Consider the following 57671-nt stretch of genomic DNA (forward strand, 5'->3'; position numbering starts at 1 on the left):
GATTCATGCGGCGGAACTTCAGTTTCCCTCTCGCGTCTCGGTCGCGCATGTTCTTGAGATCCTGCGTCACGGCAAGCCTGTCTCCCATCAGGTAACGGTGCCTGAGGGACTGACGGCGCTTAAAATTACAGCTATTCTGGACAAGGCTCCGGCCTTGAGTGGTGATCTGCCGGCATTGGCGGAAGGGACGGTTTTTCCGCAGACGGTCTCTTATGTCTGGGGCACGTCGCGTCGGGCTTTGGCCGAAAAATTGCAGAAAATGATGGCGACCAAGCTGGCCGCAGCATGGGATGGGCGCAATGTCGAGGCGCTGGACGGACTGATCCAGTCTCCGCATGAGTTGCTGGTTCTGGCGTCCCTGATCGAGCGGGAGACGGCAGTGCCGTCCGAGCGGCCGATGGTCGCACGTGTGTTCCTGAACCGCCTGAAGCTGGGAATGCGGCTGCAGACAGACCCCAGCGTGATCTACGGGCTTAGTAACGGTGTGGGGACGCTGGAAGCGCCTCTGACGCATGAGGACCTGCAAACGCCGGGGCCGTATAATACCTATCTTCAGGCCGGATTGCCCCCCGGCCCCATCTGCTCACCTGGGCAGAGTTCTCTGGATGCGGCGGCCCATCCGGCTGATGGTAAAATGCTGTATTTTGTGGCGTCGGGTACAGGCGGGCATAATTTCGCCGAAACCCTTGCCGATCAGGATAAAAATATCCGCGCCTATCGCGCACATCTGACCGCGACGCCTCAGAGCCCGGACTGAAGTCCCGCCCTCCGGACAAGAGGGCGGGACGGTGTGTCAGTGCTTCAGCGGCGCGAGGCTCTGACTCTGGACACCTGCAGCCTGCGCCGAATAGGGGCGGGAAGAATCATAGGTCGTGGGATAGGGGCTGTTGCCCACAACGTCCTGTGCGGCCGTGCTACGGGCTTTGGTAGCTGCCTGCGTTACACGGGATGAGACCGTCGAAGCCGCCGGAGTCTGGGCAACCGACATTAGGGCGCGGCGTAGCGGATCGGCAGACGGGTTGTTGACGCGCATCGTCACGACGATGTCTTCGGGGCCGACCGCCTGATTGTAATAGGCGCGGTTTGCACCGCTATCAACGGTCAGTTTTGAGCCACCCAGAGCAGCACCGGCATAGAGTCCCTCGCTTTTCTGGGCGGCGTAGATATCGGTATTGTGCGCGCCAGCCGTACTGTCCTCCAGACCAGTGCCGATGCTGGCGAAGGAGGCGGACGCAGAGGCATCAAACTTGAACTGGCTGTCCAGAATGGCCTGGATGCCGCGCTGGGACATGATGAACAGGATCGTTTCCGTGCTCTGCACGCCGAGCTGAATCCCCATCGAGGCTGTGCCAAGACGGTAGAATGCCGGGTCGGACCATGATCCGCGAGCATCGCGGCTGAGGAGCAGACAGCGACCGCCAGAGCCTCCGATTCCGAACGACATGTTCAATACGGACGGGCAGACCATGACAGCTTTGGCTTCCGCAAGAAGCTTCTGCGAGCGTGACTGGGCCGTTGTTCCGGCAAAGAGATCCTGAACCGCCAGAGTGGCGCGATCGACGATGATCTGCTGCTGGCTGGCAGTGGTCTGAGGTGCGTCGGAGCAGGCCGACAGGGCAATGCAGCCCGTAGCGACGAGCATGGTTGTACGCAGGAGACCGGACAGGGTCATGGAAGATACCTTCTGCAGTCATCGAAAGGATATTTTCCCGCACTATGCGCCAAATACGGCCAAATCACGAGTGCGGGGAGAAAGGAGGTCAGATTTCGACGCCGACGGCTTCTGAAAGAGCCGTCGCAACGCCAGGAGCAGCAGCAAGGATGGTCGCCCCTCCTGTCAGACCGCCTGTCTGCAGGAACGGGGACACGACCGCACCGGACTCCGCGAGAATGACCAGTGCCGCTGCGACGTCCCAGAGCTGGATAACGATTTCCAGATATCCGTCGGAGCGACCGCAGGCCACATCCGCCAGAGCCAGCGCGCCGGAGCCTCCCGATCGTGGCATGGCTCCGAGCGCCATGATGGCGGCGATTTTCTCGTTGAAGGTTCCGGCCGGAACGCGGGAGGACCATCCCATTTCGATCATGGCTTCCTGCGTGTTGATAATGGGGGAAGCTCTGATCGCCTTGCCGTTGAGAAATGCCCCATGACCCTTCCGGGCGGTAAAGACTTCGCCGAGTGCCGGGGCCTCGATCACGCCTGCCACGGGTTCGTCCCCCTCCAGAAGGCCGAGGGACACGCACCAGCGATCCCGTCCACGGGCATAATTTGACGTTCCATCAATTGGATCAATGACCCAGCGGAAGCGGCCCTGACGTGTCGTGCCGTTTTCCTCGCCCTGAAAGCCGTCTTCGGGGAAGAGTTCCTGAATGCGTCGGCTGACAAGGGCTTCGACGGCGCCATCCGTTTCCGTCAGATAGTCCTGCCGTCCCTTGAGCGTTCCGCTCGGACCTCCGGGAGCGGGACGCAGGGATAGCGCCAGTTGCGCTGCGTCGCGAACGACACTGCGGGCGGCTTCGAGGCGAACGGCAATGGGGTCGAAAGTCATGGAAACATCCTATTCAGTGCGTCTTGCGGCGCGGAGAGACGCTGTAATCGCGGGGTCTTCAAGGCTCATGAGGCGGCTGGCGGCCGTCGTGCCGAAAAGGTGGAGCAACGTGCGCCTGCGGGCCGGAGCAAGCCTGTGCACAGCAGGTTCGCGGAGGATCGTGCATTCCGCCAGAATACTGTCCCTCAAGGCTGCGGGCACAGCGCTCACCGTAACGACGATCACCCCCACATCCTGCGGAATAAGATCGAGTGGGAAGGTATCATCAATTGCGAAAAACAGGCGGTCGGACCAGTCGCGGTATTCGGGCCATTTCTGATCGGTCTGGAAATCGCGCAGTCCCGACTTGACCTCGATGCAGGTGAGGGAGTGATCTGGCAAGAGAGCCATGATATCCGCCCGCCGTCCTGCGGCGGGGAGGGCGAATTCGTTAAGGGCAGCCCAGTTCATCGTGCGGCAAAGGCCAAGCACGGCGCGCCTGATTGCCAGCTGTGTTTCAGGAAGACCGAAAGGAGCAGGGCAGGAAATTTCGGAAAGATCCGTCGTCATGGTTTCATCCTGCCCGGATCTGCGCTCTACGTCTGCCCCGTATGACCGCCTGTGGCGGGTCTTTTTTATCGTGACATATTTTTGTGTGGGAGAGCTTCATGCCATTTTTGCGGACGGATCACTGGCGGTGCGCCATCGTTCATGCGCCTTTGACTGAAGTGGTTGAGGCCGCGAGTCTGAACGGCTTTCCCGTCACAACACTCCCTGATATCGGCGACCATCGTTTTCTGGCTGATCCTTTCGGTTTCTGGCGTGAGGGCAGGCTGCACGTTTTTGTCGAAGCGTTCGATTATCGCAGTCCGACAGGGATGATCGACGTTCTGATCTATGACGGTACGGGACGGATGCTGGCGCGTGAAACCGTTTTGCGGGAGCCGTGGCATCTGTCCTATCCTTTCGTGTTCGAACACGAAGGCGAGGTCTATATGCTGCCCGAAGCCAGCGGATCGGGCCGCCTCTCGCTCTATCGCGCAAAGGCGTTTCCGCGTGAGTGGGAGCGGGTCGAGGCCTTTGAATTTCCTGAAGCAGCAATCGATGCCACGCCGTTGCATCATGCCGGACGCTGGTGGATGTTCTGGACACCAGCGGGCGATAAGGACGAGCGGCAGAGCCAGCTTCATATTTCCGTCGCCGATACCCTGATGGGCCCCTGGAAAAATCTGGGTCTTTTTCTGAATGACCGTGCAGGAGCACGTCCCGGTGGCACGCCGGTTGTTGTGGACGGAAAGATCGTTCTGCCCACGCAGGACTGCCGGGGGACTTATGGCAGGGGGATTAGGCTTCTGGAGATCGAAGGGCTGGAACGCGGGCTGCCGAAAGTCACTCCGGGCCTTGAGATTTCCATTCCGGCCGTTCTGCGGCGACGGTATCCGGATGGCATGCATACCCTGTCCGCTGCGGGACAGGTGACGCTGATTGATGTCAAGAAAATCGGGATTGGTCCGAAACGGGACATGCTCAATTTGAAACGCAGAATTCTGGGAGCCTGAAAAGGATCGTATCCCGGCGCCTCAGAAACCCGGGATACGGTCCAGCACTGCATTGCCATTGCGTGCGAATGCCTCAGGCCCGAAGCGGTCCAGGACCCGTTCGCGGGAGCGGGCGCCCATTGATGCAAGATCATCGGGTCTGCCAATCAGATCCGCGAGAGCCGCAGCCAGAGCGGGAGCATTGTCGAAGGGCACGATGCGTCCGGTCTTGCCCTCGAGAATACTGGAGGGCAGCTCGCCTGCTGGGGTGGCGACGACTGGAAGCGCGCAGGACATGGCTTCATGCCCTGCCACGCACATGCCTTCCCAGTGCGATGACTGGACGTAAAGATGCAAGGTCTTCAGAAAATCGAAGGGTTTTGATTCGTAACCCACAAGGTCGATCGGCAGATTTCTAGCCGTAATGCGTGCCTGAAGCGCTTCATGTTCGGGGCCATCCCCCGCAATCCGCAAACGGAACGGCGGCAGATCCGGATGATCCTTCAGCAGAGCAACCGCCTCACAGAGGATATCATAGGCCTTGACCGGATTGAGACGACCAAGGGAACCAACACGGATAACTTCTCCCTCTTTCCACGGTGCAGCTACGGGAGCCTCTGGATCGGCGCTGAAAATGGGCCAGGCGACGAAATTGTCGGTGAGCCCGAGTTCCTTGGCGGCAAAGGTGATGACGGACTGGGAATCGGCGACCCAGAGCGTGGTGTAAGGGCGGCACAACCTTAGAAGAAAGGCATTGATCTTTTTCAGGCGTCCGCAGTGCTGCCAATGCACCGTTGGTACTTTGCGGTGAAGAGCAACAATCTGGCCCAGCAGGGTAGCACGACTTAGGGAAGTCCAGATCAGGTCGGGCTGAAACGCTTCCATCTCGTCCCGCAACCAGCGATAGGCTGCGATGTGGTCACGCGTCGTGCCTTCCCGGACGCGGACGGGAATTCCGGCGGCCTCGATCAGAGGAATGGCGAGCCCGTCCTTTCGTGCCAGAGCAAAGACGGTAACTTCCCCGCCGCGGGCACGCATAACGGAAACGATGTCCGGAATGGGAAGCTGTGCGCCGCCGCATTCGAGGGAATTAATGATGTAAGCGATTTTCATGAGGGCGTTTGGGCCAGAATTTTTTCAGCCAGCGTCAGATCGGAAGGCTTGTCCACGTCTACCGCTGCGCGTCCGTCCGACAGTGTTACCAGACGGACATTTGCTCCCGTCAGCGTTCGGATACGGCGATAGAGCGCGCTGGAATCAAGGGTGTGGGTTGCGGCACGAAGAAGAGTGCCAAGACCCAGCGTCAGGGCCATGCGAAGGGGACGTTTCCGGTTCTGCTGCAGGCGCTTCCACAATGCGATGACGTTGCGGCCGTCCGGTGTGTTGACCAGAAACAGGTTGCAGCCTGAAAAACTCATGTCCGACAGGCGGATATAGGTCCGTTTCGTGCCGGGCACATCGCGTTCCACCGTCGAGCGTAAGGCGACACCGGCCGCAAGGTCACAGCCCTGCGCCCTTGCCAGAAATTCCTGAATCCATTCAGGACGCAGAAGCGCGTGATCGGCGGTCGTCACCAGACAGGGCGTGCCGATCCGGGCGATCGCCTTGGCCACGCTTTCGCTGGGGGTGGGGGTGGAGCGCAGGATGGTGGCGTCACCAGAAAGATCCCTGATGCAGGCGGGATTTTCGATGCTGATCGTGACGGGGCCAAGGCCGGGCGTGCGGGCGACGGTGTCGAGCACGCGGGCCAGCATGGGCTTGCCCGCTACGGGAAGGAGCGCCTTGTGGGACACCTGCCCGAGCTTCGCAAGTACATCGTTCTCACCGTCCCTGGACCCGGCGAGCACCAGAACCGGAAGGCTCATGCCGCGCGGTTACCGTCAGCCGGAACGCGGGAAGACGCTGGACGCGCACCATCGGGACGGTCTTTCGGTGGTGAGCCGGTCAGATCCATCACCCACGGGTACCGATGGGCTTCCTCGATGTCGTAGCCGAGATTGAAGACATGTTTGCTGCGGGGACGATCGCGGGCTTCGCGGTAGAAGCTGCTGAACAGGCGGTCCGGTACATAGTTGGTGATGCCGTAATTGCCGTCCTCGTCATGGAAATGATGCAGGACATGAAGCTGCTTGATGTCCGCGACCCATTTCCAGCGCGGCTTGTAAGCCAGATGCTGGATGCAGTGAAAGAACTCGTAGATGCAGGTCATGACCAGAGCGGTAGCAAGCGCGCAGAATGCGCCGCTCCAGCCCGCGATCAGACCACCGATCGGCATGGTGATGATCCCCATCGTCGGCACCGTGTTCAGCGGCGAGCCGAACAGCACGTCCAGCAGATGCGGGTCCTGATGATGGTCGAAATGGATCCGCTTCCAGAGGGCGGCCGTCCAGTGATTGCGATACAGCCAGCGTCCATGAAGAATGAACCGGTGGATCGCATACCATGCCAGGGGATAGACCACGATCACGACGGGCACGGGAATGAGCGTTACCCACAGGGAGGTGGAAAAATGCAGCGCGGCCCATGTCGCACCCGCGATCAGGGCGAAATACAGCAGAATCGTCGGATAGGTCAGGTAGGCGAACCAGAGCTGCGACAGATTCATCTTTCCGAGATCGAAGCTGCGGCCTGTCCGGATGGCGGACATGTTCCGCCAGGGTGCCTTGAAATTGCTCATCGTTCCTCCATCCGCAGAAGCCAGGTCAGCGCCAGAAGCGCGCCCAGTACCGGGCCAACACTGACCGCGAGGGGCGCGGGCAGCGTCCCTGCGTTTCCAAGTGCGGAAATCATTCCCTGCAGGATGACGAAGCCCATTCCGGCCGCCAGAACATAAACCGGCAGCGGGTTTCGCAGTCCTGCACGGGGTGGGATATAGATCACCGGAAGCGTCAATAGAAGCATTACTGCAATTTCGGCGGGCAGAATCATGCCTGCGAACAGCGCCATGCGGTATGTCGCTCTTGGCAGACTGGCGGCCGCGCCTCTGTGAAGAATGGCACCGATCTGACCCGGTGTGACGAATGCCCCGTTCTGTGACAGTGTCATGATCACGGACGGCGTGGCGGGGATGACAAAGCTGTTGTCGCCCTTGGTCACACTGACAAAAGACTTGTCTTTCGAAAGGGACAGGTCCTGTGCGCCGTCAGGATGCCACTGGCCGTCTCTGAATGTCAGCGTATTTGTATGTTCGGTGCCTGTCAGCAGTCCCGTGCTGTCGCGGTGATAGATTGTTACGTCTCGCAGGAAGTATCCGCCCTGCGCGATCTGCCCCACGCGCACCAGCGTCGGCCCTGCCCGGAACCAGAGAATATCATCTTCCGGCTGGCCGTCCTGACCGGCAAGAGGGTCCGTCCGGTTCCACCAGGTCGTCAGGGCGTTTTCGCAGGGAGGCACAAGCCAGTACTGCGCACATGTTCCTCCGATCCCCGCAATTAACACGGCGGGAAGGAGAAGGCGGAAGAGGGCAACAGTCGAGAGACCAGCCGCTCTGAGAGCCGAAATCTCGCTCGACAGCGTCATCTGCGTGAGAAGAAAAAGCGCGCCGATCATGAACGCCAGTGGCAGGATATCAATGCTCAGAGCAGGCAGATGTAGGAGTGCGAAAGTCAGGATACCGTGCACGCCCAGATGACGGTTCAGGATAGGGGTCGTCTTCTCCAGAAGGGCCAGGATTTCCAGGAGGGAGACGAGCACCGCACCGCACAGGACGAACCGCCCCAGAAGAGCGCGATTGAGGGCGCGGATCAGGACAAAGCGCGGCATGGCAGGGGAAGACTCGGTCATACGGCGGCCCGTGTCAGCTTACGGCGACGCCAGGATCCGCGAGAGCGACGCAGCAGAGTAGCAAGGCAGCCAATACAGAAAACGACTTCCGGCACCCAGATCGCAAGCCAGATCGGCATCCGACCGGTGGACGCCAGGCTGTGACCGAACATCAGGGTCTGGTCAAATCCGATCAGGATCACGGCAACCGCAATCAGGCCCCATACGGATTTCCTGCGGCGTGCCCCGATGGCCAGAGCAACAGCGAGGGGAGGGATAAAAGGAATGGCGAAAGCGCGGGCCATTCGGAAATCCATTTCGGCCCGGATTGTTCGGTATTCGATGCCTGGCAGTCCGTATCGCAGATCATGGGCCAGTTCGAACAGTGTCAGCTCCCGTTCATCCGCGCCGCGTAAGCGGAAGGCGGTTTCGCGCTGCGGCCGGTCAATGACGCGCACGACATGCTCGAAATGGGTTACGGTCGGTTTGTGGGGGCGGGTGGCCTGAAACGGATCGTCCACGATCTCGCCATTCCACAGATCAAGACGCGTACTGCGGGTTTTTTCTGAAATGGTCAGTGCGCCGGTCCGCGCAGTGATGATATGTGCGACCCCGTTGGCATTCACCTCCCGGATGAAGACCCGTCGGAGGCGGGTTCCGGCATGACTGACGCTGTCGGCGGTCATGACGGCTTTGTCGGACGTGGAGGCAAACATCCCTGCCTGAAGATGGGGGGCCCATCCCGTATGTTCGGCAAAGTAGAAGCCTGCGCGATAATCATAGCGTGCGACCGGCTGGACGTACCCATACAGAAACACGCTCGCCGCGCTGAGCAGTAGACCCACGATCATGAAGGGGCGGCTGATCCTCATGAGCGAGACACGGCCTGCCTGAAGGGCGTCGATTTCGTTATTGTCGCTCATGCCGCGGATGGTCAGGAAGACGGCGATGCACAGCGCTGCCGGAAGCGCGATGCCAAAGTAATGAGGCAGAAGGTCCGTCAGAAGCGCAATGCATGTGCCGAGGGAACTGCCTGCGGCAGCCAGATAATCGAAAAGCGACAGCAGGCGTTCGAGTAGAAGGGCGACAAGCATGGCCAGCAGCGCGATGGCGAACGGAGGTGCCATCTGCGTCAGCAGATACCGGTCCAGAATATTGGCCCGCTGTTTCACGCCTGTGTCCTTCCTGCCTGGTGCCCTTCTGGCCGCGTCCATGATGCCCGTTCGCTGACGGATCCATCAGGACGGTGACGTGCCAGATCGATGCTCCAGCCTCCTTTATATGGGCGGATGCACAGACGGTTCCAACAGGCCTGACGATGGGGACGTTCATCCGTCAGGGACGCGGAGGCAACCCCGAGGAGAGGGATATCCGTTCCGTCGATATGGGTCAGGGTGGCATCATGGGAATGGCCATGGAGAACGATTTCAGCGCCGACCCGCCGGAAAACGGCTGCGACTTCCCGATGGTCCAGAAGAGATTTTCGCCACGGCACGAGGCCGCGCTTTGGCGGATGATGGATCATTACCACACGGCAGAGCCCCTCCCGTCCCAGCCGTTCCAGCAGGGCTTCCAGCTTTTCGCGCTGTCGGCGTCCGACCCGCCCGCAGGCCATGAAGGGCGGCGTAGGGATGCCGGAATTGATGCCGACGATGGCAATGCCGTTCTGGATACGGACATAAGGATAGTCCTGAGCCGACCATCGCTCCCACTTTGCAATCCCTTTCGACACAGACTGACGGACCATACAGTCGTGATTTCCGGGAATGACCAATGCCTGTGCGGGAAGGCCCTCCAGCCAGCGTGCGGCTGCGTCAAATTCGTCAGGGGTCCCGAAATTCGTCAGGTCACCGCTGACGAGAACTGTGTCCACGTTTGATCGGCCAATATCTTTCACCAGCGCCGCGCAGGTCTGCGCCAGGTGAACGTATTGGCGATGCTTTTTCCAGGAAAGAAGGCTCAATGCGCGTTTGTTGAGCGCTTCACGCCAGTGAACAGGCGGCGGGGGCAGGTGTGGATCCGAGATATGGGCCAGTGTCAGGGCGGAACTGGAGACAGAAGATATGGGTGAGGGGGACATTTCCCGCGACGAGATCGACTCTTCGGGCAGGTCAGGGGTCATGATGAACAGTAGGCCTTGTCAGTCTTTACGCCCGAACAAACAGGCCGCGGGCACCGGCGCGCCATGTTCTGGCGGTTCCATCATAGCCGTGCTAGACCCGGCCGCATAGCCGAACGCCAGATGAAGATTGCCTCACCCAGTGCGCATTGCCTTGATCCATAATGCCCGTAGCCGGAAAAACCGCCGGAATGGTTCCAGTTTTGCTGCCGAGGCGCAGGCTCTTCTCGGAGACGAGTTCGTCCCTTCGGACAGTCGGGAAGGGACGACCGAACATGTTCGTCAACTCTATGAACGCGGGGTCGATACCATTGTTATCGATGGTGGGGACGGGACCGTCAGCACGGCTCTGACGGCCATTGCACGTGCCTATCCGGCGAACCGTTTTCCGGACATCGTGGTTCTGGCGTCGGGGAACACCAATCTGATCGCGGGTGACGTGGGCTTCGGCCTGCGGGGGATGGAGGCGATCCATCGTCTGCGCAAGGGCGCGCTCCGCTCCAGCATGCGTACGCCAATCCGCCTGTCATGGCCCGGAACAGACCGGATGCCGGTTCTGGGGCTTTTCGGGGGGTGCGCGGGATATGCGAGGGCCGTCCGGATCGCGCATTCGCCCACGGTTCTTCGCTTTGCTCCGCATGATCTGGCAGTCGGCATCACGCTTCTTTCGACCTTTGTCAGCCTGATGTTCCGTAGCAGTCGCGAAAGATGGCTGCGGGGCGATGCCCTGCGGATAGAGGAGGGTGGCCATGTCTATGACGGGCAGAGCTTCATGTTCCTGACGACGGGTCTGTCGCGGCTGTCGCGAGGGATCTGGCCTTTCTGGGATGCCGAACCCAATGTCGAAGGTCTGCGCTATCTGGATGTCAGCGCGTGGCCTGAGAGTCTTCTGCGCGCGACAGCCGCGTTGCTCTTTGGGCGCGCACCACGCTGGTTGCGCCGGCATCCCGATTACGTCAGTGGCCGTACGGATGACATGACGCTGGTCACGCAAAGCGATTTCGTCCTGGATGGCGAGGTTTTCACGGCCCCTCCCGACGGAGTTCTGCGTCTGGAACGGGCTCCTGCCTTCCGTTTCCTCCATGCCTGACCTTCTGGAGAGGCGTCTCATTGGCGAACTGACCACGCCGGTTGAGCCAGGTGTCGTGGGTTTTGCCGATGCGCTGGCCCGTGCGTGTCCTGTCCTGCCGCTTGGCGTGCTGTTTTACGGCTCCATGCTGCGAACAGCCGATCCCGAAGGTATTCTGGATTTTTATATCGTTACCGAGGACGCGTCGGGCTTTTCCGGCGGTCTGGTGGCCCGGACAGGAAACCTCGTCCTGCCTCCGAATGTCCGGTATGCGGAATTCCGTCATGGTACGAGGACCCTGCGGGCGAAGATCGCGGTCCTGTCACGCGCGCAGTTCGCGGCCCGGACAGGACTCGCCGCACTGGACACGACGGTCTGGGCCCGCTTCTGCCAGCCTGTGCGGCTGGTCTGGGTGCGGGATTCGGATAGTGCGGACGCCATTTTGTCGCTGATTGCGAACTGCGTGACGACTGCATCATGCTGGGCGGCTCTTCTGGGGCGTGCGTCCATGACGGCGCTGGAATTCTGGCAGATCCTGTTTGCCCACACTTATGGGTCCGAACTGCGTGTGGAAAAAAAGGGCCGTGGCAATACGATCCTTGAGGGGCAAGAAGCCCGTTACGAGTCTTTGCTGCCTCTTGGCTGGGCACGGGGAGGACTCGTGTTTTCAGCGAATGGCGAAAAGCTTACCCCTGCCATCAATGCTGCTCTTTACCGGAAATCCGTCAGACGCTGGGCTCTGGTCGAAGCCTCCGGGCGGCCTCGAAACGTGGCAAGGCTCGTAAAAGCAGCTTTCACGTTCGAGAACGGCGCATCTTATCTTGCGTGGAAAATACAGCGCCATACGGGCTTTGACATGCGGCTGTCGCCTTTTGAAAGCCGACATCCGCTCATGAACTTGCCAGTCCTGTTATGGCGCGCCCGACACCTTCTGAGTCGCCGTAAAGCACCATAAAAAAAGGGATCCAGATGGATCCCTTTTTTATGTCTTAAAGACCGAAATGTTTGGCCACCTCGCCGAAAACGGCGACGGCACGGTCGATCTCTTCAGGTGAATGGGCTGCCATAACCGAGCAGCGTAGAAGGGGACGATTGTCGGGTGTCGCCGGGGGAAGTGAAAGGTTGACGTAAACCCCGTTCTCCAGCAGCGCATTCCAGAAACCGACCGCCTGATCGACTGTTTCCAGCGTGACTGCAACGACAGGCGAGACATGCTCTCCCGTTTTGAGGCCGACCTTCTGAAGACCGGCATGCAGACGAGCTGCATTCTCCTGAAGCCGGGCCCGCAGTTCGGGGCGTTCCTGCATGTCTTCAAGCGCCGCCATGGTCGCGGCGATGATTTCCGGCGGAAGGGAAGCCGTGAACATGTAGGGGCGTGAACACAGACGCATCAGATCAACGCCGTCATGATCCGTGACGCAGTAGCCGCCGACGGTTCCAAGTGACTTCGAGAAGGTGCCGACAATGAAGTCGATCCCGTCCTCGCAGTCCTGCATCTCCGCAACGCCACGCCCATGGGCGCCAAGAACACCAAATGAATGGGCTTCGTCAGCCATCAGATACGCGCCATGGCGCGTCTTGATGTCCACGAATTTGTCGAGGGGGGCGACATTCCCCGTCATGGAATAAATGCCCTCGGCGATGATCAGCTTCGCTCCGGGGTGATCCTTGAGGCGTGCCAGACGTTTTTCGAGATCCACGGGATCGTTATGGCGGAAGCGAATGACCTGCGCGCCCGACAGCTTGGCGCCGTCGTAAATGCTGGCATGGCTGTCCGCATCGAGCAGTAGGATGTCGTCCTTGTTCACCAGAGCCGAGATCGTACCCAGATTGGCCTGATAACCGGTCGAAAACACCATGCAATGCTTGCGACCGAAGAAGTCGGCCAGCTGCGCTTCCAGCTTGCGGTGCAGGCCGAATGTCCCGTTTGCAATCCGCGAGCCTGTCGTGCCGACACCCATCGTCTCGGCCGTTTCCACGGCAGCGTCGATGGCTTTGCGGGACTGGCTGAGGCCGAGGTAGTTGTTCGTGCCAAATAGCAGGGTCTCGCGACCTTCGATAATTCCGACGCTGGCGGAGATCGGGCGTTCGATCACGACCTCAAACGGATTTCGAGGGGATGCGGCCGTCAGGCCGGAATAGGCCTCACGAAGTCCCGCGTGTTTGGCGAAGATATCCGTCACGCGTGGGCGACCTTCAGCGTATGCAAGCAGGCGGCGAGATCGTTGATGGTCCGGATATCCGCCAGCTTGTCGAGAGGAACAGAGACGTCCAGTTCATCCTCGATCTCCATGACGAAGTTCATGACGGCCAGGCTGTCAAAGGCAAGGTCTTCGACAATCTTGCTGTTGCCATCGATGTCCCGAGGGACTTTCGGATTGGCGAGCAGTTTTTCAATGATCATTCCGGAAATGACGGCGACGCTGTCAGCCATGGACTTCAACTCTCGGTATCTGTGCAATCTTGGGCAAGCCTTATGCTCCAAACCGGCTCCGTTCGCTACCCCTGCCCATACAGGCAGTCAGGCAGCGGCAGGCCGACCGGGCCTCAGGCGACCGAAGATGTGGTTTCGGGCTGCTGTTCGAACTGGCCGGAAAGCAGCATGGACTTGGCGCGGGCCCGGGTCAGTTTGCCCGAGGATGTCTGGGGCAGGGTGCGCGGCGGGACCAGAACGACATCCACATCGACCCCGTGCTGACGACGGAACAGGCTTGTGACTTCGTCGCGGAGCAAGTCGCGGCTGGTTTCCTCGGTTGCCCGGCACTGTACAAGCGCCACGATTTTCTCGCCTTCGTCGCTGTCCACCGAAAACACGGCGACGTCACGCGAACGCAGAGTGGGAATTTCGCTTTCGGCGGACCACTCGAGATCCTGTGGCCAGATATTGCGGCCGTTGATGATGATCAGGTCTTTAGCGCGTCCGGTCACCACGATCTGGCCGTTGAGATGATAGCCGAGATCGCCCGTATTCAGCCATCCAGCAGCATCCAGAACTGCCTCGGTTTCATCCGGACGGCGGAAGTAGCCGCACATGAGGCTGGGGCCGCGAACAAAGACCGTACCGACCTGTCTGTCCGCAAGATCGCGTCCTGTCGCATCCCGTACCTCGATCTGATGATCGGGGAGGGCCTCGCCGCACAGGACAAAAGTGCGCAGGGGATGGGACGGGTCGTTGGATGGTTCTGCAATTCCGTCCTTCTCGAGGCGGCGCAGATCAATGGTGTCGGTCTGGATGCCGGTATCGAGCGGAGCGAAACTGATGGCAAGTGTGGCTTCGGCCATTCCGTAGCTAGCGACGAATGCACTGGCCCGGAAACCATTGGACGTAAAGCGCTCCGCAAAACCTTCAAGGATATGGTGCCGGATCATGTCACCGCCGATACCGGCGATACGCCAGCAGGACAGATCAAGATCGGCCTGTCCGCTGCGGCGTGAGCACAGCTCGTAACCAAAGGACGGGCTGTAGGCGATTGTGCCGCGATTGCGGGAAATCAGGTCCAGCCAGACATGCGGGCGGCGTGCGAACTCTCGCGTCGGCAGGAGATCGACCGAAAGCTGGCAGGTGAGAGGCGTCAGGAAGAAGCCGACCAGTCCCATGTCGTGATAGAGGGGGAGCCAGGATACGCAGCGATCGTCACGCGGATCTTCGGCGGGATGAACGTGAAGCCCGTCACGCGCGATGGCGCGGGCATTTGCCATGCCGGCGGCCTGTGTGACCGAAACGCCCATCGGAAAGCGTGTGCTTCCCGAAGAAAACTGAAGGTAGGACAACGCTGTCGACGAGATTTCCGGCAGTTCGATACGGGCTTCCGCATGACGTGAGAGATCGGACGGAGAGCCACCAAAAACCAGATCGAGACCGTCGATAATATCTCCGGTCCAGCTTCCGATTACGTCTGGTACCACAACAGCCCGTGCGGCAGCGCTCTGGATCATGCCGCGCAGGGTGGCCACATATCCCTCACGTCCGCCAAAAGCGACCGGCAGCGGCAGAGGCGCCGGAACGAGGCCAGCGTACTGGCAGCCGAAGAAGATCCGCGCGAAATCGCCATCACTCTCTGCGACTATCGCCACGCGATCTCCTGGAACGAGACCAAGGCCCAGCAGGCGGCAGGCCATCGACCGGGCCTGTTCACGCAGCAGCCGGTAGGGCAGCGCCTCAAGAAGCTGTCCACGACCGGAATAGATGTTGAATCCACTCTCACCCTGCGCGGCGTAATCCAGTGCGGCGGCAAAGCTTGGGAAATCTCCGTAGCGTCTTTCCAAGCCGGAACGGCTGGGCGTCGGAACGGGAGTGGCGGTTGGGTTCTGTTTGGCCTCGGTCAAACCTGGACTAGCTCCGTGTGGATTGCCTGACATCAGGCAGCCCTTTTCAGAAAATCGACGATTGCATCCGCCGCAGCGGGCGCGGTGGGCTCATCACCCAGCGTTTCGAATGTCTCTAATACATATTGTCGCTGCGCCTCAAGAAAACGAGGGTGCGTTTCGAAGGCATTCCCGATCTTGAGCATCAGATTTGTTACATCCTCGGTCACCGGGCCCAGAGTCCAGAACTGATAGTCCGGATTGCCCTGCCATGTGACATGGTGTGCGTTGAGGAAGAGACAAGGGCGGGGACGGATCATGAATTCAGCCACCTGGCTACTGACATCTCCAAGATAGAGATCGGCGCCCATCGTATAGGTCATATCAATGCTGCGATGGCTTCCGGGATCGATGATCATGTGTGGCAGATGGGCATAGTCCCGCCTCAGCGCCTCGCCTTCCTCTCGATGATTGTCGAAAAGCCGAAAGTGAGGGGCGAAAACGAGATTATACGCGTCCTGAGAAGCAAAGACATCCAAAATCTGGCGCCCCATTGTCGGCCATGAGGACAGGCGGCGTACGAAATGGGGGTTATACAGCACTGTTGGCCGGCCGTTATTGAAAAGCTTCGGGCGTTTCGCATCCATGCGGCGTACGAGATCGAATTTGGCGTAGGTGCCACGGTGATACATCCCGGGGCGGATGATCTTTTTCTCAAGCATCCGCTGCTCGACCTTTCGTCCCGGGATCAGCAGGAAATCGAATTTACCGAGATGGCTTGCAAATCCTATGGCACGATCGCCCGCGCCATGTCCCGTCCAGATCATTCGGGGGCGTCGTACGCCCATTCGGCGAAGCTGAAGCGAGGTTGCCTCTGGCACAACGATCGCATCAAACGCACGAAAATAGTGGCGGGAGGCGAAAAGTCCGATCAGGCGGTCTACCACCCGCAGTCCATGCTGTTCGATACGTCGTCGAAGTCTCGCGGGGATGGGCAGCAGATCGAACTGGACGCGGGCTTCGGGGTATAACATGGCTAAAGATCGTGCCAGTTCCAGGTGGCTGACAGTCAGGCACGACACATGCACTGCGACATCATGGTGACGGGCCGAGACTTCCAGTGCAATCGGCAGGGCATGCAGGGTCTGGTGACGCTGACCGATCAGCGGAAAAGCGATCTTCATGCGGCGGCTCGTATGGGGGAGTAGGCAGTGCGGAGTACCACCACAAGCTGGATAACGATCAGAAGACTGACACCACACAGCGTGGCGGGCCCCACTCCGCTCAGGCCGTACTGACGCACCATCACCACAAGCGCGGGTAGAAAAAACGCACATTCCAGAAGACGTGCCCCGATCGCGGCTCCCGAATGGTTTGTCGTAAACAACAGGGGTTCGAGCGGTAGTCCCCAGACGGTGATGATTTCGGACGCGAGCAGCCACAGGGTCACGGGAAGGGCTTCGGTTGCGCCCTTATGGCCAATATAGACCTGAAGCAGGGGCCGCCCTGCGAAGAGCGTCAGCACCAGAAGTGCGGTTCCAATGCCGCCGGCAGTTAGTGCAATCTGAACGGCAAGACGGTAGAGCCTGTTCACGGACCGGTCGCGCCACAGACGGGCCATCTCAGGGTAAACAGTGGTCTGGATCAGCGTTGCGGGCTTGGCGATTCCGGCCGCAATCTGGCTTGCAATCCGGTAATACCCTGCGCTCGTCGGACCCACAAAAGCACCCACCACCAAGGTTCCGATATGTCCAAACGCGAGGGCCAGTGTCGAATTGAGGTTGGTATTCAAGGCAAAACGCCAGATTCCGGGATAGGTGCGGAAAAAGTGGCCGCTGAGAATTTCGGGTATAATGGCCCGTATTTCATGAAACAGCCCGCCGATCAGATCGCGACGATGCATTTCACGCGCAGCCATGAAAAAGAGGGTCGCCCAGGCTGCGGCTTCGGCTGTACCCCATACGCAGGCGAGGGCGGCGATTGATGGTGTGCCCAAAGCCATCAGGCCGGTTCCGATGACCCTGACAATCGTCGCTACTGTTCCCTGTGCAGCGAGGAGATCGTAGCGGTCAAAAACCCGGAGCAGTCCGGTTGCAGTTGCGGAGGTCATGAACAGGATGGAGATGCAGTAGAGAACTCCGATCAGATGGAGCTGTGGCGGCCAGCCCAGAAACTGCATGGCCAACAGGCTGATCAGAATACCGCAGCCAAATCCCGCAACGCCCCCTACACTGTCGAGAAGCAGGCTGAAGGAAACGATTTTTTGGAAACTGCGTCGGTTGCCCTCGGTCAACGGCTTCAGACCGAAATGTAGCACCGTCTGCCAGGACTGAAAATCAACGATGTCGCCCATCGTTCGCGCGAATGCATACATCATGGCGACGAGTCCGAACCCATAACTGCCGAGCAGGTGTGTCGCCATCCAGATATGAACGAGGCTCAGTGGCGCGTTGACGGCACGTCCTCCAAGAAGGACTCCCAGATTGCTCAGCGCACGCTGAACGCCACCCGGCCTGCCGGTTCGTAAAGACGATGAATCGTCCGACATCAATTTTCGGAAACTTTCGTGCTAGTCGTGTCGTTGAGCTAGAGCGGCACAAGACATAGGCATTTCGCCAAAAATCTGAACTCACTTTTTGTGACGAAAAATTGCGCTTCTGTGCGGTATGTTTTGTTCTGTCGCTGGATGGGATCGATTTCCGGATTTTAACCCGTATCTGTTTCAGACGGATTTGCGGATGGAGATGGACACAGTACGTCCTAATGGGTCAAGAAATGCCGGTTCATAACCCGCAGGTGTGACACCCGCGCCGTTTCTGGCCCGGATGCGGGTGTTGAAAAGGTTGCTGGCCGAGACCATAATCCGAAAATTCCGTGCCCAGTTCCGGTTTTGCCAGCCTGGTATCTCACCCAGATCGGCGAAGGCTGTCGTATCCACAGTTGCCAGATCACTGAAAAACAGGCTTTTGGCGTGCGTGCTGGCAAGGGTAGACGTGGCGGATTGCCATTTGGTCACCAGTCGGAACCCGAAGCCGTTCCGGAAGAAACCGCTCTGTAATTCTACTTCATGTCTGGGCTGGCCACCCGTACCGCCAATGGTGCCGCCGTTGAGAAGATCGATGGGGGATACGCCAGAGCGAAGTTGCACAGTGTCTTTGAGACGCCAGACCTGCGTCAGGACAATATAATACCGGCCCCCCGAGTGTTTATGGCCGTCTTTGCCAGACGGACTTTTGCCCAGCGGTCTGGAAAACGAAAACGTGGCATTCCACTCATTGCGTTTTTCCATTAGCGCGTTGACGGGGCGGAGATCCACCACATCAAGAACCCCATCTGAATTTCGCTGATAGCGGTCCGGAAAGGCACCTTCGATCGCAGCCGTCGCAGTGGGAAGGCTCACGACTGGGTTGTGGTTGCGATCCCGGACATAGTTCACGTGAAGCCGTGCTCCGTCCAGAAAAGTTGGAGAAATGATTGTTCCGATGCTGACTTCATGCCGGTCGGCCGCATGGAGATTTCTGTTGCCACCGGAGATGGTCGTCACCTGAACGGATCGGCCGGTCACATAATCATAGGTGGTGACATTCGGTGTTTCGATCCGGGGTGCCACCAGATCCGTTGCATCAGGTGCTTCCGTCCGGTCCGTGACGGAAAGGGGAAACTGGATCCATGAAACCGGTTCCCATGTCACGCCGCCGCCAATGGTGCCGAGCGTGCCGAAATGCGATACCTGACTGATGGCCCCGTTGACGTTGCCATCCAGTTTTCCGAGGAAAGACAGCACATGTTTGCGTGCGTTCGCGATCGGGATATCGCCATTGATCTGAAGCGTCCCGACATCGCGGCTGATATGGGTTTTCTGGAACTTTCCCTGACTGACAGACGTCGCGTTCTGCTCTGTCAGGGTGCCGGCGGGGGCGATGCTGGTCGAGACGTCACCGGCCGGCAGGGAAAACAGGGAACCTGACATGAGTCCGGTAATTTTTCCCGTCGTGCCGGTGGTATGACCGTAATTGACCAGTCTGCTGTTCAGCCAGCTTCGGTCCAGAGCGGAGAAAGGATCAAAGTCCGCAGCCCCGTCGGTCAGAGCGGTCTGGGCAGCACTCAGGTCAAGCCCGGTCTGACTGTTGGTTGAGGTGGTGGAGCGGTCGAAACTTCCGGTGCTGTTCCATTTCCAGCTTCCGACGTCCCCGTTGAAATTCACTCCGGCATGGACAGTGTCAGTATGCGATCTCTGCTGGAGTGGAGAAACGCTGGTGTAATCCCGATAAAGAAGCGTGTCCCGGGAGAAGGGGGAATAGGGATTCCCTGCGGGAACCGTGAGGATGCCGCGCGCCGGGCCTTGCAGACTTTCAGAATCGCTGTGGGTGTAACTGGCGTTGAAGGATGTGGCGACGTCTTTGAAGATCTGGTCGGCGTAAACACCATTCAGGGTGAGGTCATGTGTTCTGGGCTGAAGACTGTATGAGGACGCATTCGAACTGACATGCGGCGCATTGGCGTAGGTGGTGAAGTCCTGAAGTGTGGGGATCTGGCCGCTGGTGAGTGAGGGAACGCCTGCGCTGGTGACGCTCTGTCCGACAAGGGCATCCAGGGACGGGTCGATACTGCCTCCCGTGGACGAGGCAATATTGCCGTCATTGGCGTAAAGGCTGCTAGCCGACGGTGGCGTCACCCCCCTATCACTGTCGAGCAGGCGCGCCTGCGCCTCGTAGCGTGCGCTCAGATTGATCCGTCGATCGCCCGTGATTTTCGTGAAGCTGGCTCCGAGTACGCCGTCGTCGCCTCCGCCATCGGTAGAGGTGCTGCCATAGGCCCGCATCCGGACGGCTCGGAAATTCTTGACCGTGATGATGTTCACCACGCGCTCGTCCGCAGGATAGCCGTAGCGGAGGGCTTCTTCTTCGGTAAAGATTTCAACGCGTGAGATGGCTTCGAAGGGCAGGTCGTTGACTTCCTGCATTCCGGAAATGCGCTTGCCGTTGAGAAGCACCACCGGGCTGTTTCCTGTCGCGCCCCGGCCGGAGCGCGTTTCCGGCGAGATGGCCGTAAGCAGGTCGGCTACCGTATCGACGCCATAGGAGCGGATCTCGTCGGCCTGGATCTGCATGATCGGCTTGGCGTCCCCCAGCACAGCTCCCGCCGGTCTGTGTCCTTTAACCACGATTTTTTCGTCTCCGTTTGCGGAGGTCGTTGACGTGGTGACTGTGGTGGCACTGTGGGAAGGGGCAGGGGGTGTGGAGGCAGAAGACGTCTGGGCCAGTGCGGTGGAGGAAGACAGAAAGCTTCCAAAACCCAGAACGACACCGGGGATGACATGTGTCAGGGAGCGTATCCGAAATGGAGCTATCTGAGTTTTCACGTCATAATCTGACATGTGCTGTTCTGAATGCTCCTGCATCGCGTGCGGGGCTGGATCCGTCCGCACGGGCGGAGCGTCAAGAATCTGCAATGGTCTTGTAACTGAAAGTGACCATTTAAAGCTGATTCTGACTGATCAGGGGCGTGATGTCGAGCATTAACGGCCTTTCAGCCGTCAATCATGCTTCGTGTGCGCTGCATGTTCAGGCGTGTTTCCCGATCAAGAATGGCCCGGATGCGACGGGTCAGATCTGTCGCGTCTGTATATCGGCGGCCGTATGTCAGATTGAAGGTGTGATCGAAATCATCCGGATTCAGTCCGGCATTGTGCTGGCTGATGGTCTCGATCTTGTCGAACGCTTTGGCGAGACGTGCTTCGGGTGAGGCCGCATGTTCATATTCGTCCCAAAGGGAGAGAAATTCAGACTGAAGCTCGTGGGGAAGGGGAACCATGATGGCCAGAAGATCTTCACGTTCCTGCGCGGCCTTTCCGGCGGAAGCTGTCTGCGAAATAGCGGGAACGTCCCCGTGAATAGCCTCGCCTAGATCATGAATGATGCAGATTTTCAGAAGCTTCAGAAGATCGATATCGCCAAGCTGATCGGCAAACGTCATGACCAGCAGACACAGGGCCCAACTATGCTCGGCAGTGCTCTCGGTATGGCCGTCGTGCGTATAGGTCCGTCTGAGAATATCCTTGAGACGGGAAGCTTCCCGAAGAAAATCAAGGCGTTTTGCGAGATCGCCCTCTGTCATGGGGTGCGTCCTGTATGGGGTGCTGCGCCGTGGAATATGCCAGAAATCCTATCCGACAAGTGCGTGCAGAACCTCATATCCCACGAAGACCGCTACAGACACAAGCATGATCAGGACGAGAAAACCCGGCCCTTCCTGAAGTGACTTGAAAATTCTGACCATAAGCTGGGGCATGGTGACAGTTCCGGAGAAGAAAATCGGCTGGTTGATGCGGGTAACCGGGAGTGGATTTCTCAAGTAGTAGCATTATCCGGCGCAAAATGACGGAATTTATTCATCGTCCGGCTTTCTGTCACATTTGGTTATATGATGTGGCAAGGAAACCCGGATCCCCGCGGTGTCGTTTCCCGCCAGATTATTTCAAAGGAGACAGTGATGAAAAAGATTCTCGCTCTGCTTCTCGGGGGTGGCCTGACCCTCTCGATGACAGCCTGTGCCGGCCCTTATGACGGCGACCGTCATCATCATCGCCATCATGATCACTGGCGGGGCATGAATGGACCGTCCCGCAGCGGACCGGGTATGGGGAGCCCGAACATGAATAATGGACCGGGCCGTCAAGGAAGCTGGTAATTGGCTTTCACGCTCTTGCTCTGAATGGAAGGGAGTGCGGAATTTGACCTTCGGGTCCGGGTGTCGCTGAATGACGGGCATGAGTTTGCCATCCCGTCCTGATCCGGAACCGTCCACGTCCATGCTGTCCAGTCCTTCGCCATCCAGTTCGGATACCCCGTCCCAGACGGGATGGTTCCCGATATCGCTCCGTCTTGAGGGCGCGCGCGTGCTGCTTGTCGGAGGGGGGGAGATTGCCGTCAACAAAGGACGGCTTCTGCTCGATCACGGGGCACGGATCGACGTTCTGGCTGAAAAACTGCACCCAGTCGTGAAGGACTGGGTGGAGGCGGGCAAGGTGACGCATGTCGGCGGGGATGCTGAAGACGCGTTACTGCGGACATATCTGCCAGGCTGTAGGCTGGTTTACGCAGCAACGGACAGCCGGGAGGTCAATCGCCGGGTTGCGGCCCTGGCTGACGAACTGAATATCCCGGTATGTGCCGTAGATGATCCCGCCCCTTCCAGCTTCATCACGCCTGCGCAGGTTCGTAGAGGTCTGGTGCGTGTTGCTGTCTCCACAGGTGGGGCAGCGCCTGTTCTGGCGCGGCGCCTTCGGGAGCAGATCGAGCGGCTTCTGCCGGAAGGAACCGGACGTCTTGCGACCTATATGCAGGCGCGACGTGCGCTGGTGTCTTCCCGTTATCCCGAAGTCGGAGATCGCAAGCGTATCTGGGAGGATTTCCTGGATGGTCCGGGTGCGGACGCTGCCCGGCAGAGCGATGAAGACCGCGCCGACATGTTTCTGAATGGACTGCTTGAAACACGCGTCCGTAAGGGAGAAGTGTGGCTTGTCGGTGCCGGTCCAGGGGATCCGGATCTGCTCACTCTCAAGGCCCTGCATCTGATGCAGAATGCAGATTCCGTGCTTTACGATAATCTGTTGTCGCCTGCGCTGCTGGATATGGTCCGGCGGGATGCCGAACTGGTGTTCGTTGGCAAGAAGCGCGATCGTCATGCGTTGCCTCAGGACGAAATCAATCAGGAAATGGTGCGCCGGGCTCAGGCCGGCGAGCGTGTTCTGCGCCTCAAGGGAGGAGACCCATTCATTTTCGGGCGGGGCGGCGAGGAGATCGAGGCGCTGGTCGAAGCCGGGGTGTCCTTTCGTCTGGTTCCCGGAATTTCAGCTGCGAATGGCTGTGCGGCCTGTTCCGGTATTCCTTTGACGCACCGGGACTGCGCACAGGCGTGTCTTTTCGTCACCGGGCACGCCCGGGCGGACGGCGTTCTGGACCTGCCCTGGGACGACATGGCCGATCGTCGACAGACCGTTGTGATCTATATGGGCATTTCGACCCTGCCTCAGTTGGTCACGGGTCTGCGCGCCAAGGGGCTGCCTGCTGACTGGCCGGTGGCGATCGTGGAGCGCGGAACCCAGCCGTCCCAGCGTGTTCTGACCGGAACGCTGGATACGATTGCGGGGCAGGCGGCGCAGACCGGTGTGAAGTCCCCTGCGCTCGTGATTGTCGGGCAGGTCGTGCGTCATCGGGTGGTTTCGCCCTGATGGCCTGCGCAAGGAGTGGCCCTGCGTGAGAAGACGGGCGCTGCTCTCAGCCATGCTTTGACCGCATATCCCTCCTGAACTTCCTGCGGGTTGCCCGTCGGCATCCCCGCCTGTGAAACTGTTGTTCTTTCAATCACATCGCGCTTCGCCTTCCGGGGGCATATGACCACTCTCGCGTCCATTATCAGCTCCATTGCGGAGGAAATGCGGACCGCTTCCGAACGCGGTGCAGTCGCCAATTATATTCCGCCGCTTGCGAGGGTGGATCTTGATCGTTTTGGCATGGCTGTTGTGGGAATGGACGGTGAAACACATACGGTCGGAGATGCAGAGGTTCCGTTCTCGGTACAGAGCGTCTCCAAGGTCTTCAGTCTCAGTATGGCGCTCAACACGATGGGTGACGAACTCTGGGGGCGTGTCCGTCAGGAGCCGTCGGGAAGTGCCTTCAATTCCATCGTCCAGCTCGAAAACGAACACGGGATTCCGCGCAATCCTTTTATCAATGCGGGGGCAATCGTCGTCGCGGACATTCTTGTCTCTCGTTACGGTCGCGACAGGGCACAGAGTCGTCTGCTGGACTTTCTGCGGCCGTTGGTCAGTGAGCCCGGTTCGGTAGATATTGATACGGATGTCGCCCGGCAGGAGCGGGAGACCGGCTATCGCAACATGGCGCTGGCGAATTACATGCGGACGTTCGGCAATATCCGGAATGTCGTTGAGGACACGCTGGATTTCTATTTCCATCAGTGTGCCCTGACCATGAGCTGCCATCAGCTTGCGCAGGTCGGAACCTATCTCATGACAGGGGGGCTAAATCCTCTGACAGGCGAGCGCGTCATGTCCGAGCGCAATGCCCAGACGATCCTCGCCCTGATGATGATGTGCGGACATTACGACGGGTCGGGCGCCTTCGCGATCCGTGTCGGATTGCCGGGCAAATCCGGGGTTGGGGGGGGGATTCTGGCGGTTGCGCCGGGTGTCTCCTCCATCGCGGTCTGGTCGCCTGGCCTGAATGCGCAGGGGAATTCGCTTCTGGGAACGCGTGCGCTGGAACGGCTCGTCCAGCATACGGGATGGTCGGTCTTTCGGGCCAGTCCATGGATCGTCAATCCGTCCTGATCCGCTGCTGAACGGTTAGCCTGCGAGCGTATCGTAGAGCAGTTTGAAGTTCAGCAGCAGGATCAGGGCCGCTACGCCCCACGACAGGAGGCGAATGGGCATGGAAATCGTGAATTCCCCCATTTTCTTTCTGTCCGAGACGAACATGACCAGCGGAATGACTGCAAAAGGCAGTTGCAGCGACAGGATGACCTGACTGGCCATCAGAAGATCGCCCACGCCCCGGTTGCCGTAGATCAAGGTCACAATCGCCACGGGGATGATGGCCAGTCCTCGCGTCAGCAGGCGCCGGACCCAGTGTGGCAGGCGGAGATGGAGAAAGCCCTCCATGATGATCTGCCCGGCGAGCGTCCCGGTGATCGTCGAATTCGTACCTGCTGCCAGAAGGGCAAGCGCGAAAAGCGTGGAGGCCATCCCCAGCCCGAGAATGGGCGACAGAAGCCTGTAGGCATCCTGAATTTCCGCAACATCCTGATGACCGGACAGGTGAAACGCCGCCGCAGCGACGATCAGGATGGCAGCGTTGATGAACAGTGCGAGCGTCAGGGCAATTGTGCTGTCCCAGGTCGTCCAGCGGATCGCGTCGCGACGTCCTTCAGGAGAGCGTTCATAGGCGCGGGTCTGCACGATGGACGAGTGCAGATAGAGGTTATGTGGCATGACCGTTGCGCCGATGATGCCAATTGCGATGTAGAGCATACCGGGCGTTGTTACGATCCGGGGATCGGGCAGCAGGCCTGCGAGAACGCTGTGCAGGGGAGGGGCTGCGGCGAAAAGCTGGATTCCGAAACAGACCGCGATAATACCGAGAAGCCCTATGACGAAGGCTTCCAGATAGCGAAAGCCGCGATTCATCAACAGCAGGACGATGAGAGCATCCAGAATGGAAAGGAGGGCGCCCCCCAGAAGGGGCAAGCCGAACAGGAGCTGGAGTGCCACCGCCGTCCCGATCACCTCGGCCAGATCACAGGCAATGATGGCCAGTTCGCAGGCCAGCCAGAGCACGATGTTCACCCGGGGCGAAAAATGGTCGCGGCAGGCCTGTGCCAGATCGCAGCCCGTAGCAATTCCCAGCCGCGCGGAAAGGGCCTGTAGCAGAATGGCCATCAGGTTTGACAGCATGATGACGCAGAGCAGGGTATAGCCGTATCGAGCACCTCCCTGAAGGTCGGTCGCCCAGTTTCCCGGATCCATATATCCAACCGAAACCATAAAACCTGGCCCGACAAACGCTAGAAATCGTCTTATCCAGGAAGCCTCTGCTCCGGGAACATGAATGCTGGAAAAGGCATCAGGCAGGCTCTGCCGGATTTCAGAAGAAATTCGGGCGGCGGAACGCGGCGTTCTGGAGGGCATGTCTGGCATAGGGTCTGTATTCAATCGCATCCCGATTTTATATTCAATATGCTATATTTATAAGTAATGCGACATGCCGCCAGAGAGGTCTATGGACTGGTCAGAATGGTAGGAATGTTTTATTCGGCCCCGAATAATGTTTTCCATAAAAGGCTACGGAACAGGGATGGAACGGAAAAGACGTCAGAAAGACGCAGCGCTCAAGGAAACACTGCCTGACGTTGAAACCCATTCAGAGGGCTTTCGTGCCAATCGTGCCGCCCGGCGGAATGTGCTGGTCGAAGACTATGTGGAACTGATTTCGGATCTCCTGTCCGAAGGTCAGGAGGCCCGCCAGGTTGATATCGCTGGTCGGCTGGGCGTTTCGCAGCCTACAGTGGCGAAAATGCTCGCCAGACTTGCGACGGAAGGTTACGTCACGCAGAGACCCTATCGGGGTGTCTTTCTAACGCCCGCAGGACAGGAAATGGCCGACAGGGCCCGTCACCGTCATCGGATCGTGGAGGCTTTTCTGCTGGCGCTGGGCGTCAGCGAGGAAAATGCCCGGGTCGATGCCGAGGGAGTGGAACACTATGTCGGGGCGGAAACCCTGGCCCGTTTTGAAGAGGCGATTCAGGGAGGGCTGCGTCAGTTCATGCAGAAGCTCGCAAAAATCTGACCTTCTGAAATCAGGTGCAGATTTCGAGGTTTACGCCATCCTGGGTCAGGGATTTGCTGAGTGAAGGCTTGATCTGGGAGTCCGTCAGGACGCGGTCGAATTCGGAAAGCGAGCCGAGGCGGTGAAGGCCTCCTTTGCGGAATTTCGTGCTGTCCACCAGCAGGATCTTCTGGTCTGCAATATCCATCATCGCCCGCTTCACTTTCACGACGTCCTGGTCGTTCTGGAACGCGGTGGCGTTATGGATGATAGAGGTTGAGAGAAACATCATGTTGGCACGCAGGGACTGTGCGGCCTGCTCGCAGACCAGCCCGAAAAACGCATTGCGCGGTGGATTATAGTCTCCGCCAAGACAGATCAGTTTCAGATTGGGGTACGGTGACAGGGCCTGAATGACGCCGATCGCATTGGTGATGATGGTCAGGGGGGCCAGTGCGGGCAGAAGGGGAAGCATCGCGGCAACTGTCGTCGAGTCATCGAGCACCAGAACCTGTTCAGGCTGGATCAGCGAGATTGCACGCTGAATGATCGCATCCTTGAGATCCGTTGCACGGGAGCGGCGGAAATTGACTGTTTTCTGGGTTGTGATCTTGTTGCGCAACACGATGCTGCCGTGAAGCTTGTCGATCAGGCCCTGCTGGACAAGTGCATGGGCATCGCGGTGTATGGTCATACGGCTGACGTCGAAGCGCTCTGCAAGGCCCTCGATCGTGGCGCTGCCCGCTTCAAGGAGAACATCAAGGATCTGCTTCTGCCGGGCCGTATTATCGCGCCGTCTGGAAGCCTGCAGCGAGGCAGTCGCAGTCACGGAGCCCGAACCATCAGTCATGTCTCAAATCATTCCCTGAACATGCTTACAGGCAGACGCTGTAATATCACATTTATCATAACAGACAGAAAACGCTGTGTAACGCCTGATATGCGGAACCCTGTCCAAAAAAAGTGATAATCAGGGTGTCGGAGTAATTTTCAGAACACGGGCGGTTTCATCGCGCAACATCCGGCAGGTCTCCGCATCCCGGGTGAGGTCTATCCCCCAGGACGGAAAGATCTGCTTCAACCGGGCCAGCCATTGCATGTCGGTGAACCGTTCAGAGAAGACGCTCTGGACGATTTTTAGAGCGATGGACGCTGCAATCGAGGCGCCCGGTGATGCGCCCAGAACCGCGATGATGGAGCGGTCAGCGCTTTCAACGATTTCTGTCCCGAAACGCAGGGTTCCGTGAAGTCCTTTTTCCGGCCGGATGATCTGGACGCGTTGTCCGGCGACGACTTTGCTCCAGTCCGATGATCTGGCTGTCGGATAGACCTCGCAAAGGGCGTCGAAGCGGGCCTCGCCGGACTGAAGCACCTGTCGGACGAGATAATCCACAAGGACCAGATTGTCTTTTCCCGCTGTCAGCGCGGGAACGATGTTCTTTGGTGTGAGGGAGCGAAAGTAGTCGGTCCAGGAGCCGTTGCGGAGAAATTTCGTTGAAAAACCGGCATAGGGACCAAACAGGAGGCATGATTTTCCATCAATCACGCGGGTGTCCAGATGAGGGACAGACATGGGCGGCGAGCCGAGGGGCGCCTTGCCATAAACCTTGGCATGGTGCTGCTGCGTAATGTCGGGATTGTCGCAGCGGAGCCAGAGGCCGCTGACCGGAAAGCCAGCGTGATGAGCCACTTCAGGAATGCCGGCTTTCTGAAGCAGGGGCAGGGCATTTCCACCTGCGCCCACGAAAACCGTTCTGCTCAGAACCGTCACCGTCTCTCCGGTCTGCGTGTTCGTGGCAGTGATGCGCCAGCGACCGTCCTCCGTCCGCGTCAGGTCCGTAACGCGGTGAGTGTAGCGGATCGAAACATCAGCGGCCGTTTTCAGGGAAGAGGTCAGGAGATGGGTGAGGGCCCCGAAATTGACATCCGTGCCTTCCCGGATACGCGTAGCGGCGACAGGCTGGCTCGTGTCACGTCCTGCCATGACGAGGGGAGCCCATTGCGCGATAACGTCGGGATTGTCCGTATATTCCATGTTGGCAAAGCAGTGATGGGCGACCATGGCGTCGTATCGGGCCTTGAGAAAGGCCACGTCTTCAGCTCCCCAGACCAGACTGATATGAGGGCAGGGCTGTACGAACGAGCCTGGGTCCGCGATCCGTCCATCCCGGATCCAGTGCGACCAGAGCTGCCGGGAGAGGTCAAACTCCGTATTGACCGCAAGAGCTTTGGAAATATCGACGGTGCCATCCGCACGCTGGGGGGTATAGTTCAGTTCGCAGTTGCCAGCATGGCCTGTCCCGGCATTGTTCCAGGGATAGGAGCTTTCTTGTCCACAATCTGCCAGTGTTTCGAATATTATCATCGACAGGGACGGATCAAGGTCCCGCAGCAACGCCGCCAGCGTGGTGCTCATAATTCCTGCGCCGATCAGAACGATATCGGGGCAGAGACTGGAAACTGACGGCATGAGGCTGAAATCCGGACAGAGCTGGAAAGAAAACGCGCGAGAAGATCCCTGAAAGCTCAGCCCTTGTAAACCGGGCCCGTCGGGACGAGTTTGCCGGGATTGAGGATATGGTGTGGGTCCATCGTGTTTTTCAGGGCGCGCATTACGCTGAGACTTCCTGCGCCATGTTCGGTTTCCAGAAATTCCAGCTTCCCCATGCCGACGCCGTGTTCTCCGCTGCACGATCCGTTCAGCGATAGAGCGCGGGCCACGATTTTCCGGTCCAGGTCGAGGGCGAGCTGATGTCCTTCCGCGGTGTCGTCCGTGATGATGAGTGTGTGGAAATTACCATCTCCCACATGGCCCAGAAGCGGTGCGCGCAGGCCAGAAGCCTCGATATCGTGATGGACACCTTCGATCAGCTCTCCCAGGCGGGAAATCGGGACGATACAGTCCGTGGAGATGACGCGTGCTCCCGGAACAATGGCTTTGGCCGCCCAGTAGGCATCATGCCTCGCCTTCCACAGACGGGTGCGGTCTTCGGGGCTTTCGGCCCAGGCAAAACCGAGTCCATTATTGCCAGACGCGATAGCCTCGGTCGTCTCGACCTGCTCGCGTACGGCGGCCGGGGAGCCTGTGAACTCAAAAAACAGAGTGGTCAGAGGCTGATATTCTTTTAGCCCCGAATACTGAATGGACGCCGCCATCTGCACACTGTCCATCAGTTCCACGCGGGTGATGGGGATGCCGCACTGGATGATTTCCATGGCGGTCTGGGTGGCGTCATGCAGATTCTCGAACTGGCAGATCGCGGCCGAAACACTGTCCGGACGCCCGTGTAGGCGGAGTTGGACTTCTGTGATGATTCCGAGCGTGCCTTCCGAACCGATGAACAGGGACGTCAGGTCATAGCCGGTGGAAGATTTCCGGACCCGGCCGCCCGTGCGGATGACTTCGCCGGTTGCAAGAACGACCGTCAGGCCCAGCACATTTTCCTTCATTGTGCCGTAACGCACGGCGGCAGTGCCGGAAGCGCGAGTGGCGCACATGCCGCCGATCGTGGCTTCTCCGCCGGGATCGACCGGAAAAAATAGCCCGGTATCGCGGATTTCCACGTTCAGGGTCTGCCGCGTGATCCCCGCCTGAACCCGGCAGTCCAGATCCTCGGCATTCAGTTCCACGATCGCGGTCATGCGCGACAGATCGAGGCTGATGGACTCTTCGGGTGGGACGACATGGCCTTCCACCGAGGTACCGGCCCCGAATGCCACAACCGGAACGTGCCATTCATGACAGTGTCGCAGAACGGTTGCGACATCCTGCGTGCTTTCGGCAAAAACAACCGCTTCCGGCAGTCGGGAGGCATTCATGGCCTCGCCGTGGCTGTGTTCTTCACGAACGGAGGGCGCCGTGCTGATCTGCTCGCCCATGATAGGCTGGAGGGCCTTGAGAACGGCCTGAAGGCGGTCCGGAGCAGAGATGGAAGAGACGGTCATGACAGGATCCGGCATGAAGAAAGGAGGCTCTTCATAGTCCGGATCATGATTTCGCGAAATATCTTCGTATCGTTATAGGGTTATAAAACGGAATAATCTGTCGAAAAATCAATGTGCGATGCAATATCAGATATTGCGCGCGATTATCTCAGGAAAATATTGCTGGCCCGGCTGACGAAGATATAGGTCCGGTAATCATCCTTGTTGTTCACGATGATGCCCTGTTCCAGATCTGCGCCTACTTTCATGGCTGATCCGATCACGAGGATCTTGCGGTTCAGCACCATCTTGCGGAAATCGCCCCCGAAACGGATATCGGCGTTATAGGCCACGCCAGACGTGATCTGCACGGCGACATTGGCGCGGTCGAGATAGGTGTCTTCGGAATTGAGGAAGACCATCTTGTTGAAGACGTTTACGCTTTTCACGGTCATGACGAACGTGCCGGGCACGACGGTGCGGTTCGTGGTCTCGCGCAGGGTGTCGGCGGGGGTCAGCCTTTTCTCAAGGATCAGGTCGCCGGAACACGCAGTCTGGGCGATTAGCGACGTGAACAGAGCAAATGAAAGAAGCGTTTTCCGGAGAGTCATCTGAATATTACTGCCGACTATGAACATGCCGGGTCGAGCCTAGGAGAGAATATTCCAGGTGTCGTGCGAAATATTCATGTCCTGTCGACGAAAAGCAGGGCTCAGGGCGTGAAGACGACTGTTCTGTTGCCGTTGATGATGGTCCGGCGCTCGATGTGGTAGCGGACCGCGCGGGCCAGAACACGACGTTCGATATCGCGTCCTTTGCGGATCAGGTCCTCGGGCGTATCGGCATGCGAAATGCGTTCCACATCCTGTTCGATGATCGGGCCTTCATCCAGATCCCGCGTGACGTAATGAGCCGTAGCACCGATGAGCTTCACGCCACGCGCAAAAGCCTGATGATAGGGGCGCGCGCCCTTGAAGCCGGGGAGGAAGGAATGGTGGATATTGATGCACCGCCCTGACAGGCTGGCGGCCATGTCATTGGACAGGACCTGCATGTAACGCGCGAGGATGACCAGTTCGGCTCCGCTCGCGGCAAAGAGCTCCAGAATATGGGCTTCCTGCTCAGGTTTCGTGTCTTTCGTGACGGGGAGGTGGTGGAACGGAATGCCGTAGAAATCCAGATCCGCGAAAACCTCGCGCGGATGGTTCGATACGATTCCGACCGGTTCAATCGGCAGTTCCCCAATACGCCAACGATACAGCAGATCGACCAGGCAGTGATCAAAACGCGAGACCATCAGCAGGACCTTTGGCTTTACACTCCGGTCATGCAGCGCCCAGTCCATGCTGAACGCCTCACCCAGAACAGTCAGCGCGTCGTGAAGCTGTGGTATGCTGGTCCGGCCGTCAGTGATCTCGAAGACGATCCGCATGAAAAAGATCGTGCTATCCCGATCATCAAACTGCTGGGCTTCGGTGATGTTGGCGTTCAATTCCGCAAGCCTGCCGCTGATTGCCGCCACGATGCCGGGTCGGTTGGGGCAGGAAAGCGTCAGGACATAGGTGGTCTGCGAAACTGATGGGGCCGTCATGGAGTGTCTTTTCTCGTCTTTATTGAAAGCCTGCCGTTCTCAGACGGTGAAGTATTTCGCCCGCGGGTTCAGCATCACAAGCGCGGATGTCGACTGTTCAGGATGAAGCTGATAGCCGTCCGAAAGCGACACACCGATACGTTCGGCATCAAGCATTTTCAGGATCGGTTCCTGATCCTCAAGCCGGGGGCAGGCGGGGTAGCCGAAGGAATAGCGCGAGCCGCGATAGGACTGCGACAGTAGCTTCTCCATGTCGCGATCGTCTTCGCTGGCAAAACCCAGTTCGGCGCGGATGCGCTTGTGGGTGTATTCCGCCATGGCTTCCGCCATTTCGACCGACAGGCCATGCAGGTACAGGTAGTCCTGATAGCGGTTTTCCTCGAACCAAACCCGTGCCAGATCGGACGCTTTCTGCCCAACCGTCACGACCTGAAGCCCGACCACATCGCGGACGTCATCGCTGATATCGCGGACGAAATCGGCGATACACTCGCCGTCATCCTTGGGCTGGCGCGGCATGGTGAAACGTGCGGCTTCCGTCATGCCGTCCTCTTCAAACAGCACAAGGTCGTTCCCGTCGCCCGCCGCTTTCCAGTAGCCGTAAATCGCCTGCGGCCGAATGATGTCCTGCTCCGCACTTAGCGCCAACATGCGTTTCAGGACGGGACGGAGTTCGGTCTTGGCGTATTCCATGAATTCGTCGAGCGAACGGCCCTGTTTTCGGAAGCCCCACTGAAATTGGTACAGCGACCGTTCATTGAGAAACGGCAGAACCGCATTCGGCGTCGCTTCGAGCACGCGTGCGCCCCAGAAGGGCGGCGTAATGGCCGGCTCGGAACCCGAAACCCGCTCACGCCGGGCCTTTGCGGCCTCACGATCCACCTCGCCAAAGCCGCGTGTTTCCGCGATTTCTGGCGCGCGTTCGGTCTTGCGGCTTGCCTGACTGGCGCGGCGCGTCTGGATCGCGCCGAGATAGGAGTCGAGGTCGTTGTTGGCGATTTTGTCCATCAGGCCCAGACCGTCAAACGCATCGCGCGCATAGGCCACACGCCCCGGCTCGCCGGCGCCATAGGAGCGGGCGCATTCTTCCTCGACGTAATTCCGCGTCAGGGCCGCGCCACCCAGAATGACCGGAAGGTCAAAGCCCTGACGGTGCATTTCCTCGAGGTTCTCGCGCATGATGACTGTGGACTTCACCAGAAGCCCGGACATGCCCAGCGCATCGGCTTTATGTTCCTTTACCGCCGCCAGCATGTCCGCGAGAGGCACCTTGATGCCCAGATTGATGACCTGATAGCCGTTATTGGTCAGGATGATGTCCACGAGATTTTTGCCGATGTCATGCACGTCACCCTTGACGGTGGCGAGCACCATCGTGCCGCGATGCTGGCCTTCCACGCGCTCCATGTGGGGCTCAAGCCAGGCAACGGCGGTCTTCATCGTCTCGGCGGATTGCAGCACGAACGGGAGTTGCATCTTGCCCGAACCGAACAGTTCCCCCACGACCTTCATGCCATCGAGCAGGACATTGTTGATGATGTCGAGCGCCGGCATTTCCGCCATCGCGTCTTCGAGATCCTGTTCGATGCCCTTGCGGTCACCGTCCACGATCCGGTCTTTCAGACGTTCCGCAGGGGTTTCGGCGCGACGCTTCTTGACGGCATCGGCTGCTTTGCGCCCAGCGAACAGCTCCAGCAGCTTCTGGAGCGGATCGTAATCCTCGGTCCGGCGGTCGAAGATCAGGTCTTCCGCGACCTTGACCTCTTCAGCTGCGATCAGATGCAACGGACGGATCTTGGAGACGTGCACGATCGCGCCCGTCATGCCCGCCTTGACGGCATGGTCGAGAAACACCGAATTCAGCACCGCACGCGCGGCCGGATTCAGGCCAAAGGAAATGTTCGACAGGCCGAGAATGATCTGGATGTCGGGGAATTTGTCGCGGATCAGCTTGATGCCTTCAAGCGTCCACTGCCCGAGCTTGCGGTCATCTTCCACGCCTGTCGCGATGGTGAAGGTCAGCGGGTCGATCATCAGGTCAGACTGCGGCAGCCCGTACTGGGTGCAGGCGAAATCGACCAGACGCTCGGCAATGCGCAGCTTGTCCTGCGGCTCTTTCGCCATGCCGACTTCATCAATCGTGAGTGCAATCATCGCCGCGCCGAACTTGCGGGCCAGCTTCATGCGGGCATGCGCCTGTTCTTCACCGTCTTCAAAATTGATCGAGTTGATGATCGGCTTGCCGCCATGCAGCTTGAGCGCGGCCTCAATGACGGGGGTTTCGGTGGAATCAATCACCAGCGGCGCGTTCACGGACGACGTGAAGCGCGTGACGACCTCGTTCATTTCACGGACTTCGTCCCGCCCGACGAAGGCCGTGCAGATATCGAGCGCGTTGGAGCCCTCGGCGGCCTGTTCGCGCCCGATGGCGACGCAGCCGTCCCAGTCATTGGCTTCCTGAAGCTCGCGCCATTTCTTGGAGCCGTTCGCGTTGCAGCGTTCGCCGATGGAGAAGTAGCTGTTCTCCTGACGCAGCGGCGTCTGGGTATAAAGGCTGGAGACCGACGGCATCCAGACCGTACTGCGCTTGACCGGGGCAGGGCGCAGTTTCGTGCCACCAAGGCGACGGAGCATCCCGTCCAGCGCCTGAATATGCGGTGTGGAGGTGCCACAGCAGCCGCCAATCAGGTTCAGCCCGTCCTCCTTGACGAAGCGCTCCATCCAGACGGCCATTTCTTCGGGGCTGAGCGGATAGACGGTCTTGCCGTCCACAAGCTCGGGCAGGCCGGCATTGGGCTGCATGGAAATGAGGCCAGGCCAGTTTTCTGACAGCCAGCGGACATGCTCGCCCATTTCCTGCGGGCCGGTCGCGCAGTTCAGGCCGAGTGAGGGGACGTCCAGCGCCTGAACGGTCGTGGCAGCAGCGGCGATATCGGGGCCGACCAGTAGCGTGCCCGTGGTCTCGACCGTGACCTGCACGAAGATCGGTGCATCCGAACCCAGTTCGATCCGCGCAATCTTGGCGGCGTTCACGGCTGCCTTGATCTGAAGTGTGTCCTGACACGTTTCGATCAGGAACCCGTCAACGCCGCCATCAATCAGGCCGCGGCACTGTTCGACCAGACCTGCTTCCAGATCGTCATAGGAAATGTTGCCCAGCGTCGGCAGTTTCGTGCCCGGACCGATGGAGCCCAGGACATAGCGGTGGCGGCCATCCGAAAACGTCTCAGCGGCTTCGCGGGCCAGTGTCGCAGCAGTACGGTTGATTTCGCGTGTACGGTCCTGCAGCCCGAACTCCGCCAGCGTGACGATGGAGCCACCGAACGTGTTCGTCTCCACCATGTCCGCGCCGGCTTCGAAATAGCCGCGATGGATTTCGCGGACGAGTTCGGGGCGCGAAAGGTTCAGGATTTCCGTACAGTTTTCCTGTCCCCAGTAATCACGCTCGACTTCCAGATCCAGCATCTGCACACGCGATCCCATGCCGCCGTCACACAGCAGGACCTGATCGGCGAGGGCGTCAAGCAGATGGGGACGTGAGGACATGGGCAGAACGCTCTGTAGTTGTGGATGGGGGAATGGATATCGGAGCCGGGATCGGGCTTGCGCTTCTATACACGGTCAGGGACAGGAGGGTGTAGCAAAACGGCTCTCCTCCGGCAAAGAGGCAGCACCATGAAAATGCTGCCCGCGCTGCGCAGGGCTGCTACAGAAGATCGTATGACGTCTTCCGGCAATGCACTGATCCCGCTGACCCTCCTCTCCGATCCGGCGGAGTGGTCCAGAGAGCGCAGACGCGACGCCCTGCTCATCGGTGATCCGGGGGTGGATGGCGGGTGGGGGGATGTTGTCGATAGTCCGGCAGTCTCGCCTTTCATGAACCGGCATGTGGCTGGATGTCTTTGCTGTACGCGTGACCCTGTGGCTATGGTTCTGGCGCAGGTGTTTCAGGATCGTGTGGTTGGCAGGCGCCCGTTTTTCCGCGAAGTCGCAGTTTTGACCGGGGTCGGAGATCTTGTGGCGGTCTGGCAACAGCTTGAAAATGACGTTCTGGTGCGCGCCCGTTACAGGCTTGTGCCCGGAAGGGTTTTTCAGATCGGGTCTATGCTCCTTGGGGACTTCGGGATAACTGGACGGCATGACGACTGACGCAGAACAGGATGGGCCGCTCCGGCAGCGCAAGAAGGACCGTACCCACGCCGCACTGGTGCGGGAGGCCATGCGCCTGTTCTCCACCCGGGGATATGAAGAGACGTCCGTCGACGAGATTGCCGAGGCCGCGCAGATTTCCCGACGTACACTGTTTCGGTACTTTCCCGGCAAAGCCGATATCATTCTCGCATGGACCAATGGGGTTACGACGATCCTGACGGATGCCATCCGTGAGGTGCCCCAGAACGTTCCGTTACAGGAGGCTGTTCTAGCCGGGCTGGTGCCGGTCGTGGCGTGCTATTCGTCCGACAGGATGGATGCTTATGGCGTTGTCAGACTGGTGGAAGAAACGCCTGCCCTGCGGGACATGGCCCTTCGGCGATATTCAGAATGGGAAGAGACGCTGGCAACTGCGTTGATTGCCCGGTTGCCCGCGACTGAAATGCCGTCTCTCGCGGCCCGGCTTCTGGCCCGGACGGCGATCGCGACGTTCCGGACCGCGCTGGACGAATGGAGGAAAACGGAGGGGAAATCCGATCTGGAAGCCATCCTGCGTCGGACGTTCACGCTTCAGCCGCTGCTGTGGCAGGATGATTTCCCCTTGAGTTCGGGCTAAACCTCAGAGGTCCAGCTCGATGCTGAAGTGATAGGTGCGCGGCAGACCGGCGACCGCCGAGTTCGTGGCTGTACTCACACCATTGATGCTCGACGGATAGACGGACGCCCAGTAGCTCTGGTTCGTAACGTTGTTGACCCCGAAACGGAAGACCAGCGGCTGTCCGTAGGCATGGGTCGCATAACGCGCACCCAGGTCCAGCGTGACATAGGACGGCGCGAAGGTCGTGTTGTACACATTGGCGGCGCGGCGGCCCATGTAATGAACGTTCGCGTTGACGGCAGCGCCTTTCAGGAAGGGCAGGCGATAATCCAGCAGCGCGTTCGCCATCAGCGGCGGGACGCCCACGACCTGCTTGTTGGCGGTCTTGGCGGAGTTCGTGTCCAGAAGCTGGGCGTCCAGCCAGGTCATGCCGCCGAGGAATGTCAGGTTCTCGGTGATGTTGCCCGAAGCCTGGAACTCGACGCCATAATTCCTCTGGTTGCCGAAATTGCCATAGACATTCGTCGCAGGGTCCACGAAGCCGAACGGGCGCGACATGCGGAAACCCGCGATGTTCACCTGGATGCGTTTGGCGACGAGGATCTTGTAACCGACTTCGTATTCTTCCGAGCGCAGCGGCGCCGTGACTTCATTGACATTGGCCGACCCCGCAGGTGCCGTCGTTCCTGCCTGAAGCGAGCGCCCCCAGGTGAAATACAGCGTCTGATTGTCCGTCGGCTTGTACATCAGGCTCGTCATCGGACTGAACGCGGCAGAGCGGTTATAGCTGGACGTCTTGGTTCCCGTCTTGGCGTAGTTGTTCGTGCTCAGCCAGCTCCAGGCGAGGGATCCCATGATCGACCAGTGTTTGCCGAGCGAGATGGTGTCGCCTGCCAGCAGTGACTGGTTCATCGTATCGGCGGATTTGTAGCGGCCGGAATAATACGGTTGGACGCTCGCGAAGCTCTTCGGATGGCCGATCGTGGCTTCTCCCAGCGTCAGGGTGCCGGTCGAGGATGTGGGGTTGTAGTTCCCCATGACATACCCGTTCGTACCGAGTTCGATCTGGTGACGCAGCGGACCGGTGCGGAACTTGCCGTTCAGGTAGGCCATGTTGCTGCCGGCCACGAAGTCATTGGCTGTCAAAGCCGCCGAAATCGTCTGGCGGTACAGTCCCGCGGAATTGAGAAGCTGGTTCGATGTACTGAACACGTTCCGGGCCGCGTTCTGCCACAATCCGCCGAGCTTCAGGCTCCAGTTGTCGTTGAAGGTATGGATGATCTTGGCCATGGCCGTGTCGGTTTCCATGTTATAGCCCGCCTGTGGCTGGCCATAACCCTTCTGGCTCAGATCCGGTGCCTGGGGAAGCTGGATCGCGGTGCTGTACGCGAAACCGCCCGGATAGCCACGTTCGGCATAGGTGTACTGGCTGGCGTCGATCTGGATGACGGTCTTGGGCGAGAGATGGATGTCGAAATCGCCGCTGACGAGATCACGCCGCAGATGCGAGCCTTCGACATAACCTTCGCCGTTCTGGTTCAGCAGGTTCAGGCGATATCCGAACCAGCCGTTCTTTCCCACCCGACCTGAGACATCTGCGCTCTCCAGTGGGGAGCCGATGGAATCCGTTCCCACGACGAAGCGCTCGGTCATCCGGTCCGTCGGGCGCTTGAGCGTGAAGTCGAATGTTCCCGCCGGATTCTGGGGGCCGTAAAGGGCGCCTGCCAGACCGTTGAGAACCTGAAGGCTGTCGAACTGTTCGGCAGCGTAAGGCGTGGTGATGACCATATTCAGCCCGTCCATGCGGGTATTGGCAATTACATCGCCTTCAAAGCCGCGGGACTGCGGACGGCTGGTATTCGGATCGCCGCGCATTTCGAGCTGCGCTGAGGGAACATAAGCCACCAGGTCGTTGATATTACGGGTCTGCTGGTTGACCAGGACGTCGTGAGGAACCGCCATGATGGACATTGGCGTATCAAGGATCGAACGCGTTCCGAGCGGGCCGAGAGCCACGTTTTTCGTCCGGTAATCAGCAGCGGTTCCGGAGCCGTTGCGTCGGTGGACGACGATGGTTTCCGGTTTCGGGGTGATGGTCGCTGCTTTTTCGGCGGCCCGTGTCGGGGAGGTGGGCGAGGAAACGGATGAAGGGCGGGAAGGAGTGTGACCTGGAGTTGCGTCCGCACGCGAAGATGGTTGCGTTTCCGCTGCAAATGCTGGCAGACTGCTCAGAACAGAACCGGAGAGAAGGCAAAGCAGCAGGCGTGCAGATTTCATGAACGGTCGATCCTGATCGGTCTATATCGTAAAGCTGGTGCATCCTTTCCGGATTTTGGCACTTGGTGTCAAAATGATTCTCCCGATTTCGTGCAATCTCTGCATGAGTTTGCTCGCCCCTGTTTCCTGAAAGACACAGAGGTAGCGTTTTTCATCGCTTCCCATCGATCTCGTCCACAATTGTCAGGGCATCCTGCCAGGTCCCGGCGCGCGGGTTCCAGATATCCGACATATTGTGAGGGGCCGTAAACAGAATGCCCTGTCCCTGAAACCGTCTGAAATGGCGAAGATTGTCGTCGATCATCACATCTGCGGCGAGAATGCTTTTGTCTCCGCAGAAAACGATATTAAGCGGGGAAATGCAGGGGAAGTGCTCCCGCAGCCATGCAAATTTCGGGGCGCATGAAGCAGGATATTCCATGGCAGCGGTCGTGATGAAGACTTCACATGTTTCGCACAGTGCTGAAATAGCCTCCTGAGCACCTGGCATGACGGAGAGTGTCGCAAAGAAATCACCCTGATGGAGCATGGTTTCCATGGCGGCGAATTCGTCAGGCGTCACGAGATCCCTGAAATGACGTCCCTGAAGCTCGGTATCGCTCCAGTCATAACCAAAGGTTTCGCGGAACCATGTTCTTTGCGCCGAACACGCATCGGCAATGACTTCATCCATGTCGATAGCAAGACGCAGGCGGGGTTTGGACATGATCTTCTCCGGGGAATATTAATGAAAATATCTGAATAATTACTTGAATTAAAATCTATAGAGATTTAATATATTATTTATAAAGTAGAAAATTAAATTAAACTATTACTGTTATTTATTTTTGAGAATTTAATTTCTGGCTCTTGTCTGCGGAGTGACCTGCTCGGAATACCTTCTGGTATTTCGAGCATCAGTCGCGGCTGATTGATCCAGTTCCAAAAGCGAGGCCCGCTGCTGCAATAAGGGCCGCATAATAGGCGTCGGAATGGCTGAGAGTTGCGTCCAGATATCCGTTTTGAGCGATACTGGTCTGGGTCAGTGATCCGACACCACTGCGATAAGCTGTGGTGGAAGCGTCGAAACTGGTTTTTGCTGCGGTTTCAAGTCGTCCCGAAGCGGCATAGGCGCTCAGGCTTGTCCGCAGGGCATTCTCTGCCGCGACGATCTGTTTGACGGAGCTGTCTACGGTCTGCCGAAGGGTCGCATCCGCGCTATCCGACTGGTCCTGCGCCTGCTTCAGTAAGGCCGCGCGGGTTCCGCCGTCGAAGATCGGGACAGTGATGCCGCCGAGGATCAGGCTACTGAAGGAGTTGCTGGACAGGTTCAGCGTTGGCGGCGCTTCACTTCCGACACCCGGGATGGAAGAGAGAGCCAGTCGACCGGTCGTGTAAGCGACGTTGCCTGTCATGAAAACCTTGGGCAGGAATTCACTTCGTGCGGCCTGCACTCTGCTTCTTGCGGCCTTGGCACTGGCATAGGCCGCAAGAACGTCGGGCCTGCGGGAAACGGCCTGCTGGACGAACGCATCCGTCAGACGCATATCGTCCACAGCGAGTGGTCGGCCGGAAATATCAAGCGTTTCAAGTTTCGACGCTGGGGAAATCCCGATGGCGTTGAGCAGGTCGAGGCGGGTATTTTCTTCGTCGCCTTCGGCCTGAACCAGTCGCAGTTCCGTTTGTGCTGTGGCCTGTCGCGCCTGTGTGACATCCACGATCGTGCCCTGACCCTGACGCAGTCTGGCTTCAGCGGAGGTTTGTACGAACTTCGCATTGTCCCTTGCAAGACGCAGAAGCCGCACGCGGCCTGCGGCGGCTTCATGCGTATAATAGGCAGTCGTTACGCCATAGATGATTTTCTGATGGGCTGCGGTAAAGAGGATATTACTGGCGATCTGGGCCTGTTTCGTGGCCTCAATGACGGCTTCGCGTTTTCCGAAATCGAACAGAAGCCATTCCATGCCCAGTGTCTGGACTTCGCCTGCGCCTGAAGTGTTGTTGCGAATACCGCCCAGTGCGTTTTCGAGACCGCTCAGTCCTGAGTTGATTACGCTGCCCGCCGTGCCGGCATTGGTGAGAGTGGGGTTTGCTCCGTCATTGCGGCTGTGGTTGTAGCCGCCTATGACTGTCGCGGTCAGGCGTGGCAGATAGGTGCTGCGGGCGATCCCGACCGCGAGCGCAGCGTCCCGCGCCATGTTCCAGGCGCGTCGCGTTTCTGGATTTGCGGACTGCGCGATGTCGATCAGTTCCGCCAGCGAGTAGGCGTGTCCTGTCTGGACCTGAAGTTCCGGTGCGGGTGCTCGTGTGTGGATCCGCGTATTGGAAGGAAGCGTATAGCCTGAGGGCAGATTGAGAGCGTGCGGATCATGTCGGCCAGGAAGGATCTCGCCGTTGGCGGCGATATTGGGCTGCCATGGCCGGTTCGGCGCTGCGGGTGCGCTGTCCAGAGCCTGTGTCGCGCAGGATGCGAGCAGACAGGGCACGAGAAGGGAGCTGAAGCGCAATACAGTGCGGAATGCGAACGCATGAGAGGCGGTCGGGCAGGTCATGAAGCAATCCGTTCCAGTCGTGCTGCGCGCTCGGGAAAATCTGCGCGTCCAGGCGTGGCGAGCAGCTCCTCCGATAGGATCGCGGCGTCGTCAATCGCGCTGCGGGCAGTCTCAATTTGGCGCCGGTCAGCGCGCATATGGACAGGCTCGGACATGGCATATTCCAATGTGCGTTCGCTTTCGAGCAGGGCGGACTGGGTCTCGGCGAGAGCCTTCGTCCGGGTCTGGGGCGTTGTAGCCCGTGTCTGTCGTATCAGGCAGTCTTTCAGTCCGCGCAGTCTGTCACCGAGCCCGTCATAGGCGCTGGCAGGCCAGAAGCTTGTGAACATGGCATAGGTGATGAAATTGCCGAGCATGATCCCGACGATCCGGTCCCGCGCGGTTGCCATATCGCTGGTCGGGCCGTAGCCCTTGAGGTCTGTTAGGTAGAATGCGAGCCCGATCTGAAATCCTGCATAGGCAATGCGCTCGTCGCCGGTTTTGACCCAGGCCCCGATCAGGGAGACTACAAATACCAGTGCCAGAAAGCCGGTAATGCCATCCAGGTGTGGCATAACGAAAATGATGGAGGCGATCCCGAACGCACCGCCGATCAGGGCGCCTGAAATGCGGAGCGTCAGTTTGGAGACCATTTCCCCCATTGTTGGAAGTGCGACGATGAAGCAGGTAATGATGCAGGTGTGAATTCCCTGCCAGTCGAGCGCCTTGAATGTCAGGTAGCTCAGCATCACGGCTGCCGTTCCCTTGACGGCAAAGCGGACGTGGTCGGGATTGCTGAACGCGTCTTCATCGAAAAAGCCGGACTTTTTCTTTTCTGAGTCCGTTTCGCTGCTTTCGACGGGGGGCGTTGTAAAATTCGGAAGCAGATTCGCCATCTCTCGGATGGTATCGGAGCTCATACTGAGGGCCGGACGCTCAATGTCGGCTGGATAGTCGCCGTCGGCAAATATGGCCGCCATTTTTTCAAAAACCTGCGTCAGGCAGGCCGCATCGCCTTGCGGTATTGCGCTTCGGCTTGCTGCATCGGCGAGGGCGAGGATGCTGACGCTGCTAATGGCAGCCTGTTTCAGGCAGGCCAGATCATGAGGAGACCAGATTTTTTCCAGTCCCGCCATCTTGACCGATTTCATCATGCCGGTTGTGCCTTCGCGCAGCATGTCCGTAGCCTGTTCGCGCAGACGTCCGTCGGGGTTGTTCAGCAGGCGATACGCCATGCGAAGTCTGGCAGCGATATCGTTGGTCAGCACTCTGCGCGGAGAGGGGCAGATCAGCAAACCGAGCACGACCATGACCGTCCCGGGCACGGCGAGAAACAGATCCGTATAAAGCAGGGCGCGCGTTACGACTTCGCCGACCGGAACGTCGTCGATTGCGATCAGCCCATAGATGGTGCTCAGGCCGATCATATAGGCGACGGGTTTGAGCTTGCTGGCTGAGCCGAGGAAGAAAAATGCGAAGGACAAAAGGGCGGTGACGATCACCAAGCCCATGGGGTGATCGAGCGTCAGGTGGATCAGGCCATAGATGATCGTCAGAAGGATCAGGATTACGATATTTACGCCAACACCGACCAGGGCGTTGCTGACACGGTCCTTCTGCCACAGGGCCATGGTCACGAGCGCCGGGACGGCCAGTTCCGGAACCTGCCAGATTTCACCAACCAGAACTGTTGTGGTGCATCCTGCTGCCATCCGGATGGCATAACCGAGACGCCCGGGAGCCGGATCGCTGACAAGGCGCCAGACGCGGCGAAGGCTCAGGCCGGGCGATAATCCTGGTCGTGTCTGATCAGGACATCTCTGGTCCGCACTTATCCGATCGGACCTCGTTGTGGCAGGTGTATCGGCCGCGTCAGGGACAGGCCGCGCCATGCCGGATCTCGATCGTTGCGGTAGCTCCAAGGCGAAGCAGGAGCGGATTGGTTTTTTCCAGTTGGATGCGGACCGGGAAACGCTGGGCCACATGCACCCAGTCCATCTGACGGGGCACAATCGGCAGCGAACGTGCGATCCCGGCCGAATCGGCGGAGAGGACGCCCCAGCCGATGCTTTGGACATGCCCACGGATCGGAGTGCGACGGTCGATCATGGAGTAGACTGTTACGCAGTCTCCGATCCGCACGGCGCTCAGATTGATTTCCCGGATATTGGCAGTGGCATACCATTCGTCATCTGCAATCAGAGTGAACAGGACCTGCGAGGGTGCCAGAACTTCGCCGGCTTTGACGCGCAAACTGGTGACGTATCCGTCAGCCGGGGCTTTGACCGTCGTCTGACGAAGTTCGTAGCGTGCAAGATCCAAAACCGTCTGAGCGGCATCGCGCGCGGCAAGGGAGCTTTTCAGATCCCCGATAGCTGTGGTTGCCGCAGCGGACTGGTTGCGGGATTGGGCCAACGAGACCTCGGCATCGTGCAGGGCGACGCGGGCCTGATCGTATTGCTGCCACGGGATGTAAGATTTTCCGGCCAGAGGCTGAAGCCGCTGCACGGTACGGGCCGCGAGGTCGCGGTTGGTGCGGGCCCGGACGACCTGTTCATCCGCACTGGCGGCATTGGAGGTTTTGACGCCCAGAAGACGGGTCTGGTTTTCAACTTCCGCGCTGGCGAGGTCCAGATTGGCCTGTGCCTGACGGACGGTCAGTTCATAGGGTTCGGAGTCCAGCCGGTACAGGATGTCGCCCTTGTGGACATGCTGGTTGACCGAAACGTTCAGCTCTTTCAGTCGACCACCGACGGTCGACGCCACATGCACCATTTCCGCATCGATGCTTCCACTATCGGAAGACGGATGGGCGCTGTCCTCATGGGAGACGTGAACGCCGAAGATGGCGGCAGTCCCAACACAGAGAAAGGCGATGATAATACCGACGGTTTTTTTGCCTGAGACGGGAATGCGCTTCACGATCAGGGTCCGAATACCAGCGTCCACACCGTCAGGGCGGCGACGACGCCCAGTGCGACATAAGTGAAGAGACGAAAGCTGAGCACCGTATCCACCCCCGTTAGCAGGAATAGGACCCGAAGCCCAATGGTTGTGGCAATACCTATGAGTCCGCAGAGCATCCAGTCAGGAAAATAGGCTCCCACGATCGGGAACGAGGGGGCACCCCGCAGAGAACATCCGGCCGTCGCCAGAAAGCATAAAATGCCCGGACGCAGGCTGGCCGAATACCGACAGACAGGCAGAGGCGGGCAGGGAGGTCGCATGAGGGACAACGGGACTTTCGCGCGGCCGATTGAAGGTGGCAAGCCTAACACATTCATTTGTGAAAGCCACAGTCTCGGTACATCAAAAAAGGTAGAGAGACGAACCGATCCGGTTGTGGGAAGTTTTGGAAGGCGAAGCCGTCTCAGGAGAAGGTGTCGGATAATGAAATACGGTCTTTTCCCCGTGATATTTATTCTGTGTCTGATGTTTTGTAGGCAGGCCAGTGCCGCGAGGCAGGACCTCGTCCTGTCTCCAGTCAATACGCAGGCCCGCCTGTATGCACGGTCGGCGCTGACGGACGTGGATGGCAGTTTCGATGATGTGTCAGGTGCGCTGACCTATGATCTGGACCGGCAGAGCTGTCATGTGGAGCTGACGATGAATGTCGCTTCACTGAAGGTCGGAAGTGCCGTCATGAAACAGATCATGCTTTCCGGTCTGATGCTCGACAGCGACACTCACCCTGTCATGAAATATGTTGGAGACTGCCGTCCACGGATTGTAAGAGGTCGGCTGCATACTGAATTGGCTGGAACGCTGAGCATGCGTGGTCAGACCCATCCGCTGGTGCTTGCGACCGACCTGCGGTTTCAGGGCAATACGCTAATGCGGATCGTCAGCCATGGTACATTCGACCAGCGACAGTGGGGCATGAGTACCCTGCTTCATTCGGTCAATCCCATGGTGAAGGTCGAGACGGTTATCCTGATGAAATAGTTCGTGATCCGGTCGAGACGGGTTCTTGTGGACGGTTCAGGGGTCGGATAAGCACGAGGCCGGAAATCCTCCGTTTCTCCAGCTTCTGGCCTCGTGAACATGACCATGCGGACGCCCCTGATTCTTTCTTTTGGCAGCATCAATATTGATCTGACGGCACGCAGTCAGCGCCTTCCCCGCCCCGGAGAAACCGTGCACGCGGAGACCTATACGGTCGGGCTCGGAGGCAAGGGTAGCAATCAGGCTGCTGCGGCTGCGCGACTGGCCCGGACACTCGATATCGACGTAGCGCTTGCCGGGCGCGTTGGCTGCGACGCTTTCGGTGCGCAGGCTCGAAGCGCTCTGTCCGGTTTTGGCGTGGACCTCTCCGCTTTGCGCGATGATCCGGAGAATCCCACTGGCATCGCCTTGATCGGAATTGATGCGGCGGCCGAAAATTGCATCACCGTGGCCGGTGGGGCCAACATGGCGGTGGATGTCAGTGATGTTACGGCTGCCGCTCCCTGGCTGGAGCGGGCAAAGATTCTGCTGCTGCAGCTTGAAATCCCGCAGGGTGCCGTTCTGGCTGCGGCCCGACAGGCTCGCAAAACGGGAGCCACGGTCATTCTGGACCCCGCACCGGCTCCGGAGCATGGACTTGCGGACGCCTTGTGGTCTGAGATCGATGTTCTGACGCCGAATGAAAGTGAAACTTTCAGTCTGACAGGTATCCGTCCCACAGATCCCGCAAAGGCGCGTGAGGCTGCGGAGGCCCTGTTGTCAAAGGGCGTGCGTGCGGTGCTGGTGAAAATGGGAGCAGAAGGCGTTTTCTGGCATGACGGGACGCATTCAGGGCATCTGGGGCCCTTCGCCGTCAAACCTGTGGATACGGTGGCGGCAGGAGACTGTTTCAATGCCGGGCTCGCTGTAGCACTCGCTCGCGGCGCCGGTCTTATGGACGCTGCACGCATTGCTTCCGCGTGCGGTGCGCTGGCGACGACCCGTCATGGTGCGGCGGATGCTGCTCCCGAATGGACCGAGGTCATGACCCTTGTAAATGACTGAAAGCGGGGTTGAAGGAATCAACTCCGCTTGTCACAGCTTTCGGAAACAGGAGCCTGTTCAGTAAGGCCCTGTTCCGTAGCCGGGTCCATACCCGGGAGGGACGGCGCCCGGCGGAGGTGGAACCGGTGCAGCAGGCTGGACCGTACCGGGGAGAGGGGCCATCCCATTTGCACTGACAACGCCGGCGATCAGTCCTGTCGCTAGAGCCGTCAGCAGAAACTGGTCTCCATAACGCATCCAGTAATAGCCGCTCGGTGGGGCATACAGCCCCCGATAGTGACGCCAGTTATCGACCGCCCAGCGGCGTCCTCGGGGACCGTTATAGCGGTCTCCCCGCTGCCAGACGCGCTCATGACCGCCATTACGGCCACCGCCACGGTAATCGCCATGCTGGTCGGGGCCTCCATTTCCACGCCCGTTCATGCCAGGTCCGCCATTATGGGGATCTGCGGAAGCAAGGGGAACCCCGGCGAAAACGCAGGCTGCCATCAGCCCTGCAACCAGTTTGATTTTCATAACTCACCTTCACACCCGGTTCCGGCCTCACGGAGATGACCGGACCGTGGGCTTCGTACCGAGCCCTTCATCTGGCCCATCAAGCATGGCCGGAATATGGCTTTAGGTACGCGCTTTGTAACAGGTGCGGAAAATCTGGCGGCGCGCGCCTGTCGGGCCGAGTTATGATCCAAGTTCTTGGGTCAGCATGGAGTGCGCTATCCGTGTGACATGGTGTGCGGTTATGTTCGTTTTCTTACATCTGGCCTCAGGATCGTTTCTCAATGCGCCTTGAACCATCTCCCGTCAGTCCGCGTCAGGATGGAATTGTTCGTCTCGTCCGAAGCGCCGGCTATATGGCAAACGAGGATATGGCCCGACATTTCGGAGTGGCGGTCCAGATGATCCGAAGGGACGTGACGCAACTCGCAGAGCTTGGTCTGCTCTGTCGTCATCACGGCGGAGCCACTCCGGTCTCAACGGTTGAAAACCTGGACTATGACGCTCGTCAGATTCTCAATTCCGCCGCCAAGAATGCGATCGGCCAGTATGCTGCGTCCCTGATTCCAGACCGATCCTCCCTGTTCATCAATATCGGTACGACGACAGAAGCGTTTGCCCGTGCGCTTTCGTCCCACCGGGACCTGCGGATTGTGACAAACAATCTTCATGTCGCATCCCTCGTTTCAGGACGCTCGGATTTTCATACGGTCATCGCCGGAGGTCAGCTTCGACCGCAGGACGGGGCGATTTTAGGAGCTGCGGCAATTGAGACTCTGTCTTCCTTTCATACGGAATTCGGTGTGATCGGGATCAGCGGAATTGAAGAAGACGGAACCCTGCTGGATTTCGATCTAAGTGAAATCCAGTGTGCACGGACGATTATCCGAAATTCCCGGCGAGTGCTGCTTTTGGCGGACCATACCAAGTTTAATCGTCGGCCAATGGGGCGTGTTGGAGAACTTGAGGATATCGACGACCTTATTACGGACAGGCCGGTTTCCGAGGCGTTCCAGCGTCGGTTGGAGCAGGCGGGCGTGACGCTTCACATTCTGGAAAAATAACGCGCCACAGCGTCTGATCCAACACTATCGCGTTACGAATCACATAAAACCCTTTCTTTATCGTTCAACATGCTCCAAAACGAACATCGACCGCTCGTTTTGGAGCGAGATGACAGGAGAGTGTGATGTCATCGATTCACGAGGTTTCATCTGTGTCCGGTTCGGCAGCGCCTTACGACCTTCTGGTTGTGGGGGGCGGAATCAATGGATGTGGAATTGCGAGAGATGCGGCGGGCCGGGGAGCGAAAGTGCTCCTGGTCGAGCAAGACGATCTTGCAAGCCATACGTCTTCCGCAAGCACCAAGCTGATCCACGGTGGCCTGCGCTATCTTGAATATTACGAATTCAGGCTTGTTCGCGAAGCTCTTATGGAGCGGGAGCGTCTCCTGAAGATCGCGCCCCACATCATCTGGCCCATGCGCTTTGTGTTGCCGCATTCAAAAATGCTGCGACCCGCCTGGCTGCTGCGGACGGGGTTGTTCCTTTACGATCACCTGTGTCCGAATATGACGCTTCCCCGCACCAAAGCTCTGAATTTGCGGAGTGCTCCTGCGGGCCGGTCGCTCCGATCTGATTATGTGCGCGGTTTCGAATATTCCGATGGCTGGGTTCAGGACAGTCGTCTTGTCGTGCTGAATGCCATGGATGCCGTTCGCGTCGGGGCGACTGTTAAAACCCGTACGCGTCTGGTGAAGGCCGTTCGCGCAGCGCAGGGCTGGACTGCGACGATCGAAGATACTGTGACCGGTGAACAGAGCACGGTAGAGGCCAAAGCAGTGGTAAATGCTGCGGGGCCATGGGTTGCGGAACTGCTTCAGGATCGCCTGAATGTTCCAAGCCGTAACCGCGTGCGTCTGGTCAAGGGCAGTCACATCGTGGTTCCGCGTGTGTTTGAAGGTTCTCAGGCCTATATCTTCCAAAATCCGGACAAGCGGATTGTGTTCGCAATTCCTTATGAGCAGGATTTCACCCTGATCGGCACGACTGATGTGCCCTGGGAGCAGGATCCGGCTCATGTGGAGATTTCCCAGGACGAAATCACCTATCTCTGCGAGAGCGTAAACCGCTACTTTACGAAGACTGTCCGTCCCGAAGACGTTGTCTGGACCTATGCCGGTGTGCGTCCGCTTTATGATGACAATTCGGGCAACGCTTCCGCCGTGACGCGTGACTATGTTCTGGATGTGGATGCGACCTCTGCGCCGATCCTGTCTGTTTTCGGTGGTAAGATCACGACGTTCCGTAAGCTGGCAGAACATGCTGTTGAGAAGCTCGCGCCGCATCTTCCGGTTCTGCGCAAGGCAGGCTGGACGGATGGCACACCTCTGCCGGGCGGTGAGTTTGCGCCCACCGACTTCGACTCGCAACTCCAGCGGTTCAGGGCTTATGCACCGCATCTGTCAGAACGCAGTTCCTGGCGGTTGCTCCGCAATTACGGCCTGAGGGCTTACGACATCGCAACCCCTGATTCAGACCGCATGGGGCGCATGTTTGGCAAGACGCTGAGTGCGCGTGAGGTGGATTATCTGATCGACAACGAATGGGCGCGCTCTGCCGAGGATATTCTCTGGCGTCGCTCGCGGCTTGGACTCTTCGTTACTGATGCCGACCGGGCGGACCTTCAGACTTATGTCGAAAGCCGTCTGCAGGCATCGCCCAGTTCTGTTTCCGACCCCGGCCCGGTCACGCGTCAGAACGTCGCCTGACCTCCCAGTTTCATTTTTCATGGCGGATGCCAGTCATGTCAGAAAACAGGCGTTATCTTGGAGAGCTCCTTTCGGAGTTCTTCGCAGTCGCAATCATCATTCTCTTTGGAGATGGCGTTGCGGCCATGTACTCGCTGTATGATCCCAGCCCCTACAAGACGGCTTACTGGGGCGTGTGTATCGTCTGGGGTCTTGGTGTGACGGTTGCGATTTACGCGACCGGAGCCATCAGCGGGACGCATGCGAACCCGGCCGTTACGGTTGCGCTGGCCATGTTCCGTGGTTTTTCGTGGAAGAAAGTGCTTCCTTACATTAGCGCTCAAGTTCTGGGCGGTTTTGCAGGTGCAGCCCTTGTCTATTCGCTGTACGTGCCGGTGATCGACCATTTCAACATGGCGCATAACCTGACGCGCGCGGTGGATGGTGGCGCTGCTGGCGTCTTCTTTACCCACCCGGGTGATTTCGTCACCGTCTCGCATGCGTTCTGGGACGAACTCGTTCTGACGGCGGTGCTGGTGTTCGGCATTTTCGCCATTACCTGCCAGTACAACACGCAGGCCCCACAGGCGAATTCGAGTGCGCTGATCATCGGGCTCCTCGTCGCGATCATTGGTGCGTCCTGTGGCTATCTCGATGCATGGGCCATCAATCCAGCCCGCGATTTCGGTCCGCGCCTGTTCTGCTTCTTCGCAGGCTGGGGACAGAGTGCGCTGCCGGCACCGGGTAATTATTTCTGGGTGCCGGTTGTTGCTCCGCTGATCGGTGGCCCGATCGGTGCAGCCATATATCAGTACGGACTGCGCCCCTTCATGCCACGCTATGTCGAGCAGACGATCACTGTCACACCAGAGGGCATCAATCCCGCTGAGCCGGTTCTGGTCGTCTCCAATCCAGGCGATCCCGCTGCACCGGTCATCAACCGCGTCTCCTGACATCCGTCTGAAACATTCCGAACCTTCTGCCAAGATTTTCTGCCGGAGAATTCATCATGAGCAAGAAAGACTGCATCCTCGCCATCGATCAGGGTACGACGTCCACCCGTAGCATCATCTTCGGAAAGGACGCCCAGGCACTAGCCCTGTCGCGCAGGGAGTTCCCGCAGTATTATCCGGAGCCGGGCTGGGTCGAGCATGATGTCGAGGACATCTGGCGAGACGTGCTCGCTACGGCGCGCGAGACGATTGATGAAGTGGGTGGTCCGGGTCGGATCGCGGCCCTCGGCATCACCAACCAGCGTGAAACCATTGTGATCTGGGATCGCGAAACAGGGCGCGCCATTCATCGTGCGCTCGTCTGGCAGGACCGCCGGACGGCCCATGAATGCAATGCCCTGCGTCAGCAGGGTAAGGAAGCGTTGGTCCGGGAAAAGACGGGTCTGCTGCTAGACCCCTATTTCTCGGCCAGCAAGATCGCTTGGCTGCTTGACCACGTGCCCGATGCGCGTCGTCGTGCGGAAGCGGGCGAACTCGCGGCAGGGACAATCGACTGTTTCCTGCTGTGGCGTCTGACCGGGGGCAAACGTCATGCCACCGACATCACGAATGCCTGCCGCACGTCACTTTTCAATATTCATACACAGGACTGGGACGAGGAGCTTCTTGAGCTGTTCAATGTCCCGCGCCAGCTTTTGCCGGAAGTCTGCGACAACAGCAGCAATTTCGGGGAGACGGAAGCCGGGCTGTTTGGCGAAAAGATCGTTATCGGCGGTATGGCGGGCGATCAGCACGCAGCAGTCATCGGGCAGGCCTGTTTTCAGGAAGGCATGGCAAAGGCGACTTACGGGACGGGCTGCTTCATGCTGCTCAACACCGGTGAGACGCCTATCATGTCCAACAACCGTCTGCTGACCACGATTGCCTACCGGATCGGCGGCAAGACGTTTTACGCGCTGGAAGGCTCCATCTTCGTAGCGGGCGCGGGTATCAAATGGCTGCGTGACGGACTGCAGCTCATCACCCATGCTTCCCAGACGGATGACATGGCGACGCGCATTCCTGATAGTCACGGCGTTTACATGGTGCCTGCGTTCGTGGGCCTCGGTGCGCCGCACTGGGATCCGGATGCACGCGGGCTGATCTGCGGTCTGACGCTCGGTTCCACGCAGGCATATATCGCCCGTGCCATGCTGGAATCCGTAGCTTTCCAGACCTATGACCTGATCCGCGCCATGCGTGAAGATGGTGCCATGCGGACCAGTATTCTGCGGATCGATGGTGGCATGGCCGTTAATGACTGGTTTGCCCAGTTTCTGTCTTCGATGCTGAAAGCGGAGGTCGAGCGTCCAATTAATATCGAGACCACGGCCCTCGGCGCGGCCTTCCTTGCCGGGCTTCAGGTGGGTCTGTGGAAGACGCTCGATGAGGTCGCAGCGACGTGGAAGCAGGAGCGGGTTTTTGCGCCGAAGATGGATCCGGCGCAGCGTCGGATTATGATTGATGGCTGGCACGATGCTGTTCGTCGGACACTGACGCCTCCCGCTTTGACGGTAAAGTCGTCGGCAGATGTGAAGTCTATTCGTGCTGCCTGATTGTCAGGCAAAGCGTTCAAAAACTGGTGCATCGAAAGGTGCGCCAGTTTTTTTAAAACAAAATGATCGATTACAAAGATAATTATATCAGAATATTAATGAATATGTTATTATAAATGAATTGTTTGTGTTGAAAATCCGATCCTTCTGATCGGCCTCAATAAATGATCTGAATAAGGCGGATTCATGCCCGGCGAGTAAAGCGTTTTGCAGCGGGGAATACAGAGTATAAGACAAGAAGAGAAACGCTTCTTCGGGCGGAGCGGCATGAAAGTTACGGCTTTCGCATTCGGAACCGCTTTTCTGGGTCATGCTTTGCGACGAAAAGATCGTGGCGATTGTACGCTGAGTACAAAAATCCACCAAGTTATGACGGTACGATGCGTGCGTTTGTTGGATCTCTCCAGCGACTGGCGCTGGAACATATCGACCGTTTCATGAATGGTGATACCCGACCCAAATATTTCCGGAATACTCGTAATCAGAACGGTGTTCCCGCTTGAGCAGAGCCTTGACTGGCTCAGCCACCCCATCCCGGTTGAATGTTGAGTAACTCTGAAACGTAAAGGCCTTCTACCGGAGAAGCTCTGCTACTTGAAGATGGCGGAAACTAAGGAAGTAACTTGTGAACTGAAGGAGTGGAGTTGCGGTCGGTCTTACAAGCCTGTGGCCGCGAAATGTTACCGTGCCTAGCTGTTTACGGATGACGACGCGTAAAGGAAGCGCAAGTCTCAGGCTGTAAAGAACTGGCTGAAACCCATTGCGCGAAGGGTGCGGCGATAGGCGATCGAACTGCGATCCGCCATGACATGAGCTTCCAGCGTGGGATCAAGTGGAAGGTTCTCGGGCTTCTGCGCCTCAACCAGCGCGCGATCTTCTTCAAAGATCCTGCGGTTGAAATCATAAACCGCCTGAAGCGGGATCTGTTTGTCGAAGTTCCGGCAGATCGGTGAAAACATTCGTGTCTTCCGTGCAGAAACGGGCGAGGCGGCATTCATGATGACCAGGCGCCCGTCTTCTGGGAAATGGATTTCCAGCGTGGCTACGAATGGCGCGTGGACGCGGAAATGCCGCAACCATTCAAAACCCGGTTTTTCCCAATCCTCATGCCCGATCGGGAAATTGCTGACCGTGCTGCGATATTCCGCTTCAAATCCGTCATGCGTCATTTTCGGCACGTAGGATGGAACGATGGGGTTGTCGGGATGGGCGAACGTCTCGGTATGGACGAAGGCGAAATGCGCTACGTCGATGAAACCCTCGACCTGCCGTCCAGCAAAGCCCGCGATGTCGATCCACGGGCAGTTGATCTGTTGATAATCAGGCTCGTCCCAGTGTGGCATTGGTGGAAGTATCACGCTTGCATTGGAATTCAGACACGTCCAGATCAGACCGTAACGCTCGACGGCCGGATAGGTGCGCAGGTTCAGCTTTGAGGGAATGGCGCTGTCAGGATGGGCCGGGACACGCACGCATTTTCCGCCGTTGCCGAAGCGAAAGCCATGATAGGCACAGGCGATCGTCTGACCATCACCCTTGCCCATGCTGAGGGGCACGCCACGATGCGGACACAGATCATCCGCGATTACGATTGTACCGCCTGCGCGATAGAGTACGAGAGGCGCGTCGAGAAGCGTTACGCCCAGCGGCTTGTCTTCCAGTTCTCGCACCAGCGCCACGGGATGCCAGCAGCGGGCGAGAAGATCCCAGTCCGCCGCTTCGAATGTACAGTTGCGGGGCAGATGCACGGTGGCGGGCTGTGAGATCATGAAAGGCTCCTCAACATGAGAAAGCATCATTCCCGATCTGCCTGTTCTCGAATATATCAAATTTTGTGATAATTCGTTCTTTAAAATAGTACGGACACTTTTTATCGAGTTCCGGCTTTGAACTCGCTGAAGCTGGCAGTATCGTGCACGGCAGTCCGGAAAAAGGAACGAACGCGACCGGCGTACCGGTTCTCTTTCCGCAGGAAAACAGGAAGTATGTCCGCATGACCGTCCCGCAGCAGTCCAGCCCTTTTTTCCAGCAATTGCAGCTGATGAATGGTGATCGCGGCTTTCTGGCCAATCTGGGCGGTTTTTTCTGCGTCAGTTGTATGATGGGTCTGGGTAATCTGTTCAGCCAGTCACTCTTTCACCAGAACATGGCATGGCTTCTTGGACCGCTCATGGTCATGATCGGACTCTATTTCTTCGTTCCCTATTTCATTCTGCTGCTGACGCATAAACGCTCCAGCGAGGGCTGAATCCGGCCCGGTCCACTAAAAAGGAGATACGGACCAGATCCCTTGCTGTGCCTGAAAAGGGGGCGTCAGTACTGCGTATGGTTCTTGCGAACCTTTGTGACCTGATCCGCGGTCAGGGGATAGGTGCCGCTGCCTAGGTGTTGGGATCCGCCATTGTCCGTGTCAGCCATCTGTAAGTGCTCGTCTTGTCTGGTCCTTGAAACGGTGAGAAAGAAGAGCATCATCAACTGAGTAGGCGGGTAGTCAGGTTCTCATGCATTTTCGTCTTCTGTGTGCGTCCCTGATTGGGGTCGGTTCCGTTGTTTTTTCATCCAGTGCTTTCGCATGGGGGCCTTACGGTCATGCGATCGTGGCGGATATCGCGCAGGAGCGTCTAACGCCGCAGGCCCAGAAGGCCGCCACATCCCTGCTGGCGCTTGAAAATCACCAGAGCCTTGATCAGGTCGCGTCCTGGCCTGATACGATCGGCCATGTTCCCAAGAAGAAGGGCGGCGCGCCTGAGACCTTGAAATGGCATTACGTTGATATCGATGTGTCTCATCCGGCGTATGATCAGACCCGCGACTGCCCGGATCATGCCTGTGTCGTAGAAAAGCTGCCCGAAGAGATCAAAATCCTCGCCGATACGCATGCTTCCCCGCACGATCGTCTGGTTGCTCTCAAATGGGTTGTGCATCTGATTGGAGACATTCATCAGCCGCTGCATGCTGCTGAGCGTAACAAGGATATGGGGGGGAACGCGATCCGTCTGACCTATTTCGGTAACAACGCCAATGGTCACATGAACCTGCATTCACTGTGGGATGAGGGTGTGATCGACCATGAGGCGGACTTGCATGTCGGCCCGTTCTACAGCATTGATCCCGCCCGCGCGAAGAAGGAAGCCGACCGTCTTGGCGCTCTGATTACGCCAGATGAGACGAAATACTGGGTGCAGGATCTGGACGGAGGCGATGTTTACAACGCAACTGTTGACTGGGCCGACGAGAGTCACTCCCTCGCTCGCAGCGTGGCCTACGGTGGACTTCCGGCCAACAAGGGTGCCGATATCGGCAAGGGCTACACGGCGCTGGCCTGGCCGATCATGGAGCTGCGTCTGGAACAGGCCGGTGTGCGTCTGGCTGCCGTTCTCAATACCGCCCTTAACGGCGGATGAGAACGGCTCCAACGGGGCTGGGCGTCAGGATTTCTGCGTCCAGCCACCGCCCAGCGCTCGATACAGATGGGCGACGGAAATTGAGACATTTGCACTCGACTCAGCCAGTGCACTTCGGCTCGTCAGAAGGGCATTCTGGGTCGTCAGGACGTTGAGGAAGTCCCCCGCACCCTGACTGTACTGAAGCTGTGCGATATGAACGGCGGTTTCGTCTTCTGTGACCGTCTCCGCGAGTCTGGTGTGTCGCTCCTGCGCGGCGCTCAGATCCGCCATCGAGTCATCGACTTCTTCCCAAGCTTTCAGAAGGGTACGCTGCAACGCGATGGCCGCTTCCTTCTGCTGGGCGCGGCGTAGATGAAGCTGCCCGGTCAGGCGGCCGCCTTCGAACAGCGGCAGTGTCATGGTCGGGCCGAACCCGTACTGACGCGACGCCCATGAGCCCAGTCCGCTGAACTGCAACGCCTGAATATCCAAACTGCCAGACAGCGTCACGCGCGGGAAAAAGTCCGCGACTGCCACGCCGATGCTCGCCGTTGCTGCATGAAGATGGTCTTCAGCCGCTCGTACATCCGGGCGACGCTCCGCCAGTTCGGACGGTAGCCCGACCGGAATGTCTCCTGGGACGGCAGGAATGGTCTGAGCTGAACCGAGCATGTTTTTCAACGCACCCGGCTGTTGTGCTGTCAGGAAGCTCAGTGCGTTTACAAGATGTACTTCCTGACTTTTCAGAACAGGAAGACGCGCCTCGAAACCATGCATCTGTCCGCGGGAATAGGCGACATCAAGCTTAGTTGCCGTGCCCTGCGCGAAGCGAAGTTCCGTCAGCTTCACACTATGTTCTGCAATCGCGATACTCTGCTGTGTGATGCCGATCTGCGTCTGGATATTACGCAGGCTCAGATAATCCTGCGCCGTTTCCGCCATGAGGGAGACCAGCACATCACGGCGAAGCTCGTCCGTTTCATGCATGGCCGCGGTAGCCGCCTCAACCTGACGCCGGACATGCCCCCAGAAATCGACCTCCCATGACGCACTCAGCCCGTATTGTGGCAGATTGAAAGACGGGTTGCCCTTCGCGCCATTCATTGCCGCTGGTCCAAAGCCCTGCTGGCCGCTGGCAATCTCGCCGGCGTCGGCTTGCTGCATGGTTCCCAGCAGGCCTAGAATACCATTCGTGCTGGCGCGTTCGCGGGCATAGGATGCAGCACCTTCCATATGCGGCATCTGGGCGGCACTGGCGATCCGACGTTCAGCCTGACTTTCCGTGAAATGCAGGGCAGCCTCGCGGAGATCGAGGTTGTTGCGCGCGACCTTTTCTTCCAGCGCCGTCAGTGTTGGGTCACGATAGATATGCCACCATTGTGCATCGACGGCAGAGGTTTCTTGCGGATGACTGGCTGCTGGAGAAAGGCTCTGATGCCAGTGTGCGGGGGCCTGCGGGTCAGGACGGTGATAGTCCGGTCCAACGGTACACGCAGATAGCGCGGTGAGTGCCAGAAGAAGGCCGCGTGAGGGGTGGAGCATGGCAGATCTCATTTCCAGAGATACCGGGCATCATGGGAATGGGCGCCTTCGGGCGTAGAAGACGTGTCGATGCGAGCTTCAACCGACATGCCGACACGAACCTTTTCCGCCAGCGGTTGGCCGGGATCGAAGGTCAGCTTGACGGGGACGCGCTGGACCACTTTCGTAAAGTTGCCTGTCGCATTATCAGGTTGAATCGCTGCGAAAGCGACCCCTGTGGCCGGGGCCAGACTGTCCACGTGCG

Annotated in this window: 52 protein-coding genes (2 of these 52 running past the window's edge); 18 read left to right on the forward strand and 34 right to left on the reverse strand. The window is 58.6% G+C overall.

Translation table 11 applies throughout. The features are described 5' to 3' along the window. Positions 1 to 757 carry the 3' portion of an endolytic transglycosylase MltG gene (gene mltG / locus GKA01_RS06790; RefSeq protein WP_146860531.1) on the forward strand. 293 nt of this gene lie to the left of the window's left edge, so the window shows 757 of its 1050 coding nt (coding positions 294–1050); the start codon falls outside the window, past its left edge; the stop codon is at positions 755 to 757. Between the two features lie 36 nt (positions 758 to 793). Here the strand turns inward: mltG and GKA01_RS06795 are convergent, their stop codons facing one another. From GKA01_RS06795 to GKA01_RS06805, 3 genes are all read right to left on the reverse strand, one after another. Continuing rightward, a complete protein-coding gene (locus GKA01_RS06795; protein WP_146860534.1) occupies positions 794 to 1672 on the reverse strand; it encodes a lipid-binding SYLF domain-containing protein in 879 nt (292 codons plus the stop codon). A gap of 88 nt (positions 1673 to 1760) precedes the next feature. Then, positions 1761 to 2549, reverse strand: coding sequence for an inositol monophosphatase family protein (locus GKA01_RS06800; RefSeq protein WP_146860537.1), 789 nt, complete (start codon positions 2547 to 2549; stop codon positions 1761 to 1763). Between the two features lie 9 nt (positions 2550 to 2558). After that, positions 2559 to 3098, reverse strand: coding sequence for an MmcB family DNA repair protein (locus GKA01_RS06805; RefSeq protein WP_146860540.1), 540 nt, complete (start codon positions 3096 to 3098; stop codon positions 2559 to 2561). Between the two features lie 98 nt (positions 3099 to 3196). Between GKA01_RS06805 and GKA01_RS06810 the strand changes: the two genes are divergently transcribed. After that, positions 3197 to 4087 carry a glucosamine inositolphosphorylceramide transferase family protein gene (locus tag GKA01_RS06810; RefSeq protein WP_146860543.1) on the forward strand — a complete coding sequence of 297 codons (891 nt, stop codon included), beginning with the start codon at positions 3197 to 3199 and terminating at the stop codon, positions 4085 to 4087. A 21-nt stretch (positions 4088 to 4108) separates the two neighbouring features. On the opposite strand, the gene GKA01_RS06815 is transcribed toward GKA01_RS06810, so the two are convergent. The 6 genes from GKA01_RS06815 to GKA01_RS06840 are packed head-to-tail and all read right to left on the reverse strand — an operon-like array spanning position 4109 to position 9950. Further along, entirely contained in the window at positions 4109 to 5179 is a 1071-nt protein-coding gene (locus GKA01_RS06815) for a glycosyltransferase (RefSeq protein ID WP_146860546.1), read from the reverse strand. Further along, positions 5176 to 5931 (reverse strand): nucleotidyltransferase family protein, encoded by a 756-nt coding sequence (locus GKA01_RS06820; protein ID WP_146860549.1) that lies wholly within the window; start codon positions 5929 to 5931, stop codon positions 5176 to 5178. Before GKA01_RS06820 ends, GKA01_RS06815 begins: the two co-directional genes overlap by 4 nt. Then, the gene (locus GKA01_RS06825; protein ID WP_146860552.1) at positions 5928 to 6743 is read right to left on the reverse strand and encodes a sterol desaturase family protein; all 816 of its coding nucleotides are present in this window, start codon (positions 6741 to 6743) and stop codon (positions 5928 to 5930) included. The genes GKA01_RS06820 and GKA01_RS06825 overlap by 4 nt, the downstream gene beginning before the upstream one ends. Then, on the reverse strand, positions 6740 to 7849 hold the full coding sequence (locus GKA01_RS06830) for an LptF/LptG family permease (RefSeq protein ID WP_194265764.1): 1110 nt from the start codon (positions 7847 to 7849) through the stop codon (positions 6740 to 6742). The genes GKA01_RS06825 and GKA01_RS06830 overlap by 4 nt, the downstream gene beginning before the upstream one ends. After that, positions 7846 to 9000 (reverse strand): LptF/LptG family permease, encoded by a 1155-nt coding sequence (locus GKA01_RS06835; RefSeq protein WP_146860555.1) that lies wholly within the window; start codon positions 8998 to 9000, stop codon positions 7846 to 7848. The genes GKA01_RS06830 and GKA01_RS06835 overlap by 4 nt, the downstream gene beginning before the upstream one ends. Then, positions 8997 to 9950, reverse strand: coding sequence for a metallophosphoesterase family protein (locus GKA01_RS06840; protein WP_146860557.1), 954 nt, complete (start codon positions 9948 to 9950; stop codon positions 8997 to 8999). The genes GKA01_RS06835 and GKA01_RS06840 overlap by 4 nt, the downstream gene beginning before the upstream one ends. A 139-nt stretch (positions 9951 to 10089) precedes the next feature. Between GKA01_RS06840 and GKA01_RS06845 the strand changes: the two genes are divergently transcribed. Together GKA01_RS06845 and GKA01_RS06850 are read left to right on the forward strand one after the other, a co-directional pair. Beyond that, positions 10090 to 11037 carry a diacylglycerol/lipid kinase family protein gene (locus GKA01_RS06845; protein WP_146860560.1) on the forward strand — a complete coding sequence of 316 codons (948 nt, stop codon included), beginning with the start codon at positions 10090 to 10092 and terminating at the stop codon, positions 11035 to 11037. Then, positions 11030 to 11971, forward strand: a complete 942-nt coding sequence (locus GKA01_RS06850; protein WP_146860563.1) for a hypothetical protein — start codon at positions 11030 to 11032, stop codon at positions 11969 to 11971. The genes GKA01_RS06845 and GKA01_RS06850 overlap by 8 nt, the downstream gene beginning before the upstream one ends. Before the next feature lie 34 nt (positions 11972 to 12005). Here the strand turns inward: GKA01_RS06850 and spt are convergent, their stop codons facing one another. The 8 genes from spt to GKA01_RS06890 form a co-directional block, all read right to left on the reverse strand. Then, a complete protein-coding gene (spt, locus tag GKA01_RS06855; protein WP_146860566.1) occupies positions 12006 to 13199 on the reverse strand; it encodes a serine palmitoyltransferase in 1194 nt (397 codons plus the stop codon). Continuing rightward, positions 13196 to 13450 (reverse strand): acyl carrier protein, encoded by a 255-nt coding sequence (locus tag GKA01_RS06860; protein WP_146860569.1) that lies wholly within the window; start codon positions 13448 to 13450, stop codon positions 13196 to 13198. Before GKA01_RS06860 ends, spt begins: the two co-directional genes overlap by 4 nt. A 113-nt stretch (positions 13451 to 13563) precedes the next feature. Then, positions 13564 to 15375: a fatty acyl-AMP ligase gene (locus tag GKA01_RS06865; RefSeq protein ID WP_194265763.1), complete on the reverse strand. Its 1812-nt coding sequence runs from the start codon at positions 15373 to 15375 to the stop codon at positions 13564 to 13566. Continuing rightward, on the reverse strand, positions 15375 to 16505 hold the full coding sequence (locus GKA01_RS06870) for a sensor domain-containing protein (protein ID WP_146860575.1): 1131 nt from the start codon (positions 16503 to 16505) through the stop codon (positions 15375 to 15377). Before GKA01_RS06870 ends, GKA01_RS06865 begins: the two co-directional genes overlap by 1 nt. Then, positions 16502 to 17869, reverse strand: coding sequence for a lipopolysaccharide biosynthesis protein (locus GKA01_RS06875; protein WP_146860578.1), 1368 nt, complete (start codon positions 17867 to 17869; stop codon positions 16502 to 16504). The genes GKA01_RS06870 and GKA01_RS06875 overlap by 4 nt, the downstream gene beginning before the upstream one ends. Before the next feature lie 174 nt (positions 17870 to 18043). After that, entirely contained in the window at positions 18044 to 20683 is a 2640-nt protein-coding gene (locus GKA01_RS06880) for a TonB-dependent receptor (RefSeq protein WP_244289176.1), read from the reverse strand. A 167-nt stretch (positions 20684 to 20850) separates the two neighbouring features. Then, positions 20851 to 21438, reverse strand: a complete 588-nt coding sequence (locus GKA01_RS06885; protein WP_146860584.1) for an HD domain-containing protein — start codon at positions 21436 to 21438, stop codon at positions 20851 to 20853. A 48-nt stretch (positions 21439 to 21486) separates the two neighbouring features. Further along, positions 21487 to 21675 carry a hypothetical protein gene (locus GKA01_RS06890; RefSeq protein ID WP_146860587.1) on the reverse strand — a complete coding sequence of 63 codons (189 nt, stop codon included), beginning with the start codon at positions 21673 to 21675 and terminating at the stop codon, positions 21487 to 21489. A gap of 138 nt (positions 21676 to 21813) precedes the next feature. Between GKA01_RS06890 and GKA01_RS06895 the strand changes: the two genes are divergently transcribed. The 3 genes from GKA01_RS06895 to GKA01_RS06905 all read left to right on the forward strand — a co-directional run bounded on the left by GKA01_RS06895 (position 21814) and on the right by GKA01_RS06905 (position 24673). Then, entirely contained in the window at positions 21814 to 22011 is a 198-nt protein-coding gene (locus GKA01_RS06895) for a hypothetical protein (RefSeq protein WP_146860590.1), read from the forward strand. 121 nt (positions 22012 to 22132) lie between these two features. Further along, positions 22133 to 23554, forward strand: a complete 1422-nt coding sequence (cysG, locus tag GKA01_RS06900; protein ID WP_146860725.1) for a siroheme synthase CysG — start codon at positions 22133 to 22135, stop codon at positions 23552 to 23554. Positions 23555 to 23716: 162 nt separating this feature from the next. Next, positions 23717 to 24673, forward strand: a complete 957-nt coding sequence (locus GKA01_RS06905; RefSeq protein WP_146860594.1) for a glutaminase — start codon at positions 23717 to 23719, stop codon at positions 24671 to 24673. Positions 24674 to 24688: 15 nt separating this feature from the next. Here GKA01_RS06905 and GKA01_RS06910 read toward each other — a convergent pair whose 3' ends face one another. After that, a complete protein-coding gene (locus tag GKA01_RS06910; protein WP_146860597.1) occupies positions 24689 to 26038 on the reverse strand; it encodes an Nramp family divalent metal transporter in 1350 nt (449 codons plus the stop codon). Between the two features lie 157 nt (positions 26039 to 26195). Between GKA01_RS06910 and mntR the strand changes: the two genes are divergently transcribed. Further along, positions 26196 to 26687, forward strand: a complete 492-nt coding sequence (mntR, locus tag GKA01_RS06915; protein ID WP_146860600.1) for a manganese-binding transcriptional regulator MntR — start codon at positions 26196 to 26198, stop codon at positions 26685 to 26687. A 10-nt stretch (positions 26688 to 26697) separates the two neighbouring features. Here the strand turns inward: mntR and GKA01_RS06920 are convergent, their stop codons facing one another. From GKA01_RS06920 to metH, 6 genes are all read right to left on the reverse strand, one after another. After that, positions 26698 to 27516, reverse strand: coding sequence for a DeoR/GlpR family DNA-binding transcription regulator (locus GKA01_RS06920; protein ID WP_146860604.1), 819 nt, complete (start codon positions 27514 to 27516; stop codon positions 26698 to 26700). 120 nt (positions 27517 to 27636) lie between these two features. Beyond that, complete coding sequence (mqo, locus tag GKA01_RS06925) at positions 27637 to 29136, reverse strand: malate dehydrogenase (quinone) (protein ID WP_146860607.1); 1500 nt, start codon at positions 29134 to 29136, stop codon at positions 27637 to 27639. Between the two features lie 56 nt (positions 29137 to 29192). Beyond that, positions 29193 to 30611: an FAD-binding oxidoreductase gene (locus tag GKA01_RS06930; RefSeq protein WP_146860610.1), complete on the reverse strand. Its 1419-nt coding sequence runs from the start codon at positions 30609 to 30611 to the stop codon at positions 29193 to 29195. A gap of 143 nt (positions 30612 to 30754) precedes the next feature. Further along, complete coding sequence (locus GKA01_RS06935; protein WP_146860613.1) at positions 30755 to 31201, reverse strand: hypothetical protein; 447 nt, start codon at positions 31199 to 31201, stop codon at positions 30755 to 30757. A gap of 101 nt (positions 31202 to 31302) precedes the next feature. After that, positions 31303 to 32181: a formyltetrahydrofolate deformylase gene (purU, locus tag GKA01_RS06940; RefSeq protein ID WP_146860616.1), complete on the reverse strand. Its 879-nt coding sequence runs from the start codon at positions 32179 to 32181 to the stop codon at positions 31303 to 31305. Between the two features lie 39 nt (positions 32182 to 32220). Beyond that, positions 32221 to 35727: a methionine synthase gene (gene metH / locus GKA01_RS06945; protein WP_146860619.1), complete on the reverse strand. Its 3507-nt coding sequence runs from the start codon at positions 35725 to 35727 to the stop codon at positions 32221 to 32223. Positions 35728 to 35856: 129 nt separating this feature from the next. Here metH and GKA01_RS06950 point away from each other — a divergent pair, with 129 nt between their 5' ends. Both GKA01_RS06950 and GKA01_RS06955 read left to right on the forward strand, forming a co-directional pair. Continuing rightward, positions 35857 to 36330: a hypothetical protein gene (locus GKA01_RS06950; protein ID WP_146860622.1), complete on the forward strand. Its 474-nt coding sequence runs from the start codon at positions 35857 to 35859 to the stop codon at positions 36328 to 36330. After that, positions 36320 to 36949, forward strand: coding sequence for a TetR family transcriptional regulator (locus tag GKA01_RS06955; protein WP_146860624.1), 630 nt, complete (start codon positions 36320 to 36322; stop codon positions 36947 to 36949). The genes GKA01_RS06950 and GKA01_RS06955 overlap by 11 nt, the downstream gene beginning before the upstream one ends. Positions 36950 to 36952: 3 nt before the next feature. On the opposite strand, the gene GKA01_RS06960 is transcribed toward GKA01_RS06955, so the two are convergent. The 6 genes from GKA01_RS06960 to GKA01_RS06985 all read right to left on the reverse strand — a co-directional run bounded on the left by GKA01_RS06960 (position 36953) and on the right by GKA01_RS06985 (position 44945). Beyond that, complete coding sequence (locus GKA01_RS06960; RefSeq protein WP_146860626.1) at positions 36953 to 39208, reverse strand: TonB-dependent receptor; 2256 nt, start codon at positions 39206 to 39208, stop codon at positions 36953 to 36955. Between the two features lie 151 nt (positions 39209 to 39359). After that, positions 39360 to 39914 (reverse strand): 5' nucleotidase, NT5C type, encoded by a 555-nt coding sequence (locus tag GKA01_RS06965; RefSeq protein WP_146860628.1) that lies wholly within the window; start codon positions 39912 to 39914, stop codon positions 39360 to 39362. 190 nt (positions 39915 to 40104) lie between these two features. Further along, on the reverse strand, positions 40105 to 41739 hold the full coding sequence (locus GKA01_RS06970) for a TolC family protein (RefSeq protein WP_228119692.1): 1635 nt from the start codon (positions 41737 to 41739) through the stop codon (positions 40105 to 40107). Then, positions 41736 to 43610 carry an FUSC family protein gene (locus tag GKA01_RS06975; protein WP_146860630.1) on the reverse strand — a complete coding sequence of 625 codons (1875 nt, stop codon included), beginning with the start codon at positions 43608 to 43610 and terminating at the stop codon, positions 41736 to 41738. The genes GKA01_RS06970 and GKA01_RS06975 overlap by 4 nt, the downstream gene beginning before the upstream one ends. Continuing rightward, on the reverse strand, positions 43591 to 44640 hold the full coding sequence (gene mdtN, locus GKA01_RS06980; protein ID WP_146860633.1) for a multidrug transporter subunit MdtN: 1050 nt from the start codon (positions 44638 to 44640) through the stop codon (positions 43591 to 43593). The genes GKA01_RS06975 and mdtN overlap by 20 nt, the downstream gene beginning before the upstream one ends. A 2-nt stretch (positions 44641 to 44642) precedes the next feature. Further along, the gene (locus tag GKA01_RS06985; RefSeq protein WP_194265789.1) at positions 44643 to 44945 is read right to left on the reverse strand and encodes a YtcA family lipoprotein; all 303 of its coding nucleotides are present in this window, start codon (positions 44943 to 44945) and stop codon (positions 44643 to 44645) included. A 163-nt stretch (positions 44946 to 45108) separates the two neighbouring features. On the opposite strand from GKA01_RS06985, the gene GKA01_RS06990 reads away from it, so the two are divergent. Both GKA01_RS06990 and GKA01_RS06995 read left to right on the forward strand, forming a co-directional pair. Continuing rightward, entirely contained in the window at positions 45109 to 45663 is a 555-nt protein-coding gene (locus tag GKA01_RS06990; protein WP_146860640.1) for a YceI family protein, read from the forward strand. A 99-nt stretch (positions 45664 to 45762) separates the two neighbouring features. Beyond that, positions 45763 to 46707 (forward strand): ribokinase, encoded by a 945-nt coding sequence (locus tag GKA01_RS06995; RefSeq protein ID WP_146860643.1) that lies wholly within the window; start codon positions 45763 to 45765, stop codon positions 46705 to 46707. Positions 46708 to 46764: 57 nt separating this feature from the next. Here GKA01_RS06995 and GKA01_RS07000 read toward each other — a convergent pair whose 3' ends face one another. After that, a complete protein-coding gene (locus GKA01_RS07000; protein WP_146860646.1) occupies positions 46765 to 47223 on the reverse strand; it encodes an RcnB family protein in 459 nt (152 codons plus the stop codon). 263 nt (positions 47224 to 47486) lie between these two features. Between GKA01_RS07000 and GKA01_RS07005 the strand changes: the two genes are divergently transcribed. The 4 genes from GKA01_RS07005 (at position 47487) to glpK (ending at position 52499) form a co-directional block, all read left to right on the forward strand. After that, on the forward strand, positions 47487 to 48266 hold the full coding sequence (locus GKA01_RS07005) for a DeoR/GlpR family DNA-binding transcription regulator (protein WP_146860649.1): 780 nt from the start codon (positions 47487 to 47489) through the stop codon (positions 48264 to 48266). A gap of 125 nt (positions 48267 to 48391) precedes the next feature. Further along, positions 48392 to 49972 (forward strand): glycerol-3-phosphate dehydrogenase, encoded by a 1581-nt coding sequence (glpD, locus tag GKA01_RS07010; RefSeq protein ID WP_146860652.1) that lies wholly within the window; start codon positions 48392 to 48394, stop codon positions 49970 to 49972. 35 nt (positions 49973 to 50007) lie between these two features. Beyond that, a complete protein-coding gene (locus GKA01_RS07015; protein ID WP_146860655.1) occupies positions 50008 to 50904 on the forward strand; it encodes an MIP/aquaporin family protein in 897 nt (298 codons plus the stop codon). A gap of 56 nt (positions 50905 to 50960) precedes the next feature. After that, positions 50961 to 52499 carry a glycerol kinase GlpK gene (gene glpK, locus GKA01_RS07020; RefSeq protein WP_146860657.1) on the forward strand — a complete coding sequence of 513 codons (1539 nt, stop codon included), beginning with the start codon at positions 50961 to 50963 and terminating at the stop codon, positions 52497 to 52499. A 731-nt stretch (positions 52500 to 53230) separates the two neighbouring features. Here the strand turns inward: glpK and GKA01_RS07025 are convergent. Then, positions 53231 to 54268 carry an aromatic ring-hydroxylating oxygenase subunit alpha gene (locus GKA01_RS07025; RefSeq protein WP_146860660.1) on the reverse strand — a complete coding sequence of 346 codons (1038 nt, stop codon included), beginning with the start codon at positions 54266 to 54268 and terminating at the stop codon, positions 53231 to 53233. Between the two features lie 224 nt (positions 54269 to 54492). Between GKA01_RS07025 and GKA01_RS07030 the strand changes: the two genes are divergently transcribed. Both GKA01_RS07030 and GKA01_RS07035 read left to right on the forward strand, forming a co-directional pair. Continuing rightward, complete coding sequence (locus tag GKA01_RS07030; protein ID WP_146860663.1) at positions 54493 to 54747, forward strand: hypothetical protein; 255 nt, start codon at positions 54493 to 54495, stop codon at positions 54745 to 54747. A gap of 253 nt (positions 54748 to 55000) precedes the next feature. Then, positions 55001 to 55903, forward strand: coding sequence for a S1/P1 nuclease (locus tag GKA01_RS07035; protein WP_194265760.1), 903 nt, complete (start codon positions 55001 to 55003; stop codon positions 55901 to 55903). Positions 55904 to 55927: 24 nt separating this feature from the next. Here the strand turns inward: GKA01_RS07035 and GKA01_RS07040 are convergent, their stop codons facing one another. Together GKA01_RS07040 and GKA01_RS07045 are read right to left on the reverse strand one after the other, a co-directional pair. Then, entirely contained in the window at positions 55928 to 57427 is a 1500-nt protein-coding gene (locus GKA01_RS07040; RefSeq protein WP_167506328.1) for an efflux transporter outer membrane subunit, read from the reverse strand. Between the two features lie 8 nt (positions 57428 to 57435). Further along, on the reverse strand, positions 57436 to 57671 hold the final stretch of the coding sequence (locus GKA01_RS07045; RefSeq protein ID WP_146860669.1) for an HlyD family secretion protein. Its footprint extends 841 nt past the window's final position; only the last 236 of its 1077 coding nucleotides appear in the window; its start codon lies beyond the right edge, outside the window — the gene reads right to left on this strand; it ends in the stop codon at positions 57436 to 57438.

This window comes from Gluconobacter kanchanaburiensis NBRC 103587 (assembly GCF_007988905.1).
Classification (GTDB): domain Bacteria; phylum Pseudomonadota; class Alphaproteobacteria; order Acetobacterales; family Acetobacteraceae; genus Gluconobacter; species Gluconobacter kanchanaburiensis.

Coding starts and splice junctions, on each gene's coding strand:
- GKA01_RS06795 (WP_146860534.1), bottom strand. CDS start 1,672: ATGACCCTGTCCGGTCTCCTGCGTACAACCATGCTCGTCGCTACGGGC.
- GKA01_RS06800 (WP_146860537.1), bottom strand. CDS start 2,549: ATGACTTTCGACCCCATTGCCGTTCGCCTCGAAGCCGCCCGCAGTGTC.
- GKA01_RS06805 (WP_146860540.1), bottom strand. CDS start 3,098: ATGACGACGGATCTTTCCGAAATTTCCTGCCCTGCTCCTTTCGGTCTT.
- GKA01_RS06810 (WP_146860543.1), top strand. CDS start 3,197: ATGCCATTTTTGCGGACGGATCACTGGCGGTGCGCCATCGTTCATGCG.
- GKA01_RS06815 (WP_146860546.1), bottom strand. CDS start 5,179: ATGAAAATCGCTTACATCATTAATTCCCTCGAATGCGGCGGCGCACAG.
- GKA01_RS06820 (WP_146860549.1), bottom strand. CDS start 5,931: ATGAGCCTTCCGGTTCTGGTGCTCGCCGGGTCCAGGGACGGTGAGAAC.
- GKA01_RS06825 (WP_146860552.1), bottom strand. CDS start 6,743: ATGAGCAATTTCAAGGCACCCTGGCGGAACATGTCCGCCATCCGGACA.
- GKA01_RS06830 (WP_194265764.1), bottom strand. CDS start 7,849: ATGACCGAGTCTTCCCCTGCCATGCCGCGCTTTGTCCTGATCCGCGCC.
- GKA01_RS06840 (WP_146860557.1), bottom strand. CDS start 9,950: ATGACCCCTGACCTGCCCGAAGAGTCGATCTCGTCGCGGGAAATGTCC.
- GKA01_RS06850 (WP_146860563.1), top strand. CDS start 11,030: ATGCCTGACCTTCTGGAGAGGCGTCTCATTGGCGAACTGACCACGCCG.
- GKA01_RS06860 (WP_146860569.1), bottom strand. CDS start 13,450: ATGGCTGACAGCGTCGCCGTCATTTCCGGAATGATCATTGAAAAACTG.
- GKA01_RS06865 (WP_194265763.1), bottom strand. CDS start 15,375: ATGTCAGGCAATCCACACGGAGCTAGTCCAGGTTTGACCGAGGCCAAA.
- GKA01_RS06870 (WP_146860575.1), bottom strand. CDS start 16,505: ATGAAGATCGCTTTTCCGCTGATCGGTCAGCGTCACCAGACCCTGCAT.
- GKA01_RS06875 (WP_146860578.1), bottom strand. CDS start 17,869: ATGTCGGACGATTCATCGTCTTTACGAACCGGCAGGCCGGGTGGCGTT.
- GKA01_RS06885 (WP_146860584.1), bottom strand. CDS start 21,438: ATGACAGAGGGCGATCTCGCAAAACGCCTTGATTTTCTTCGGGAAGCT.
- GKA01_RS06895 (WP_146860590.1), top strand. CDS start 21,814: ATGAAAAAGATTCTCGCTCTGCTTCTCGGGGGTGGCCTGACCCTCTCG.
- cysG (WP_146860725.1), top strand. CDS start 22,133: ATGCTGTCCAGTCCTTCGCCATCCAGTTCGGATACCCCGTCCCAGACG.
- GKA01_RS06905 (WP_146860594.1), top strand. CDS start 23,717: ATGACCACTCTCGCGTCCATTATCAGCTCCATTGCGGAGGAAATGCGG.
- GKA01_RS06910 (WP_146860597.1), bottom strand. CDS start 26,038: ATGCCAGACATGCCCTCCAGAACGCCGCGTTCCGCCGCCCGAATTTCT.
- mntR (WP_146860600.1), top strand. CDS start 26,196: ATGGAACGGAAAAGACGTCAGAAAGACGCAGCGCTCAAGGAAACACTG.
- GKA01_RS06920 (WP_146860604.1), bottom strand. CDS start 27,516: ATGACTGATGGTTCGGGCTCCGTGACTGCGACTGCCTCGCTGCAGGCT.
- mqo (WP_146860607.1), bottom strand. CDS start 29,136: ATGCCGTCAGTTTCCAGTCTCTGCCCCGATATCGTTCTGATCGGCGCA.
- GKA01_RS06930 (WP_146860610.1), bottom strand. CDS start 30,611: ATGACCGTCTCTTCCATCTCTGCTCCGGACCGCCTTCAGGCCGTTCTC.
- GKA01_RS06935 (WP_146860613.1), bottom strand. CDS start 31,201: ATGACTCTCCGGAAAACGCTTCTTTCATTTGCTCTGTTCACGTCGCTA.
- purU (WP_146860616.1), bottom strand. CDS start 32,181: ATGACGGCCCCATCAGTTTCGCAGACCACCTATGTCCTGACGCTTTCC.
- metH (WP_146860619.1), bottom strand. CDS start 35,727: ATGTCCTCACGTCCCCATCTGCTTGACGCCCTCGCCGATCAGGTCCTG.
- GKA01_RS06950 (WP_146860622.1), top strand. CDS start 35,857: ATGAAAATGCTGCCCGCGCTGCGCAGGGCTGCTACAGAAGATCGTATG.
- GKA01_RS06955 (WP_146860624.1), top strand. CDS start 36,320: ATGACGACTGACGCAGAACAGGATGGGCCGCTCCGGCAGCGCAAGAAG.
- GKA01_RS06960 (WP_146860626.1), bottom strand. CDS start 39,208: ATGAAATCTGCACGCCTGCTGCTTTGCCTTCTCTCCGGTTCTGTTCTG.
- GKA01_RS06965 (WP_146860628.1), bottom strand. CDS start 39,914: ATGTCCAAACCCCGCCTGCGTCTTGCTATCGACATGGATGAAGTCATT.
- GKA01_RS06970 (WP_228119692.1), bottom strand. CDS start 41,739: ATGACCTGCCCGACCGCCTCTCATGCGTTCGCATTCCGCACTGTATTG.
- GKA01_RS06975 (WP_146860630.1), bottom strand. CDS start 43,610: ATGGCGCGGCCTGTCCCTGACGCGGCCGATACACCTGCCACAACGAGG.
- GKA01_RS06985 (WP_194265789.1), bottom strand. CDS start 44,945: ATGCGACCTCCCTGCCCGCCTCTGCCTGTCTGTCGGTATTCGGCCAGC.
- GKA01_RS06990 (WP_146860640.1), top strand. CDS start 45,109: ATGAAATACGGTCTTTTCCCCGTGATATTTATTCTGTGTCTGATGTTT.
- GKA01_RS06995 (WP_146860643.1), top strand. CDS start 45,763: ATGACCATGCGGACGCCCCTGATTCTTTCTTTTGGCAGCATCAATATT.
- GKA01_RS07000 (WP_146860646.1), bottom strand. CDS start 47,223: ATGAAAATCAAACTGGTTGCAGGGCTGATGGCAGCCTGCGTTTTCGCC.
- GKA01_RS07005 (WP_146860649.1), top strand. CDS start 47,487: ATGCGCCTTGAACCATCTCCCGTCAGTCCGCGTCAGGATGGAATTGTT.
- glpD (WP_146860652.1), top strand. CDS start 48,392: ATGTCATCGATTCACGAGGTTTCATCTGTGTCCGGTTCGGCAGCGCCT.
- GKA01_RS07015 (WP_146860655.1), top strand. CDS start 50,008: ATGTCAGAAAACAGGCGTTATCTTGGAGAGCTCCTTTCGGAGTTCTTC.
- glpK (WP_146860657.1), top strand. CDS start 50,961: ATGAGCAAGAAAGACTGCATCCTCGCCATCGATCAGGGTACGACGTCC.
- GKA01_RS07025 (WP_146860660.1), bottom strand. CDS start 54,268: ATGATCTCACAGCCCGCCACCGTGCATCTGCCCCGCAACTGTACATTC.
- GKA01_RS07030 (WP_146860663.1), top strand. CDS start 54,493: ATGACCGTCCCGCAGCAGTCCAGCCCTTTTTTCCAGCAATTGCAGCTG.
- GKA01_RS07035 (WP_194265760.1), top strand. CDS start 55,001: ATGCATTTTCGTCTTCTGTGTGCGTCCCTGATTGGGGTCGGTTCCGTT.
- GKA01_RS07040 (WP_167506328.1), bottom strand. CDS start 57,427: ATGCTCCACCCCTCACGCGGCCTTCTTCTGGCACTCACCGCGCTATCT.